Origin of the sequence: Mesorhizobium sp. M1322, from assembly GCF_040318085.1 — a bacterium.
GTDB lineage: Bacteria > Pseudomonadota > Alphaproteobacteria > Rhizobiales > Rhizobiaceae > Mesorhizobium.
Window position 1 is genome coordinate 1 of record NZ_JAMYLP010000012.1, and the last position, 55,805, is coordinate 55,805.

The following is a 55,805-nucleotide window of genomic DNA, read 5'->3' on the forward strand; positions in this document are numbered from 1 at the left end:
TCTCTGCACCATGCTCGGCGATCCGGCAGGCGAGCATATCGCCACAGTCGAACACCTGATGGCCACGCTATTCGGGCTCGGCATCGATAATGTCGTCATCGAGATCGACGGCCATGAGGTTCCGATCCTTGACGGCAGCGCCATGGCGTTCGTGGAGGCCATCGACCAGGCGGGCATCGATACGCTGCCGGTCAAGCGCCGCTATATCCGGTTGGTCAAGCCGGTTCGCATCGAGAACGGTGCCTCCTGGGCGGAGTTCAGGCCCTATGACGGCACGCGCTTCGAAATCGAGATCGATTTCGAAAGCCCTGCGATCGGCCGTCAGCTCTTCGCATCCGACATGAACGCCGACATTTTCCGCCGCGATATCGCGCGGGCCCGCACCTTTGGTTTCATGAAGGACGTCGAGCGGCTGTGGGCAGCCGGCTATGCGCTCGGCTCCTCGCTGGAAAACTCCCTGGTGATCGGCGACGACAACCGCGTGATCAACATGGGAGGCTTGCGCTATCCCAACGAGTTCGTGCGCCACAAGACGATGGACGCCATGGGCGACCTGGCGCTGGCCGGCGCCCGGTTCATTGGCTGCTTCCGTTCCTATCGCGGCGGCCACAGGCTGAATGCGGCAGCGCTGCGCCGCCTTTTGTCGGACCGTTCAGCGTTCGAGATCGTCGAGACGACACGCCGAGAGCGCGGTCGGACCGCCGAGATGAGCGCCGTCTATGCGCCTGTCTACGCGCCCTGGATGATCTGATTCTTAACGTTTTTCGGGTTTTATGGCCGCCGGCCTGTGTTGCATGAATGCACCATTGGCCGGCGAAATCACGCAAGTGTGCGGGCTGCGCCAGGGCCGCCACAAAAATGTGCGATTGGCCGGAGATAGCGTTGCCGGGCACGGCGATTATGGTTATGCCTGCTGCCCCAGGGCGAATTGTCGACTGAAATGACGCCGAAAGGGCGGAATCCAATCATGTTCTTCAAGCGAATTGGTCAATCGAAAGCGCCGCATCGGGCTGTTTTCCTGGCGCTTTCGGTGCTTGTTCCATCGCTGTTCCTGTCGGCCTGCATGTCGTCCGAGAAGGATGTCGATCTGTCGACCTATGTCGAGCAGACCGAGCCGGCCGACGTTCTCTACAATCAGGGCCTCGCCAATCTGAATGCCGGGCGCCTGCAGGAGGCGAGCCGCAAATTCAGTGCGGTCGACCGCCAGCATCCCTATTCCGAATACGCCCGCAAATCGATGGTGATGGGCGCCTTTGCCGACTATCGCCAGGGCAATTATACCGAGGCGATCGGTTCGGCCAAGCGCTATCTCACGCTCTATCCGTCGACCGACGACGCTGCCTATGCCCAGTACATAATCGGGCTCAGCTACTACCGGCAAATCAGGAATGTCACCCAGGACCAGAAGGAAGCGCGCCAGACTGTGCAGACAATGCAGGATCTGGTGACGCGCTGGCCCGATTCCGAATATGTCGACGACGCCAAGGAAAAGATCCGCTTCGCCAATGACCAGCTCGCCGGCAAGGAGATGCAGATCGGCCGCTACTATCTCGAGCGCCGTGAATATATCGCCGCCGTCAAGCGGTTCCGCCTCGTGGTGGAGACCTATTCCAACACGCGTCATGTCGAGGAAGCGCTCGCGCGCCTTACCGAAACCTATTATGCGATGGGGCTGACATCGGAAGCGCAGACTGCCGCGGCTGTGCTCGGCACCAACTATCCCGACAGCGTGTGGTACAAGGATTCCTACAAGCTCCTGCAGACTGGTGGGCTCGAGCCGCGCGAGAATGCGGGCTCGTGGATCGCCAAGGCCGGGAAGCTGATCACCGGCGCCTGAGCGGCGCGTCACCATGCTTTCCAGACTGTCGATCCGCGATATCGTTCTGATCGAGAAGCTGGACATCGATTTCTCGTCCGGCCTTTCGGTGCTGACCGGCGAAACCGGGGCTGGAAAATCCATCCTGCTCGACGCGCTGTCGCTGGCGCTTGGCGCTCGCGGTGACGCCTCGCTGGTGCGGCATGGCGCGGCACAAGGCCAGGTCATCGCCGTGTTCGACGTGCCGCGTAACCATCCTGCCCGCATGCTGCTCGCCGACAACGCCATCGAGGACGATGGCGACATCATTCTGCGCCGCGTGCAGACGGCGGACGGCCGTACCCGCGTCTTCGTCAACGACCAGCCTTCCAGCGTGACGCTGATGCGCGACGTCGGTCACGCGCTGGTTGAGATCCATGGCCAGCATGACGAGCGTGCCCTGGTCGATCCCGGCGCCCATCGCGAATTGCTCGACAGTTTTGGCGGTCATCTCGGCGCTGTCCGGGCGACCGCCGAAGCATGGCGGTACTGGCGGGCGTGCGAGCAGGAATTTTCGTGGCACCGCGCCAAGGTGGAAGCGGCGGCCCGCGAGGCCGACTATCTGCGCGCCGCGGTCGCCGAATTGACGAAGATCGACCCCCAACCCGGCGAGGAAGCCGAGCTTGCCGAACTCCGTGCCTCGATGATGCGGGCGGAAAAGATCGCCTCGGAAATCCATGACGCGCAGGATGTGCTCTCGGGACCATCCTCGCCCCTGCCGCAACTCGCCAGTCTGTTGCGGCGGCTGCAGCGCAAGGTGGCCGATGCGCCCGGCCTGCTCGACGACGTGGTCAAATCGCTCGATGAGGCGATGCTGTCGCTCGACGCGGCGCAATCGGGGGTGGAAGCGGCACTTCGCGCCACCGAATACGATCCGCGGCGGCTGGAACAGGCCGAGGAGCGGCTGTTTTCGCTGCGCGCCGCTTCACGCAAGCACAGTGTGGCGGTCGACGCTCTGGCGCAGTTGCGCGACACGATGGCCGCCGATCTCGCCGATCTCGACGCCGGCGAGGAGCGCCTGCACGGGCTGGAGAAGCAAGCCGCCGCGGCGCGCGAGACCTACGACATTTCCGCGGCACAGCTTTCGTCGCTTCGCCATGCGGCGGCGGTCGGATTGACCAAGGCGGTGATGGCCGAATTGCCGGCCCTGAAGCTCGAGCGAGCCGCGTTCATCGTCGAGATGGCGAGTGAGGCCGAGAGCCGCATGGAAGACGGCATCGACCAGGTTGAGTTCTGGGTGCGCACCAATCCCGGCACAAGACCGGGCCCGATGATGAAAGTCGCCTCCGGTGGCGAACTTTCGCGGTTCCTGCTGGCGCTGAAGGTGGCGCTGGCCGACCGTGGCTCGGCGCCGACCCTGGTCTTCGATGAAATCGACACCGGCGTTGGCGGTGCGGTGGCGGACGCCATTGGCCAAAGGCTGGCGCGGCTGTCGAAGCGCGTGCAGGTGCTTTCGGTTACGCACGCGCCGCAAGTGGCGGCACGCGCGGCGACGCATTTCCTGATCTCCAAATCCGGCGGGGCCGACCGTGTCGCCACCGGTATCGCCGAGATGGACCGGGCGGCGCGGCAGGAAGAGATCGCGCGGATGCTGGCCGGAGCGACCATCACCGACGAGGCACGCGCGGCGGCCGAGCGCCTGCTGCGAGAGAACACAACCGCGGCATAGGGGAGCTCATGCTCGGCGATGTGGGTCGAGTCAGGATGTGGCTCCATGCTGCTGTTCCGGAATGATTTTCTCGAGGCTTGGCTCCCTCAGGGCAAAATCCTGATCTATTGTATTGCGCGCCGCTGCAGCGTCGCGCGCCCTTTCGGATGCGCAAAGGACGCTGTAGCAATTTGATTTTGCGCGTGATCCTTTCTGAAGATCGTTCCGAGCTTTGGGGTCAGCGTCGAGGAGCAGTGCATGTCCGAAAAACCTGTCGATGCGCTTGACGAAAGCGAGGCAGCAAGCGAGCTGAAGCGGTTGGCCGAGGAAATCGCCGACCACGATCAGCGCTACCATGCCGAGGACGCGCCGACGATTTCGGACGCCGCCTACGATGCGCTGCGGCGGCGCAATCTCGCCATTGAGCAGCGTTTTCCCCATCTTGTGCGTGAGGATTCGCCATCCCGCAAAGTCGGTGCCGCGGTCTCGGAGAAATTCGGCAAGATCGTCCATGCTATTCCGATGCTGTCGCTCGACAACGCTTTTGCCGATGCGGACGTGATCGATTTCGTCGGCCGCATTCGCCGCTTCCTCAGGCTCGGCGCCGACGCGCCGCTGGCCATGACGGCCGAGCCGAAGATCGACGGCCTGTCGCTGTCGCTGCGCTACGAGGCCGGACGGCTGGTGACGGCAGCAACGCGTGGCAACGGCCAAGTCGGCGAGGATGTGACGGCCAACGCCCGCACCATCGCCGAGATTCCCAATGTGCTTTCGGGGGGCTTTCCCGAAGTATTGGAAGTGCGGGGCGAGGTCTATATGCGCCTCACCGATTTCGCCGAACTCAATCGCCGCAATGCCGAGGCCGGAAAGCAGGTTTTTGCCAATCCGCGCAACTCGGCGGCAGGCTCCTTGCGCCAACTCGACACGTCGATTACCGCCAGCCGGCCGCTGCGGTTTTTTGCCTATACCTGGGGCGCGGTGAGCGCCATGCCCGCCGACACGCAGATGGGCATGGTGGCCGCGTTCGAGCGTTTCGGCTTCAGGGTCAATCCGCTGATGAAGCTGTTCGACAGCGTCGAGGGGCTGCTCGAACAATACCGGCTGATTGAATCCAGCCGGGCGACGCTAGGCTACGACATCGACGGCGTCGTCTACAAGGTGAACAGCCTTGAGCTGCAGCAGCGGCTGGGCTTCGTGTCACGCTCGCCGCGCTGGGCGATCGCGCACAAATTCCCGGCCGAGAAAGCGACGACGATCCTGACCGGCATCGACATCCAGGTCGGCCGCACCGGCGCGCTGACGCCGGTGGCGCGGCTGGTGCCGGTGACGGTCGGCGGCGTCGTGGTGACCAACGCGACGCTGCACAATGAGGACTACATCAAGGGCATTGGCAATAACGGCCAGCCGATCCGCGAAGGCCGCGACATTCGCATCGGCGACACTGTGAGCATCCAGCGTGCCGGCGATGTCATCCCGCAGGTCATCGACGTGGTCATGGAAAAGCGGCCGCCCGACAGTATGCCATATGCTTTTCCAGTGCTTTGCCCGGCCTGCGGCAGCCACGCCGTGCGCGAGGAGGGTGAAGCGGTCAGGCGCTGCACCGGCGGATTGATCTGCCCGGCGCAAGCAGTGGAGCGTCTGCGCCATTTCGTGTCCCGAGGTGGTTTTGATATTGAGGGGCTCGGTGAGAAGCAGATTGAGTTCTTCTTCCATGCTGAGGATCCGTCACTACGCATCTATTCGCCGGCCGACATCTTCACGCTGAACGCACGGCAGGCAGGATCGCTGACCAAGCTCGAGAATGTCGACGGTTTCGGCGCGACCTCGGTACGCAAGCTGTTCGCAGCAATCGACGATCGGCGGCAAGTCGAGTTCTCGCGCTTCCTCTATGCGCTCGGCATCCGCCACATCGGCGAGACCAACGCCAAGCGGCTGGCCCGCCATTTCCTTTCCTTTGCCGCTTTCCGCGAAGCCGGGCAAAACGCCGTCATGCCGGCCGGCAAGGGTGACCCTGGCAACGCTGCCTGGCAGGAGTTGAACGGCATCAACGGCATCGGCTCGATCGTTGCCGAAGCGGTGGTCGATTTCTTCGCTGAAGACCATAACCGGCAGGCGCTCGATGCATTGCTCGCGGAAGTAACAGTGCTCGACGAGGAGCCGGTCGGTGGCGTGTCGTCGCCGGTCTCCGGCAAGACAGTGGTCTTCACCGGCGCCTTGGAAAAGATGTCGCGCGACGAGGCCAAGGCGATGGCCGAAAAGCTCGGCGCCAAGGTCGCCGGCTCGGTGTCGAAGAAGACCGATCTCGTCGTTGCCGGACCAGGTGCCGGCTCCAAGCTCAAGCTCGCCACCGAGCTCGGCATCGAAGTGATCGACGAGGATGCGTGGTTGGCGCGGATCGGCAAGGCGTGACGGTGGCATTTAACGGTTTCGGCCAAAAGGCCATTCCCTTCCTCAAGGCGCTCGATTTTCATCAGAGTCGGGAGTGGTTTCTGGAAAACCGCAACCTCTTCGAATGCGAACTGCGCGACCCCTTCGGCGATCTGGTCGAAACGCTCTCCGAGCGGTTCACGGCGATAGGGCTCGGTTTGCGCGGCGATCGCAAGAAGTCGCTGTTCCGGATCAATCGCGACGTGCGTTTCGCTAGGGACAAACGACCCTACAATCGGCATCTATCGGCAATCCTTTCGCCCGACGGCACCAAGATGGAACAAGGCGTATTCTTCGTCCATATCGGGCTTGAGCGCTGCTTTGCCGGCGTTGCCTGGTGGCAGCCCGGACCGGCGCTGCTGCTGGCGATGCGCAACGCCATCGCGACGCGGCCGCGCGAATTCCGGGCGCTGGTCAAGGCATTGAAGCGAAATCGTCTCGAACTTGATGCGGAAGGCTGCATGAAGCGAGCGCCGCGCGGCTTCGAGCATGTCACGGAGGCCGATCTCGCGGCGGCCATCCGCAACCGGCATTTCGCCGTCCGGCACGAAATCGACCCTGCGGGAATTCACGGGCCGGCATTGGTCGACGAGCTCGTTGATTTCACCTTGCGGGCCAAGCCGCTGCTCGACTGGGGCAGGGCCATCGAAGGGCAGGTCCCGGTGGACTAAGCTCCGGACCGATGAACGTGCAACATGGCTCGGTGATCATTTCCGCTGATCGTTTGGCTCAAGCGAATTGGTGTGACAAGGCAGGCGGTGCTACCTACATACGACCATTCCCGAGGGAGTGATCGATGTCGGCGGAAGCAATCTCCGAAAATGGTGCGAAAAGCGATTTTTGGCAAGGCGTGCGGCTCTCGATGCCCGTCGTGGTGGCGTCGGCGCCGTTTGCGCTGCTGTTCGGCGCTATCGCCGTCGACAACGGTTTCAGGGTGCTCGAAGCCTTCCTGATGAGCGCCATGGTCTTCGGCGGCGCCAGCCAGATGGTCGGCATCGAATTGTTCGGGCAGCATGTCGCGCCATGGCTGATCGTGCTGTCGATCTTCGCCGTGAATTTCCGCCATGTGCTCTACTCGGCGGGTATCGGCCGGCGCATCGCGCACTGGCCGCTGGTACAGCAGGCTGTCGGCTATTTCATCCTGACCGATCCGCAGTTCGCGGTGGCCGAGCGTAAGGCGGAGACCGGCGAGACGGTCGGCTTCGCCTGGTACATGGGGCTTGGTCTGCCGGTCTATGTGTTCTGGGTAACCGAAAGCGCGCTCGGCGCGATGTTCGGCACGCTCATTCCCGACACGCATGCGCTGGGCATCGATTTCCTGCTGCCGATCTACTTTCTCGGACTGGTCATGAGCTTTCGCAAACGGCCACTGTGGCTGCCGGTGGTCGTCGCAAGTGCCGCTGCCTCCATCATCGCCTACAAGACAGTGGGCTCGCCCTGGCACGTCTCCATTGGCGCCGTGGCCGGCGTGCTGCTCGCGGTCATCCTGCCGCCGCACCACAGCGGTGTGAAGGCGCGGCCATGAGCACAACCTTGTGGATCATCATCGCCGGTGCGATTGCGACCTATCTGACCCGCATCGGCGGCCATCTGGTGATCTCGCGCTTCGAAAACATCCATCCGCGCGTCGAGGCCGGGTTGAACGCGGTCCCGGCGGCGGTGCTGACGACGCTGGTGGCGCCCGCGGCGCTTGGCGCCGGCCCGGCGGAATGGGCGGCATTGATCGTCGCCGGACTGGTCTCGCTGCGCGGCGGGCTTATGGCGATGTTTTTGGCCGGCGCCGCCGTGCTGATCCTCGCCCGGCAGTTCGCCGGGTAACCGGACCGATGCAGCTGAGACACACGCGCGCCGGGCGCGGTTTTATGGCGGCGTAGGGCATGGTGTGAAGTCGACGGCACGAATTCACAAATCGACATCCGCTTGGGTCGATAGCTGACCCCTTTCCGAACTCAGATCTTCTGGTCGTGCGGCAGCGGTGCTGTTGCCTTTTCCAGCCATGCCAGCGTCTCGCCATCGAGCATCGGTCCGATCTCGGCCAGCACGCGGGCGTGATATATGTCGAGCCAATGCAGCTCGTCGCGCGTCAATAGGTCGGATCGCACCAGCCTGACGTCGATAGGCGCCAGCGTCAGTGTCTCGAAGCCGTGCATGGCGATGTCGCCGCCCTCTATCGGCTCGGCCAGAGTCACCAGTACGAGATTCTCGATGCGAATGCCGTAGGAACCTTCCTTGTAGTAGCCCGGCTCGTTGGAGACGATCATGCCCGCCAGCAGCTTTTCGGTGCCGGTCCTGGCGATCCGCTGCGGGCCCTCGTGCACGGCCAGATAGGAGCCGACGCCATGGCCGGTGCCATGGGCGAAATCGCAGCCATGTTTCCACAGAGCCAGGCGCGCCACGGCATCGATCTCCGAGCCGCGCGTGCCTGGCGGAAAGCGCAGCATGGAAATGCCGATCATGCCCTTCAGCACCAGCGTGAAGCGTTCGCGCATTTCCTCGGTCGGCCTGCCGATCGGCACGGTGCGGGTGATGTCGGTGGTGCCGTCCTGGTACTGCCCGCCGGAATCGAGCAGGAACAGCTCGCCAGACTGAAGCTTTCGGCTGGTGGCGCGGGAGACACGGTAGTGCATGATGGCGCCATTCGGACCGGCGCCCGAGATGGTGTCGAAGGAGACGTCGCGCAGCGGCATCTGCGTTTCCTCGCCGGTGCTGCGGCGGCACTCCTCGAGCTTGGTGACGACCGCGATCTCGTCGAGCTTGCCGGGTTCTTGGCGGTCGAGCCAGCAAAGCAGCTTGGCCACGGCGGCGCCATCGCGGCGATGCGCGGCGCGGGCGCCGTTGATCTCGGTCTGGTTTTTCGTCGCGCGTGGAATGCGGGCAGGATCGGGTGCGGCAATGACGGTGCCGCCATTGTCCTCGACCAGCATTCTCAGTTTCTCCGCCGCCAGCATCGGATCCAGCGCGATCTTCGCGCCGCCCTTGGCTAGGGCTGCGATAACAGCTTCGAATTCACCGGGTTCGTGCAATTCGGCGAGCTGCGTCAGATAGGCCGCGACGGTGCGCGAAAACTTGCGCTGGTCCATAAAGAGCAGGTGCGACCCGTCGGCCGCGAGCACGGCAAAGCCGAGGGCCAGCGGCGTGTGCGGCACGTCGCCGCCGCGGATGTCGAAGGCCCAGGCGATGGAGGACGGGTCGGTCAGCACGGCATGGGTGGCGCCATCCTTGCCGATGGCCGACGCTAGCCGTGCCAGCTTGTCCTTGGCCAGTTCGCCGGCAAAGGCGATCGGATGGAGCTCGACCGGCGCCAGCGGTGGTTCGGGCTGGTCCTTCCAGATGGCGTCGATTGGATTCGTCTCGAGCGGCACCAGTACCGCTCCCGATTTTTCGGCCGAAGCTTTCAGCGCTTTTACGTCGCCGATCGTCTGCAGCCACGGATCGAAGCCAAGCCGCACGCCCTTGCCGAGATTGTCCTTGATCCAAGTGGGAGGCGGATTGTCGACCAGGCTTTCGATCGAGAAGATGTCGAGATCGACCTCCTGGCGCACCTGCAGCGTGTAGCGCCCGTCGACGAACATGAAGGCACGGTCGCCGAGCACGATGGCGACGCCGGCCGAACCGCTGAAGCCGGTCAGCCATTTCAGCCGTGCCGAGCGGTCGGCGACATATTCCCCCTGATGCTCGTCGGCACGAGGCACGATGAAGCCATCCAGCCCGTTGGCCGCCAGCCATTGACGCAGCAACGCCACACGCGGCTTGCCGACGGCGGGGTCGCCGGCGGAATCAAAGGTCTGGAACATCATGGCCTCTCCTCGGATGTTGGCGCGAGCGTAGCGCATGACCCCGAAAATCGGAATCGACTTTTTGCTGCGCTGATCTTCGGTCCGGAGAAAATCAGTGTAAGATCAAAGTGCTATAGCGTCCGCCGACTGGCAACAGGTGGGGTTTGGTCCAGCACCGCTTTTGCGCATAGACGCCATGCAGAATCGGCGATTTCCAAATAGGTCAGCAGAGCTTACCTTTTCGGCGTGGAGGAACGAGTCTTATTGCCCTGCAAAGGAGACCATCATGTCCACGATTTCAGCCAGACGCGGATTTTTCCGAAGCGCTGTGAATGCTCTCATCGAAGCGCGTCAGCGTGAAGCGAGCCGCTATGTGAGCGGCGTTCTGCTTGGTTTTGACGACGAAACGCTGAAAGCGCACGGCTACGATCGCGAAGAACTGAAGAAGGCGGCAAGGTCGCGCTACGTCTGAGCGAATTTACGGCTTGCGTTCGAAGGCGCTGCGCGTCACCGCTTGAGGTGGATCGTCACCCAGCCCTCGCGATGCAAAGTCCTGACATGGCGGAACTGCTGGCCGACATAGGCCGAGATCACCGCGTCGCGCTGCCGGTCGAGGATGCCTGACAGCACGATCGAGCCGCCCAAGACGATATGCCCGGCCATTTCTGGCGCCAGCCGCATCAGCGGCCGCGCCAGTATGTTGGCGACGATGAGGTCGAAGGGGCCGCGAGCGGCAAAGATCGGGTGGTGGAAGCCCGGCGCCGTCACCGTTTCGACGAGCGCCTTGACGTGGTTGAGCCTCGCATTGGCCGCCGCGACCTTTATGGCGACCGGATCGATGTCGGTCGCCAGCCCCGGGATATGGGCGAGCTTGGCCAGCGCGATGGCCAGCACGGCGCTGCCGGTGCCGAGGTCGAGCGCGCTGCGCGGGCGCTCGCGCCGCACGACCTGTTCCAGCATTTCAAGGCAGCCGGCGGTGGTGCCGTGATGGCCGGTGCCGAAAGCCAGACCCGCTTCGATCTCGATGGGGAGTTCGCCGCTGTGACGCTTCCTGCGGTCATGCGCGCCGTGGACGAAGAAACGGCCGGCGCGTACCGGCTTCAGTCCCTCCAGCGAACGCGTCACCCAGTCGATATCAGGCACGGGCTCGCGCGCAATCGGCCTCGCCAGGGCAAGCCCGGCAAGAATGTCTTTCACGCACGCCTCGACGGCATCGACATCGCCGTCGGCATAGAGCGACACTTCGTGGATGTCGCGGTCCTCATCGACTTCGAGGATGGCAATCGGCAGGCCCTCGTCTTCGAAGGCTGCTTCGAACGCCGCGAAGATACGGTCGGCCTCGATCTTTCCCGTGGTGAAATAAAGCCGCGTTTGGGTCATCAAACGGTGTTTTTGTTTGAGCATGATCTTTTCCGAAAACCGGTCTCACTTTTCGCTGTCGCGGACCTTCGGTTCGGGATCATGCTCTAACCTTCCGCCGCCAGCCGCTTGAGTTTGGCGATGGCGGTGTCCGAGCTTTCGCCGTAGGCGATGGTGCCGGCGAAGTCGCCCCTGGCGTCGAGCAGCAGCACCGAAGCGGTGTGGTCCATCGTGTAGTCGCCGTTACCCGTATCAACCTTCTTCGAATAGATGCCGAAGGATTTGGCCATGGCGTGGACCTTGTCCGGATCGCCAGTGATGCCGAGGATGCGGTCGGAGAAATTGCTGATATAGGCATTCATGATTTCAGGCGTGTCGCGCTCCGGGTCGACCGAGACGAAATAGGCGCGCAGGTTCTTGCCGTCGTCACCCATCGTCTTCAGCCAGCCGGCCAGTTCGAACAGCGTGGTCGGGCAGACCTCCGGGCAATGGGTGAAGCCGAAGAAGACGACGCTGGGATGACCGCGAAAGGCGGCCTCGGTGACCGGAGCGCCCTTCTGGTCGACCAGCGTGAACGGCGCGCCGAACGGCTCGCCGCCATAATGCCCGCGGTACCAGTCGAAGGTGAGCCAGCCGATGCCTGCTGCCATCAGGACGAGAATGCCGACCAGTATCGAACGCATCATCAATTGGGTGTCCGTCGTGATTTTCATTGGCGCCGTATTGGCGCCATGGAGCTTGTTGGGCGAACACTCTTAGCGGTTTGATCTCGCGCGCGCAAAGATGTCGCGTTGCCGCAACCGGCTTTCCCGTCAAAAAATGATCCGCTTGCAAAGCGCCGCCGACCGTCCCACCTGAGGTCGGCAAAACTCGAACGCAGGAGGCTTCGTTGCAACGACTGATTGGGCAAGGACTGATTGGGCGAAAACAGATCGGCGGCGCTTTGGCCGCATGCCTTGTCATCGGTGCTGGTGCGGCTGTCGCCCAGGAGGTCGGCAAGGTCGGCGTCGACTGGCTCGGCAACGACATCATCGTCGAGGCAATCAAGGATCCGAAGGTCGAAGGCGTGACCTGCCACGTCTCCTATTTCGACCGCGGCGTGATCGATCGCTTGCAGAAGGGAAACTGGTTCGAGGATCCGTCCGATTCCTCGATCTCGTGCCGCCAGACCGGGCCGATCACCATCAGCGACATCGACATGAGCGAGGCCGGCGAGGAGGTGTTCAAGCAAGGCATCAGCCTGATCTGGAAGAAACAGGTGGTGAACCGCATCTACGACAAAACCAATGAGACCCTGATCTATCTATCGCACTCGCGCCAGGTGCAGGACGGTTCGGCGAAAATGTCGGTTACCACCGTGCCGCTCTACGGCCAGAACGTGGTGTGGACCAACGGCAAGCCGAAATAGGCTCTGGAAACAGGTGACGGACGATTGGTCCCGCTTGCGGGACCAATCGCTCGGGCGTAAAGCGCCGGGATGGACCGTCCCGAAAACCTCGTCCTGAAAGGCCCCGAGCCGCGCGTCCATCCGACTGCGGAATTGAAGGCGTGCAAGCTTGGGCGCTACGCCTCGATCGGCGAGCGGGTCATCCTGCGCGAGGTCTCGGTCGGTGACTTCTCCTATTTCGAGCGCCACGCCGAGGCGATCTACACGACCATCGGCAAGTTCTGTTCGATCGCCGCCAACAGCCGCATCAACGCGCTGGAGCATCCGATCGAGCGGCTGACCCAGCACAAGGTCAGCTATCGCCCGAACGAATATTTTCGCTGGCTGGGCGTCGACGCCGGATTTCGGGAACGACGGCGGGCGAAGTCCGTCAGCATCGGCCACGATGTCTGGATCGGTCATGGTGCGGTGATCATGCCTGATGTTACCATCGGTAATGGCGCGATCGTCGGCGCCAATGCGGTGGTGACGCGCGACGTACCTGCCTACGCGATTGTCGCCGGCGTTCCGGCCAGGCAATTGCGCCAACGTTTCGCGGCGGACGTCGCCGCGCGGATCGAAAGCCTCGCCTGGTGGGACTGGCCGCCCGAGAGACTGGCCAAGGCAGTCCCCGACATGCAGACGCTGTCCATCGAGGCCTTCCTCGACGTCTGGGATAACGAAATACCCTGATCTTGCGGGCGCGTGCACGGTTATGTCCGCGAAATCCCTCCGTGCAGGGAACCCGAAGCGGATGCTGGTTGTTTCTGCTGCCATGATAGAGAAGCTTTTCACCAGGATCGCCAACTACGTTGCCCATCTCGCCGGTCTGCCGTCGACATTTGCCGTCTGTTTCCTGATCATTGTGGCGTGGGGGGCAAGCGGACCGATGTTCGGGTTTTCCGATACGTGGCAGCTCATCATCAACACCGGCACGACGATCGTCACCTTCCTGATGGTGTTCCTTATCCAGAACACCCAAAACCGTGATGGCGCCGCGATCCAGGCGAAGCTCGATGAATTGATCCGGGTCAGCAAAGCCAAAAACAGCTTTATCGGCATCGAGCATCTGACCGAATCCGAGGTCCAGGAGATCCGCGAGAAATGTGAGCGCGCGGCGAAGCGGCATGACCGGCAGGTCGCCGGTGTGGCGGTCAAGAAAGCCGATGCGCAAAAGCCCGGCTCGAAGACGCATGCGGCGTGAGCGTCAGCTTTCCATGAACGCCGCGAACGCTTCCTTGTGGTCCGGGTGCCAGCGCGACAGAGCAGGGCGATTTTCGATGATGTCGCCGATTGCCCAGGCCATGCGCTTTTCGTCCATCGGCCGTGTCGCCTCGTTGTCGGGGCACAGGATGTAGAAGTCGCCACGCACTAGCGCTGCCAGCATGAACTCGACCACCTGCTCGCCGGTCCAGGCGCCGGCGGGCTTTTCGGTCGCACCTTCGGTCAGGCCGGTAAAAGTGAACCCCGGAATAAGCAGATGCGCAGCAACCTTTGCGCCGGGCTCGTTGCGCAGCGCGTGTGCCAGGCCTTCGGTGAGGGTCTTCACGCCTGATTTGGAGACGTTGTAGGCAAGGTTGCCGGGCGGCGTGGTGATGCCTTGCTTGGAGCCGGTGTTGACGATCAGGCCCGGCCTGCCGGTCGCCAGCATGCGCGGCACGAAGGCCTCGACGCCATGAACGATGCCCCAGAAATTGATGTCCAGCAGCCGCTTCCAGGCGTCGCGGTTCTCCCAGGGTTTGCCGGGATTGTTGCCGACGCCGGCATTGTTCATCAACAGCGACACGCCGCCGAAGGCACCGAACGCCTTTTCGGCCAGCCGGTCGAATTCGTCGGCCTTCGAGACGTCGGTGCCAACCGCGAGCACGGCACTGTCCCCGGCAATCGTTGCAACGGCGCGGGCAGCCTCATCGAGCCGCGCGCCGCCGATATCGGCCAGCACGATCTTCAGGCCCATCGCTGCCAGCCGCTTGGCCGCGGCAAGGCCGATGCCGCTGGCGCTGCCGGTGATGACGGCAACGTTGCCGGAGGCAAGGGCAGGCAAAGCGCTCTGGATTTCGGCATCGGTGGTCATGGCTATAGCGTCCTCGTTCAAGTTGCGCCGAACTTAGCGCGGCGAGGGGCTCGCGCAAGCCCGCTTTGACGTCCTTGGGTTGACCACATCGGCAGGCGCTGCGCATGCTGTCCGCGTAAGAAGGAGATTACCGATTGACCGACTGGATCGAGATCCTGAAAGAACAGACCGCCACCGGCGATCAGATGAGCCGCGAGGTGCCGCAAATGCTTGCCAATCCCGACATCAGCGAAGTGCAAGTGAAGACGCTGTTTTCGGCGCTAGAAAAGCAAGCGGAATTCGTCGAGAAGCTGCGCATGGCGCTGGAGAAATTCGGTCATGATTTTTCGGTGATCAAGGCGGCCGAGCGGCTTGAGGAGCGCTATGCCGACCTTGCGGCCTCGGTGGCCGAGAAGCTGAAAGCAATGCGGGAATAGGCAGCCCTATTTTTCGACCAGCCTCTCGAACCGCCTGTCCGGTACGAACCAGATCATGGCAACCAGCACATAGAACGCGACGCTGATCCATTGATTGACGAAGGCCAGCGGAATGGCGGCGATGTAGAGGACCACCGAGATCTTTTCCTTGCGGTCGGTGCCCACCGCTCTGGCGAAGGTAGTGTCGTTGCCATGCAGCCGGTGCAGCATGACGACTAGAATGAAATAGGCGGTCGCGCAAAGCGCCAGGACAACACCGTAAACGGCGACAGGCACCGGCGCGAAATGGTTTTCACCCATGAATGCGGTGGTGACTGGCATCAGCGACAGCCAGAACAGCAGATGCAAATTCGCCCACAGCACGCGGCCATCGACGCGCTGCACGGTGTGGAACATGTTGTGCAGATTGTTCCAGTAGATGCCGACATAGATGAAGGACAGCACGTAGCTGAGAAAGGTCGGCCACAGAGGTGCCAGCACGGAAAAATCCGCGCCATGCGGCACCTTCAACTCCAGCACCATGATGGTGATGATGATGGCGATGACGCCATCGGTAAATGCCTCGACCCGTCCCTTGCCCATGGATTCTCCCTACCAACACGCTGAAGTTAAAAGATAATTTCGCGCACCGCCACCGGCAATAGCGTCAAACTTGTCAGGAGCAAGCTCGGGAACACATGGCCGCCGCTCTCCGGCGGCCGGCGACACCGTTGTCGCGGCGCCCTCACACCCCGGTGACAAACCCGTCCAGCACGCGTTTCTGGCCGGCCTTGTCGAAGTCGATGGTCAGCTTGTTGCCTTCGATGGCGGAAATGTTGCCGTTGCCGAATTTCTGGTGGAAGACGCGGTCGCCGACACTGAAGGGGGATGGCGTGTCAGCGACGGATTTGGCGACCAATTCGCCGTCGATCGTGCGGCCTTTGATCGAGGTGCGGCCGGCGCCATAGCCGGAGTCGGTTTCGCCATAGCCGATACGCTCGACCTGGTGGCCGGAACGCGAGCCCCAGTTGCGGTCGGTCGCCTCGGTGCGGTTCTGTTGCGCGCGCTGCCAGCCCGGCGTCGAATAGGTGTTGGAGAAGCTGCCTGCCTTTTCCTCGCCGACATTGTCGAAACGCGAGGCGCCGTAAGGATTTTGCCTTCCTGCCCCTTGGCCACCACGTCCCGAGGCAAAAGAACCGCCGCCGTAGGAATTACCGTAACCGCCGTAGCTGTTGCCGCTTTCGGCGACTTCGACATGGGCTTCCGGCAATTCATCGAGGAAGCGCGACGGGATGGTCGATTGCCACAGGCCGTGGATACGGCGGTTGGAGACGAACCACAAATGCAGGTTCTTCTTGGCGCGGGTCAGCCCGACATAGGCCAGCCGCCGTTCTTCCTCGAGCCCGGAGCGGCCGCCCTCGTCGAGCGCGCGCTGGTGTGGAAAAAGACCTTCCTCCCAACCAGGCAAAAACACCGTCTCGAATTCGAGGCCCTTGGCCGAATGCAGCGTCATGATGTTGACGGCGTCGAGCTCGGCGTTCTGCTCAGCGTCCATCACCAGGGCGACATGTTCGAGGAAGGAGCGCAGCGATTCGTACTCCTCCATGGAGCGGATCAGTTCTTTGAGGTTTTCCAGCCGGCCGGGGGCTTCCACCGAGCGGTCGTTCTTCCACATGTCGGTGTAGCCGCTCTCCTCCAGGATGGTCTCGGCAAGCTCGGTGTGCGGCGTGGTCTCCAGCGCCTTCTGCCAGCGCTCGAAATTGGCGGCGACTTCGCGCAGCGCTGCGCGCGGTTTTGGCTTCAGCTCGTCGCTCTCGGCGAGTTTTTCGGCAGCCTCCAGCATCGGGATGCGAAGCACCCTGGCGGTGTCGTGGATCTGGCGGATGGTGGCTTCGCCCAACCCGCGCTTCGGCACGTTGACGATGCGCTCGAAGGCGAGGTCGTCGGCGCCTTGCGCGACGACGCGGAAGAAGGCCAGCGCATCGCGGATTTCGAGGCGCTCGTAGAAGCGCGGCCCGCCGATGACGCGGTAGTTGAGGCCGAGGGTGACGAAGCGGTCCTCGAACTCGCGCATCTGGAACGATGCGCGGACAAGAATGGCCATGTCGTTGAGGTTGTGCTTCTGCCGCTGGTAGGCCTCGATGGTTTCGCCGACGGCGCGGGCCTCCTCCTCGGAATCCCAGGCGGCATGGACATGCACCTTCTCGTCATCCTCGGCAACCTTTTCGGTGAACAGCGTCTTGCCGAAGCGACCTTCATTGTGGGCGATGAGGTGGGAGGCGGTGCCGAGGATATGCGCGGTGGAGCGGTAGTTGCGCTCCAGCCGGATGATCGTGGCGCCGGGGAAATCCTTATCGAAGCGCAGGATGTTGTCGACCTCGGCCCCGCGCCAGCCATAGATGGATTGATCGTCGTCGCCGACGCAGCAAATGTTTACTTTGTTATCGCTCACGGGCTGTTCCGCGCCTGCCGGCGCGGGCCCTCCGCGAGGGCCTCGCAACGGCTCGGACGGACGGTCGTCCTTGCTGCCTTCGGCCGGAATTCCCGATTCATCCTTCGGACTTGCCGGTCTATAGCTACCCGCCTCCGTTCTATCCGGAACTCCGGAACGACCTGGAGCGCGACCACCCGGAGAGCCACTTCGTGGTCCGCCCGGCCGCTGCGCCAAAAGCCGCAGCCACATGTATTGGGCGGTGTTGGTGTCCTGGTACTCGTCGACGAGGATGTATTTGAAGCGCTTGTGGTACTCCTTCAGCACGTCCGGATTGGCGCGGAAGATGCGGATCGGGTGGCACAGGAGATCGCCGAAGTCGCAGGCGTTCAGCGTTTTCAGCCGCTCCTGATAGGCCTTGTAGAGCTCGCGGCCCTTGCCGTTGGCGAAGGCGCGGGCGTCGCCCTCGGGAATGTCGGCGGGGCCAAGCCCCTTGTTCTTCCAGCCGTCGATCATCTGGGCGAACTGCTTGGCCGGCCAGCGCTTATCGTCCAGCCCTTCGGCCTGGATGAGCTGCTTGATCAAGCGCACGACGTCGTCGGTGTCGAGAATGGTGAAGTCGGATTTGAGCCCGGCAAGCTCGGCGTGTCGGCGCAGCAGCTTCACGCCAATCGAATGGAAGGTGCCGAGCCACGGCATGCCTTCGACATTGCCTTCGCCTATTAAGAGGCCGATGCGCTGCTTCATCTCTCGCGCCGCCTTGTTGGTGAAGGTGACGGCGAGGATTTCCCTGGGGTAGGCCCTATGGGTGGCGAGGATGTGAGCGATACGGGTGGTCAAGACGCGCGTCTTGCCGGTGCCGGCCCCGGCCAGCACCAGAACCGGACCTTCGGTAGTTTCCACCGCCAGCCGCTGCTCGGGGTTGAGCCCGTTCAGATAATCGGGTGCATTGTTGTGGCCGCTGCGGGCAGCCATGGCGCGCGCGGCAATGCCCGACGGGGCCGCGGGCCGCGCGTTCGGTTCGTCAAAAAAAGGCATATCTTCCGAAAAGCCGGACATCTCCCCCGAATGTAGTGATTCGGCAGCGAAAGGCCAGAAGTGTCTCCGTTTTGTTCTCAATCCAGGGCCGGAACCTACAAACGGGTAGATTTAACCCACCGACGTCGTGGAGCGCTGCATGCCGGGCCTCACTCATCCGTGACTGGACCATGCGCGCTTCTATCTTATCTTGCGCGGCGGACACATTCCCGAAGCCGAGGAGAGCGCCATGACAGAACCGAGCCCTGCCAGCCACGCCGTCAACAGACCCGCCATCACCCAGGCGATGATCGACGCCTACGACGAATACACGCATCTGACGCTCGACCGGCGGCGCTTCATGGAACAGTTGACCAGGCTTGCCGGATCAGGTGCGGCGGCCGCCGCAATCGCGCCGCTGCTGGCGGCGAATTCAGCCCGGGCGGCGATCGTAGCCGAGGACGATTCACGCGTGGCGGGCGAGGACATCAGCTATCCCGGCAGCGGTGGCGAGATGAAGGGCTATCTGGTCAAGCCAGCCGGCCAGTCCGGCAAGGTCGGCACCGTCATCGTCGTGCACGAGAACAGGGGGCTCAACCCGCATATAGGCGATGTGACGCGGCGCGTGGCGCTGGAAGGGTTTGTGGCGCTGGCCCCGGACTTCCTGTCCCCGCTCGGCGGCACGCCGGCCGACGAGGACAAGGCGCGTGACCAGTTCTCCAAGCTCGATCCGGCGCAGACCGTCGCCAATGCGGTCGCAACAGTCGCTTTCCTCAAAGAACACGCGGATGGCAACGGCAAGGTCGGCGCGGTCGGCTTCTGCTGGGGCGGCGGCACGGTGAACACGCTGGCTGTCAACACGCCGGATCTGACTGCCGCTGTCGCCTATTACGGCATGCAGCCGAAGGCCGAGGATGTGCCGAAGATCAAGGCGGCGCTGCTGCTGCATTATGCCGGGCTCGACACCCGCATCAATGCCGGTATCGACGCCTTCAAGAAGGAACTCGATGCAGCCAAGGTCGAGTACACGGTCTATGTCTATGAAGGCGCCAATCATGCCTTCAACAATGACACGTCCGCGGCCCGCTACGACAAGAACGCGGCAGACCTCGCCTGGGGCCGGACGATCGCCTTTCTCAAGGAGAAGCTTGCCTGATCAGGGATTTGCCGGTTTGTGAAAAGCGACGCCGGCCACCACCAGCGCGATGCCGAAGCAATCGGTAGGGCTGGGTATCTGGCGCAGCACAATGACGCCGATCAGCGTGGCGGTGACCGGCAGCAACGACAGCATCAGCGCGAAGCTCGATCGCGGGAGCCGCGACATGGCAAGCTGGTCGCAGATATAAGGGATGACCGAGGAGCATATGCCGACGCCGATGGCGGCGATGAGCAGTGGCGGCGCCGAGAAGGCCGGCAGCGCATCGGTGAAGCCGATCGGCAGCACGATGAGGCAGGCGACCGCCATGGCGGCACCCAGGCCGACGATGCCGTCGCCAGCGCCGGCGCGGGCAACGCGATGGCCAAGCACGATATAGCCGACGAACAGCGCGCCGTTCAGGAAGGCCCAGAACAGGCCGATCGGGTCGCTTGACCATTTGACATCGATCAGCAGCAAGGTGCCGATGACGGCAACGGCAAGGGCTGCGAGATTGCGCGGGCTTCTGACGCCGACAAGCGCGACGCCGATGGTGCCGACGAATTCGATCGCCGCGACCAGCGAGATCGGCAAGCGTTCCAGCGCCAGGTAGAAGGAGCAATTCATTATGCCGAGGCAGGCGCCAAAAGCGAGAAGCAGCAGTCCTGTCGGGCGGTCGGCGCGGGCGAAGACCGTCCATGGCCGGGTCAGCGGCGCGAAAACAAGGGCGGCCGTGACGATGCGCAGCCAGGCCATCCCGAGCACGCCGACATGCGGGAAAAGCAGCACGGCGAAAGCTGGCCCGAGATAATGGAACACGGCGCTGACGCCGAACCAGACATGCGGCGGCAGCGAGGTCGCCAGCTTGCCAAAAACAGGGCCGGCGAGCGCAGAGACTGCGCCTGGGACTTGCGCTTGATCATCCATAGGATCATCATCGCAGGCGATCTTTCCGGTTTATATGGATAATGACCAGCCAAAGAGATCATTGATTTTCCAAAACCAAGGAGCTTTCCCTGAAACGCCTTCGAAACGAAAATCCCGGCTTAGATGCGGCAGATCTGAAAATCCTGCGCTTGCTGGAGAAGGATGCGCGCACCAGCACCGCTGAACTGGCGCGCTCGGTTGGCTTGTCGGCGCCCAGTGTGGCCGAGCGCATTCGACGGCTGCAGGAGAGCGGCGTGATCGAGGCCTATACGGTGCGGATCAATCCGGCCGCGCTCGGCATGAAACTGTCGGCATGGCTGAGGATCAGGCCTGTGCCGGGACAACTGGCTGCGGTGGCCGAGATCATCCGCGACTTGCCGGAAATCGCCCAATGCGACCGGGTGACCGGCGAGGACTGTTTCATCGCGCTGGCGCATGTCGGTTCGGTGGCCGAGCTCGAACGGGTGATCGACCGCATCATTCCGTTCGCGATGACCAACACCGCAATCATCCAGTCGTCGCCGGTGGTGGCGCGTTCGCCGCTGGCGGCAGTGAAGCGGCCGCCGTGACGGTTAAGGAATTAAGCGCTGCCCGTCAGGCATGCCCGCGCTTCATCCGCGCTTGCTTCAGGATGGCGCGCCAGCGGATCATGGCGAAAGGGATCGGCTCATTGTTGTGGGCGATGTGAAAGATCTCGTTGTTGAGGTTCTTCAGCGAGCGCCAGAAATCATAGTCGGTGATGCGTGGGTCGGCCGCCAGCCTTTCCGCCTCGACCTTGATGTCGGTTTTCATGCACGTTCCCCGAACCGCTTCAGCTCCGCCCTCCGTATCAACCCGATGCGGAGGGTTTTCCAACGCCGCGCTGAGTCGTTCAACGCCTCAATTCGGCTTGTTCACGTTAAAACCTTGGTAAGGTTAACGGCGGTCGGACTGCGGTTCAAGCGTCTTGCGACGAATACCGATCGAACGGCCGGCGCGCTCAGGCATCGGCAGCGCCGCATGGGCGGCGCGCATGGTTTCCACCTTGGCCAGAACATCGGCCGGGAAGGGCGCCACTTTCGGCCCGGACATGTCGACATGCAGCGACAGCGATTCGGAAGTGGCGGCGAGCCAGCCATCGACATGCCGGATTTCCTGGTAAACCCTGAGCCGCTTGTCATCGTGGTCGATGAGCTGGAAGGAGACGGCGACCTTGTGCTCCAAATGCAGCTCCTGCACGTAGCAGACATGCACTTCCGCCGTGTAGATGGTGAGGCGACGGTCCTTGGCGTAGTTAGGCCCCATCCCCATCATCTCGAAGGCGTCGTCCGAGCAACGGTCGAACAGCACGTTGTAATAGGCCATGTTGAGATGGCCGTTGTAGTCGATCCAGTCCTTCTCGATATCCATGACGCGAGAGACGAAGGGGGCGGGGGTGGACATGGAAAACTTCCTTCTGGCTGGACAGAACGTGGTTGGTGAGACTACGCATCCATAGCTGCACAGCAAGGGCAGCCGCTGGTCCATTCGCGGAGGAATCGATGGCTCTGAGCGACCTCAATCCGGTCGAACGCAACGAGGAAGGGATCGCCGCCGTGCTCGGCATCCTCAAGCAGCGGCTCGGCGAGCGGTTCCAGACCGGCCAGGCGATCCGCGCCCAGCACGCCCACACCACCACCTACATTCCGGCCCAGGCACCGGATGGCGTGGCGTTTCCGGAGACGACGACGGAGGTGCAGGAGATCGTCTCGGCCTGCGCCGCGCACCGCGTGCCGGTGATCGCCTTCGGCGTCGGCTCCTCGCTGGAAGGCCATACCAACGCGCCGGGCGGCGGCATCTCGCTGGATACTTCGCGGATGAACCGCATCCTCGCGGTCAACCCGCAGGATCTTGACTGCACGGTCGAGCCCGGTGTGACGCGCGAGGATCTCAACCGGCACCTGCGCGACACCGGCCTGTTCTTTCCGATCGATCCGGGTGCGAATGCATCGCTCGGCGGCATGGCGGCGACGCGGGCGTCGGGCACCAATGCGGTGCGCTACGGCACGATGCGCGAGAATGTGTTGTCGTTGACGGCGGTAATGGCCGACGGCAAGACGGTAACGACCGGCAAGCGCGCGAAAAAGAGCTCGGCCGGCTACGATCTGACGCGGCTCCTGATCGGCTCCGAAGGCACGCTCGGCATCATCACCCAGCTGACCCTGAAGCTGCAAGGCATTCCGCAGGCGATCTCCGGCGGCGTCTGCCCGTTTCCCAGCGTCGAGGCGGCCTGTAATGCGGTGATCGCGACAATCCAGATGGGCATTCCGGTGGCGCGCATCGAACTGGTCAATGCGCTGCAGATGCGGGCGATGAAGAGCTATTCGAAACTCGACTATCCGGAAAGCCCATGCCTGTTCGTCGAGTTCCATGGCAGTGATGCCGGCGTTGCCGAGCAGGCCGAGACCTTCGGCATGATCGCCGAAGAATATGGCGGCGGCCCGTTCCTGTGGACCAGCGTCGCCGAGGAGCGGACGAAGCTGTGGAAGGCCAGGCACGACGCCTATTGGTCGTCGCTGACGCTGCGGCCGGGCGCCAAGGGGCTGTCGACCGACGTCTGCGTGCCGATCTCGCGCTTTGCCGAATGCGTCACGCAAACCGAGGCCGACATTGCCGAGATGGGGTTGATCGCGCCGATCGTCGGCCATGCCGGCGACGGCAATTTCCATGTGCTTGTGCTGATGGACGCGGACGATCCGAAGGAAATCGCCGCAACGGAAGAGTTCGTCGCGCGGCTGAATATGCGGGCGATCGGCATGGACGGAACGTGCACCGGCGAGCACGGCATCGGACAAGGCAAGGTCGGCTTCCTGCGCCATGAACTCGGCCACAGCGTCGACATCATGCGCACGATCAAGCAGGCGCTCGACCCGCTGAATATTATGAACCCTGGGAAGATACTGCCCGCCGACTAGAGCTTTTGCTCTTGGGGCGATCGATTTGCCTCTTTATCGACACGCGGATGCGGGTAGAGTGCGGCTGATTTTCAATCAACTGCTCGGAGCTCATGCTCGCACGCCTGTTCGTGATCTTCGGTGGCCTTTTCGTGCTGGTGCTGTGTGCGGCGCTGGTGGTGCCGTATTTCATCGACTGGACGGGCTACCGTGCCGATTTCGAGCGCGAGGCGAGCGCCATTCTTGGCCGCAAGGTCACTGTTCAGGGCGATGCAACGGCGAAACTGCTGCCGTTTCCGTCGGTGACCTTCTCGAACGTCACTGTGGCCGGCGGCCCCGGCGGCCAGCCGGCAATGACCGTCGAGACCTTTTCGATGGATGCGGAACTGGCGCCCTTCCTGAGCGGCGAGGTGCTGATCTTCGACATGCGGCTGGTGCGGCCGAGGGCGACGATCGACATTGCCGCCGACGGCACGGTGGATTGGGCGATACGCCCGTCTTCACCCTTCGATCCCAGCCAGATCTCGATCGAAAAGCTAACGGTGACCGACGGAGAGATCGCGCTGCGCCATGCCGCTGGCGGGCGCAGCCATTTGCTTTCCGAAATCAACTCGATGATCTCGGCCAAATCGCTGGCCGGACCATGGCGGATGGATGGTTCGCTGCGGCTCGACGGCCTGCGCAGCACTGTCATCGCGTCCACCGGCAAGGCCGGGGGCGACGGACAGATGCGGCTCAGGCTCAAGGCCGATCCGGACGCCTATCCGCTGGTCATCGAGGCCGACGGCAATGCCGGCATCGTCAACGGCGCCGCGATCTATTCGGGCCAGTTCAAGGTCACAAGTTCCGACAAGAATGGCGCCGACAAGCGTTTGGCGCAGCTTAACGGCACCGACGGTGAGATGATGAAGGCCAGCGCCGGTAAGCCGGAGCCGGGGTTCAGGCTGAACGGCAAGTTTTCGCTCGACCACCAGAAGCTTGGGGTCGACGAATTCCGCTTCGAGACCGGGCCGCTCGACAATCCCTATACCGCTGACGGCAAGGCTGCCGTCGAGCTTGGGCCGAACCCAAGCTTTTCGATCGAGGCCGATGGCGCGCAGGTGCAGTTCGATGAAGCCGTCGGCGCCGCTGCCGGGCTGACATTATCCGAGCGTGTCGCGGCACTGGAGCAGGCGCTGCTCGACCTGCCCAAGCCGACCATACCGGGCACCGTCGAGGTGAAGCTGCCGGCGGTGGTGGCCGGCGACACGACGGTTCGCGACGTGCGCCTTTCCGCCGAGCCGGCCGATGCTGGCTGGTCGGTGAAGTCGCTGGCCGCGACGCTGCCCGGCCGCGCCAGGCTGGAAGCAAACGGAATGCTCAGCGTCGAGGATCATTTCGGCTTTACCGGTTCGCTGCTTCTGGCGGTAGGGCAGCCTTCCGGCTTTGCGGCCTGGCTGTCGAGGGATGTCGACGAAGCGATCCGCCGGCTGCCGGCCGCCGGCTTCAAGGCCAAGGTCGACCTGACCGGGAAGCGCCAAGCCTTCAGCGACCTCGAGCTCGTTCTCGGCAAGGCGAAATTTTCCGGCCGCATCGATTCCAGCCAGCCCGACGAGGCCAGGCCGTCGGTGCTGATGCGGCTCGAAGGTGGCGAACTCGATGTCGACGGCCTCGCCGCCTTCGCCTCGATCTTCATCAGCGACAAGGGCGCGAACCGTTTTTCCGACCGCGACCTCGATTTCCAGATCAAGGCCGGGCCGGTCAGTGCCGGCGGGCTGACCGCCGATACGGTCGATACGGCGCTCAGGCTGCGCGACGGGCTGCTCGAAATCGACCGGCTCTCGGTTGGCGGGCTTGCCGGCGCCTCAATCAGCGCCACCGGTCGGATCAAGGATTTCCCAGTGAGTCCGACCGGCAAGCTCGACGCGTCCGTGGTCGCCGTCGACCTCAAGCCGCTGGTCGATGTCGCGGCGCAGCACTATCCGGACAATGCCGTGCTGAAGAGGCTGGCGGGGCGCGTCGCGGCCTATCCCGAGCTGTTGCAGGATGCGCGCGTCGATCTGGTGACGAGTGCCGCCGCCAACGGCGATGGCACGACAGGCCTGGCAGTCAGCGCGCAAGGCAAGGCCGGCGGTTCGGCGTTTTCGGCGTCGCTGTCCGGCAAAGGGGTGGCCGACCGGCTTCTCGAGGCGCCGGTGTCGCTGACCTTCAACGCCAGGAATACCGACGCCACCGCACTTCTGGCGCTTTACGGCCTACCGGCGTTGCCACTCGGCATGCTTGGCGAGGCGACCACCGATGTCTCGGCAAAAGGCACGCTTGGCGGCGGTATGGCGACGAGCTTCAACCTCATCGGCAACGACTTCAAGGTCGGTTTCGACGGGACATTCGCCGGCACGCCACAAGGCCCCACCGTCAAGGGCAAGGTCAGTCTGGAAGCCGCCGACATCGAGCCGTGGCTGATGACGACAGGCGTCGGCTTGCCGGGCATGGGGACAGGCATGTCGACGTGGCTAGCGGCCGACGCCGATTTCGGCAACGGCCTTCTGGTTCTGTCCGGCCTCAGCGGCGCCATCAACGAGGCGGCGGTTTCCGGTGACGTCAATGTCGACGTCAAGGATGGGCTGTCGCATCTTGCCGGCGCGCTGGTGCTCGATGAGCTGGATCTCGACCCGATGGCGGTAGCACTGTTTGGTGACCAGGCCTTCCTGGGCGCCGGCAGGGCTTGGCCGACCGCCCCGTTCAGCCAGAAGTCCAGCCTGCCGTTCACCGCCGAACTCGACGTGACCACGGCATCGCTGGTCGCCGGCCCGCTGGCCACGGCTTATGACGCGACGCTTTCGCTGGAGCTCGACCAGGAAGGCATCCGCGTTTCGGACCTCGAGGCAAAGTTCGCCGGCGGTGCGCTTACCGGACTGTTCGAGCTGAAGAACAATGACGGCACCGGGCTTTTCTCCGGCCAGATGAAACTTGCCGGCGCCGATCTGGCCGCCGTGCTGCCGCAGGCCGGCATCAGCGGAAGCGGCGATTTCTCGGCGACGCTCTCGACCAGCGGCAAATCGGTCGATGCGATGGTTGCGGCGCTGTCCGGTTCCGGCACGGCGGCCCTGAAGAGCTTGACCATTGCCGGCGTCAATCCCGACGCCTTTGGCGCTTTCATCGCCAAGGCCGACGCGATCGGGCGCGATATCGATGCGGCCAAGACCGCTGGCTTTGCGCCGCAGATCGCCGCGGACGGCAGTTTTCCGGCTGGGGATACCGACATCGCCTTCACAGTTGCCGGCGGCGCGCTGAGGGCACCGCCGGTCAATCTTGAAAATCCGACGGCGAAGCTGTCCGCCGACATCACGGCGGACCTGAATGCCAGCACGGTCGCCGCCAGTGGTTCGATCACTTATCGGCCCGGCGACGAAGCGCTGGTCGGCTCCGATCCGACTGTGAATTTCAGCGTCGACGGACCGTTCGGCGCCGCGAAGCGGCAATTCGACAGTGAGCCGCTGGCGCAGTTCCTGACCCAGCGCGCGCTGGAAAAGGAACAGCAGCGGGTCGAGGCCATGCAGGCGGCACTGCTTGAAAAACAGCGGCTGCGGCGCGAGGTGCGTTACTACGCGGCCCTGCAAGCCGAGCGTGAGAGGGCAGCCGAGGAATTGCGCAAGCAGCAGGAGGCGGCGCGGCTGCAAGCCGAGGCAGATGCCAGGGCGAAGGCTGAAGCCGAGGCAAGGGCTCGAGCCGAAGCGGAGGCGAAGGCCAAGGCGGAAGCCCAGGCGAGGGCTGAAGCCGTGGCCAAGGCTGAGGCGGAGGCAAGGGCGAGGGCTGAAGCGGAGGCTAAAGCCAAGGCGGAGGCGGAGGCAAGGGCGAGGGCTGAAGCGGAGGCTAAAGCCAAGGCGGAGGCGGAGGCAAGGGCCAAGGCGGATGCCGAAGCGAGAGCCAGGGCGGCGCAAAAAGCGGCGGACGAGGCGGCGAAAGCCGAAGAACAGCAACGCCGGAAAGCGGAAGAGGCGAGGCGGACGGAAGAGGCGAGGCGGATCGGCGCCGAAGAAAAGGCAAAGCTCGACGCCCAGCGCAGGGCGGCCGCTGAGCAGGCGCAGAAAATCGAGCGCGCGCCCCAGCCGCCAGCCAATGACAACCCGCCGCCAGCAGAATCCGCGCCAAAACCCACGCTTGAACCTTCGTCGATCGACAATCTGCTGAAGTCGCTGGGCGGCGGATAGCTCCATCTGGAGCTTGTTCCATCCCGATTGACCATGATCTTATCCGAAAACCGGTCCCCGCTTTTCGCTGCGCTGACTTTCGGTTCGGGGTCATGATCTACAAAGAACTTTTCATCCTCCGCTTCGCCCAATCCAAGACGTAGAGCCTAAGCGCCGAGGACAGGTTGGCATCGCGCGGCCGGGCCTCGTCGATTTCGGCGACGAGAGCGGCGAGCGTCAGTTTGCGCGCAGCCGCGATGGCGACGAGATCGTCGAAAAATGGCTTTTCGAGCGAATAGCTGGTGCGATGGCCGCGAATGGTCACCGAGCGTTTCTCGACCGGGCTCACCGGACGTGACTCATTTCACTTCAAGCATCGGATTCATCCGAAAACCGCGGCGCACTTATCGGTCCGATGCTCGGGGAATCCGGATCGCCCGAGGCTTCGCGGCGATGGCCGGCGACAAACTTTTTTGCCTTGTCGGCGATCAGACGGTCACGCTCCCGGTCGGCCTTGGAGCGGCCGTGCAGGGTCCGGTTCTGTTCGGCCAGGCGCTCCTTCTCGGCTCGTGCCTTCTGCTTACGGGCCTGGCGGAGATTGACGATGTCGGCCATGTCGCGCGGCCCGTCGGATCACTTCTTGCGGAAGGCGTCGAGCGACACCACTTCGGCGCCCTTGGCGGCGGCGTCGGCAGGCTTCTTTTCGGCCTCAGCGGTCTTCTTCTTTTCCGGCTTTTTCTCGGCGACGACGGCCAGCGGTTCGGAAGCGGGCTGGCCGGCCAACTCCTCTTCTGCCGAGGTCTCCGTCTTCACGTCGAATTCGAGCTCGAAATTGACGGACGGGTCGTAAAAGCCGCGCACGGCCGAGAACGGGATTTCCAGCTTTTCCGGCACGTCGGAGAAAGACAGCCCGACCTCGAAGCCCGTGTCGGTCACCTTCAAGTCCCAATACTGGAATTGGATGACGATGGTCATCTGTTCGGGATAGCGCTCGCGCAAGCGGGAAGATACGCGCACGCCCGGGGCGCCGGTCAGGAAAGTGATGAAGAAATGATGGTTGCCGGGAAGGCCGGTGCGCGCGACCTCGGCCAGGACCTTGCGCATGACGCCGCGCAATGCCTCCTGGGCCAGAATGTCGTAGCGGATGTGGTCGTCGGCCATGTGGCTGTCGGGTTCCGTTGAATCGTCCGCATAGCTGTAATCAAGCTTGAGCGCGGCGTAAACCGGATATAGACGCCGGCAGCGCGGATGCGAGAGGGCATGCCTCAGATTTGATCGCTCAGGCGCCAGCGAGCGCGCTGTGCTTTTGCGCATCGGCCGCCGGCTGCCGCTTGCCGAAGGCGCGCAGGAAGGTGCGCACGCCATGTGTCGCCGATTGCAGCACCTCATCATCGGTCGGCGTGCCGCCGAGCATGAAGGTCGTCTGCAACTCGGCATTGGCAAGGGCCAGGAACTGGCGTGCCGCGACGTCGGGGTCCTCGATGTCGAGGAAACCGGCATGGGCGAGGCGGGCGAAACGGGCGGCGATAGCCGGCCATGTCCTGCCCGGTCCCTGTTCGCGCCATTCGGCAAAGAGCTCGGGATAGCGCTCGCCCTCGGTCTGGATCAGCTTGCGCAGGAATTTTCCGTCGCGGTTGCAGATACAGTTGCGGTTCATGCGCACAGCAAAAGCGATCAGATCGGCCTCGAGATCCTTCGGCTGGTCCGGAAAGGTGGAAATGGTGGCGAAGATGCCGGCATTGCAGCGCTCGGTCAGGTCGCGGACTATGGCGACGAAGAGTTTCTCCTTGTCGCCATGGTGGTTGTAGATCGTCTGGCGCGAAACGCCGGCCTCGGCGGCAATCATGTCGATATTGGCGCCGGCGAAGCTTTCGCGGCAGAACACCTCGCCGGCTGCGTCCATGATGGAGACGCGCTTGGCCTCGTGGCCGCGTGGCGGGATGGTGTCAGGAGAAACGTTGAGCTTCATGAAAACTATATAGAGGTGATTGACGAATTAGACAAGAGTGTCTAAATTTATGGACTTAACTTAAACGGATTTCCCGTAGAAGAAGTCGGAATTTCACGGGATGGAACGTCCTAGGATTATGCGCCGGTCGGCGGCCAACCAGATTTGAAAGAAACCCGCTATCATGAGTCCTCAATTCTTCCGCATCGCGATCGTGCTCGGTCTGTTGACGGCCATCGGTCCGTTTGCCATTGACATGTATCTTCCGGCGTTGCCTTCGATCGGCGCGGATCTGCAGGCAAGCACCGCTGCCGTGCAGATGAGTTTGCTGATCTTCTTCCTGTCCATGGGGTTTGGCCAGATCGTCGTCGGACCGATCTCCGACATGGTCGGACGCAAGCTGCCGCTCTATGGCGGCCTCGCACTGTTCATGGTCGGCGGCATCGGCTCGGCGCTGGCACCCTCGATCGAATGGCTGATTGCCTTCCGTTTCCTGCAAGGGCTCGGCGCCAGCGCAGGCATGGCGGTGCCGCGCGCCATCGTGCGTGACCTGCACACCGGCACCGACGCTGCCAAGCTGATGTCGCTCTTGATGCTGGTGTTTTCGGTGTCGCCGATCCTGGCGCCGCTGACCGGTAGCGTCATCATCGAGAATCTCGGCTGGCGTGCCGTGTTCTGGACGGTAACGGGTGGGGCGGTGCTCGCCACCATCCTGCTGGCGACCTCGCTCAAGGAGACGCGGCCGGTCGAGGCGCGTGCAGGCAGTTCGTTCGGCACTGCGCTCTCGGCCTATCGCTTCCTGATGGGCGACCGCAACTTCCTTGGCCTGGCGTCTATCGGCGGCTTCGGGATCGCGAGCTTCTTCGTCTATCTATCGAGCTCGTCCTTCATCCTGATCGACCATTACGGGCTGTCGCCGTCGGTCTACAGCGTGTTCTTCTCGATCAATGCGGTCGCCTTCATCGGCATGTCGCAGTTGACGGGGGTGCTGTCCGAACGGTTCGGGCTAAGGCCCGTGGTGCGGGTCGCGGTGGTCGGCTATGCGACCACGATGGTGGTGCTGTTCGCGGTGATGGCGTCCGGCGTCGACCGGCTCGACGTGATGGCGGTGCTGCTGTTCGTCGGCTACGGGTTCCTCGGCCTGGTGATCCCGACGACTTCGGTGCTGGCCATGGAGGAGCATGGCGCGATCGCCGGCACGGCCTCGGCGCTGATGGGCACGCTGCACTTCGCGATCGGTGCGGTCGCCATGGGCATCGCCGGCGGGTTCTTCGACGGCACGCCGCTGCCGATGGTGGCCGGCATCACGCTTTGCGCGGTGATCTCCTTCATGCTGGCCAAGGTGACGCTCGGCCGTGGGCGGGAGGTTGGCGAAGCGCCGGCAGAGTAGATGCCTTCCAGCGAGAGCATGAAAAAGGCCGGGTCAGTCCCGGCCTTTTTCACGTCCGGGCCCAAGCTGCAAGCCTGCCTCGGCAAAGACGAATCGCAAGTCACGCCTCGACCGGCGCTAAGGGCAACAGGACCAGCTCATATCGGCCAGCGCATGATAGGTGCGTTCGGCTTCGTCGAGGGTCTGCTTTCGCTCGCTATCCTGCCGAAAAATCTCCGACCATGGCGGTGTGATGAAGACATGACTGGCGTAGCGGAAGCGTTCGGCGGCGAGGTGGCAAGGCCGGCCGACCGCAAGGCTTCGATCAATGTGGTCTTGCCGGAACCGGGACCGCCGGTCAGCAAGAAGAATTGATCGGAATCGTTTTGCATTTTCCTTTGGATGAATGCGGCCGCCCGCGTTTGCCGGCAAAACAGCATCGCGACGGCGCAGCACAAGAAGCGCGGCCAGCAAGCCTACTGCCGTCACAATATAGAGGGGGAGATGGGGATCCGAGGGGGAGAAGTGGAGGTTTCTGTTGCCAGGTACCTCCGAACCCCGCCTAGAAGTGCGAACCACTAGGGCTTGAATTGAAGCTGTCGCACCGCTTACGCGGCGAGACGTGCTTCCGCATAGTTGTCGTTGGCAACTATAAGTTTAGCCCGATAACGGTGGTACAATGCCGGGCAAAAGTACGATCTTTACACCTTCGTCGATCCTATTTCGCCCCCAGCAAAAGCCGCTCTTATAAGAGCGGTTTTTGGTGGAGGCGCCGGGTACCGCCCCCGGGTCCGAACGGCTTATTTCATCGCCTGTTTATCGCCATAGTCGGTCGAGCCGACGAAACAGATATAGGGACCGATCGTGGAAAATGAAAGGCCTCAATGATGCTTTGTCCGCTGTGTCAAACAGCATCGCGGAAGACTTGACTTGTCAACGGTCTCAACCGAAGCTTTGCGGTGGTGAGGAGTTACCGATTAGCGCACATTTGCGGCAGCGCGCCACAGCCCTCATCGACCGAATCCCGTGCCGCTGAGGAGGGGAATTTTGATGGCCGATTATCTCGCAGACGTGAAGAAGTACGACGCCGCGGCAGATGCCGACGCGGTCGCCAAGATCGTGAAGCATTTGGGCATTGCGCTCAGGAATCGGGATTCCTCGCTGGTGTCCTGCACGGATCCCAAGGAACTGGATCGCGTCAAGGCCAACTGGGTTGCCAAAAAGCTTGGCGTCGCCGACGGCAGCAAGGCGGACGCGGCCATCGAAAAGACTTGCAAGGCGATGGAGGCCGATAACACCAAGAGCCGCGTGACCTTCTATTACCTGGTCGCCAAAAATCTGGGTAAGCTCGCCAGCCTCTGATAATCATCCTGTATCAGGCGGAAAGCTGGCGCGATTTCCGCGCCAGCCCACAATGTAGTCGCCTGTTGGAACATCCTGTACTTTGACATGTTCGGCCGGCAGCCAGTCGGTTATGGTGGCCGGTAACCCGAATCGAGCCGAAGCCGATGCGCCAGTATCTCGACCTTTTGAAGCACGTGCTGGAAAACGGCGCCGATCGCGGCGACCGCACCGGCACCGGAACGCGCTCGGTGTTCGGTTATCAGATGCGCTTCGACCTTGCGCGCGGCTTTCCGGTCACCACTACCAAGAAGCTTCACCTGAAGTCGATTGTGCATGAACTTCTGTGGTTCCTGGCCGGCGACACTAACACCAGATATCTCAACGATCACGGCGTCTCGATCTGGGACGAATGGGCCGACGAGAATGGCGACCTCGGCCCGGTCTATGGCAAGCAATGGCGCTCCTGGCCGGACGGCCATGGCGGCACCATCGACCAGATTGCCAATCTCGTGAAGGAGATACGCAAGAATCCTAATTCCCGACGGCTGATCGTTTCGGCGTGGAACCCGGCCGAAGTGGAAGCCATGGCGCTGCCGCCCTGTCATTGCCTGTTCCAGTTCTATGTCTCGGAAGGCAGGCTCTCCTGCCAGCTCTACCAGCGTTCCGCCGATATCTTTCTCGGCGTGCCGTTCAACATCGCTTCCTATGCGCTGCTCACATTGATGGTGGCGCAGGTGACGGGGCTGAAGCCCGGCGATTTCGTCCATACGCTGGGCGATGCGCATCTTTACGCGAACCATTTCGAGCAAGCGCGCGAACAGTTGCGGCGCACGCCCAAGGCGCTGCCGACGTTATGGATCAATCCGGAGGTGAAGGACCTCTTTGCCTTCCGCTTCGAGGATTTCCGGCTGGAAAACTACCTCGCCGATGCGACGATCAAGGCGCCGATCGCGGTGTGAGCCGCAAACGTCGGGCTTCTACCTACCTTGTTTCGAAATCGTTCGGCTGTTGCGCTGTGCCCGTCCGCCGCGACCACCGTATCCGATGCTTTGATCCACGGCATCGGCCTGCAACGTTGCGCTGTATCCACCGCTATTTATCGCAGGCGGTGGCAGCACCACACAAGGCTATTGGCTGGACCATTGTTCCGGGCTAAGTCTGGCAAAAGCCCTTCCGTTGTTATATTCAGGTGGATATATCGATTGGCAGGGCTCGCGCCGGCCAGATTTTTCAGGCCCCAGGAGAGTTCATGCTGGTGCGTAAGGGTTTCGGATTGAAGGCGGCCGCCATTGGCGGTCTCACGACGATGTTGATCGCCGCTATGCCGGCTGCCCACGCGGATGACAGGCTGATCGTCTTCGCCGCCGCAAGCATGAAGAACGCACTGGATGCCGTGAACACCGCCTGCGCGGCCGATGTCGGCGAGGCAGCGACCATTTCCTATGCGGCAAGCTCCGCATTGGCCAAGCAGATCGAGGCCGGCGCGCCAGCCGACGTCTTCATCTCAGCCGACCTCGACTGGATGAAATATCTATCCGACAAGAAACTGACCAAGCCGGATACCGAAGTGAAGTTGCTCGGCAACCAGATCGTGCTGGTGGCGCCGAAGGACTCGCCGGTCGAAACCAGGATCGAAAAGGGTTTTGATCTTGCCGGGCTGATCGGCGACGGCAGGCTTGCCATGGGCGATTTCAAAGCGGTGCCGGCCGGCAAATATGGCAAGGCCGCACTTGAATCGCTCGGCGTCTGGTCCTCGATCGAAGGCAAGGTGGCACAGGCCGAGAACGTGCGCGCAGCGCTCAAGCTGGTCTCGACCGGTGAGGCGGCGCTCGGCATCGTCTACGCCACCGACGCGCATGCCGAGCCCGGCGTCAAAGTGATCGGCACCTTCCCGGAGGATTCGCATCCGCCGATCGTCTACCCGGTTGCCGAGATGGCGGATTCGAAGGACAAGGATGCGCCGGCATTCCTGAAATGCCTGCAGTCGGCCAAGGCTGGCGAACTCTTCAAGGCGCAGGGTTTTACCGTCCTTACGCCGAGCAACTGAGGCACGACGCCAAAAGATGAACTGGCTGCTGGACCTCACTCCCGACGAATGGAATGCGGTCCGGCTGTCCGTCAAGGTGGCGACGGTGGCGATGATCGCCAGCCTGCCGCCCGGCATATTGATCGCGCTTGTGCTCGCCCGTGGCCAATTCTGGGGCAAGACGCTGCTCAACGGGCTGGTGCATCTGCCGTTGATCCTGCCGCCGGTGGTTATCGGTTATCTGCTGCTGCTCTCCTTCGGCAGGCGCGGCCCGGCCGGGGCGTTTCTGGCCGAGCATTTCGGCATTGTTTTCTCTTTTCGCTGGACGGGAGCCGCACTGGCCTGCGCTGTCATGGGTTTTCCCCTGATGGTGCGGGCGATCCGGCTGTCGATCGAGGCGGTCGACCGGAGAGTCGAGGCGGCGGCCGGGACGCTTGGCGCCAATCCGCTGTGGGTATTCGGGACGATCACGCTGCCGCTGATCCTGCCCGGCCTGATTACCGGCGCGATCTTGTCTTTCGCCAAGGCGATGGGCGAGTTCGGCGCAACGATCACATTCGTTTCCAACATCCCCAACGTGACGCAGACGCTGCCGTCAGCGATCTACACGTTCACGCAGGTGCCGGGCGGTGATGCCGGCGCGCTCAGGCTGACGCTGATCTCGTTCATCATCTCGATGGGAGCACTTGTCGCGTCGGAGGTGCTGGCGCGGCGCGTCGGCAAGCGGATGGACATCGAATGAAGGTCGTGGTCGACATCAGCCATCGGCTTGGCGATTTCGAGGTCGACGCCCGCTTCGAGAGCGCCGGGCGGCTGACCGCGCTGTTCGGGCCCTCGGGCTCCGGCAAGACGACGCTGATCAATATGATTGCCGGATTGATCCGGCCCGAGAAGGGGCGGATCGAGGCCGACGGCCGCGTGCTGGTCGATACGGATGCGGGCCTGTTCGTGCCGAAGCACAAGCGCCGCATCGGCATGGTGTTCCAGGATGCGCGGCTGTTTCCGCATATGAGCGTGGCGAGCAATCTGCGCTTCGGCCGTTGGTTCACGCCGACGGCGGAACGCTATGCGGACATCAATGCCGTGGTCGACCTGCTCGGCATCGGCCCTTTGCTCGACCGGCGTCCGGCAAAGCTTTCCGGCGGCGAGAAACAGCGCGTGGCGATCGGCCGGGCGCTGCTCGCCAGTCCCAGATTGTTGCTGATGGACGAGCCGCTGGCTTCGCTCGATGATGCCCGCAAGGCAGAAATCCTGCCTTATATCGAGCGGCTGCGCGACGAGACGAAAATCCCGATCGTCTATGTCAGCCACTCGGTCTCGGAAGTGGCGCGGCTGGCAAGCGATGTGGTGGTCCTGGCGCAAGGCAAAGTCGCTGCTTGCGGCCCGACCGGGGCGATCATGCAGCGGCTCGACCTGTTGCCGGCGGAAGAGCGCGGCGAGGGCGGCGCGGTGTTGGACACCGCGGTGCTGCGCCACGATGAAGTCTTTGGCATGACCGTTCTTGGCTCGGCGGCGGGCGAGATCCGCGTGCCGCTTCTGGCAGTGCCGGTCGGTGCTCCGGTGCGCATCCGCATCCGTGCCCGCGATGTGATGATCGCCACCGAACAGCCGACGGGTCTCAGCGCGCTCAATATCTTGCCGGGCATGATCGTGGCGATAGCGCCGGGCGAGGGGCCGACGGTCGAGATCGGCATAGACTGCAATGGCGCAACCGTGCTTGCCCGGGTCACCGAGCAATCGCGACAGACGCTGAAACTCCGGCCCGGCCGAAACGTCTACGCGGTGATCAAGACGGTGAGCTTCGACCGGGCGAACACAAGCGTCGGCTTGCCTGTCGAGGCGGATGGATGACCGGCGGATGATGTCGCTATATCATTTTAGAATAGCGGTATCGCCGAAGAGCTTCTAGGATGGGGCGTGACTTCGGAGGAGCAAATGCCGTCGCTGAGCTTGCGGATAAACCTCGATCCTGAAGGGCGAATCGGGCCGGGCAAGATCGAGCTTCTTGAGCAGATCGCCGCCTTCGGCTCCATCTCGGCTGCGGCGCGCGGCATGGAAATGTCCTACAAACACGCTTGGGATCTGGTCGAGGACATGAACCGGGTGTTCGGCAAGCCGCTGGTTGCGGCGCAGACCGGCGGGAAAAAGGGCGGCGGCGCCCAGTTGACGCCGGTGGGGCTTGCGGTGGTCAGTCGCTTTCGCGCCATCGAACGGGCTGCGGCTTTCGCCGCGGCGGCGCATATGGAAGCGTTACAGGCGGAGATCGATGCTGGATGAGATTGGCGGAATCTGTACCGGCCGAGCCTACTCCTCCGGCTCGCCGGGCTTGCGCAGCAGATAAGTGTCCATGATCCAGCCTTTTTTGCGCCGGGCTTCTTCGCGAGTCTTCACGATCTCGTCGCCGACATCGCCGAGGCGACCGGAAATGAGAATCTCGTCGGGCGTGCCGAGATGGGCGCCCCAATGGATGACGAGGTCCTTGTCGTCCAGCGTGTTGAAGGCGCATTTGCCGTCCAGCATGACGACGGTGCTGCCGGCATTGTCGGGCAAACCTTCCTCGGTAAGCCGGCGGCCGGTGGTGATCTGAATTGCGTCGCCGATGCGGTTCAGCGCGATCTTATGGCCGGCGGCGAGCGCCTGGACAGCAGTGATGCCGGGGATCACCTCGAGCTCGAACCCGACATTGCCTCTCATGCGCACACGCTCCAGGATGCGCAGCGCGCTGTCGTAGAGCGAGGGATCGCCCCAGATCAGGAAGGCGCCGCAGCCATCTTGCGAAAGCTCCTCGTGGATCAGGCTTTCATAGATCGCGGCGATCGCCTCGTGCCAGTCATCGACGGTCGAGCGATAGGAGGGTGCCGGCTCGGCCCGCACCGGCACGTCGAATTCGACGCGACGCGAGTTTGGATTGGTGACGAATCGGTCGCAGATCTGGCGGCGCAGTTCTGCGAGATCGTTCTTCTTCGCGCCCTTGTCGGGAATGAACAACACGTCGGCGCGGTTCAAGCCGTCGATGGCCTGCACGGTCATGTGGTCGGGATTGCCGGCGCCGATGCCGATGACGAGAAGCTTGCGCATGGGCGAACTCCTGCCCGATCGGAGCGTCGGTGTCCAGACGAGCCTTGCAAGCGCCGACGAGTGGGCGGAAGGGCTTTGAAACTCCACATTGAAACGGCTAGAGCGATGTGCGGCCAATTGGACGCACAAAGTACGCTCTAACACCTTAAATCCCCGCATCGTGCTTTCCGAAAATCGATTCCGATATTGGGGCCGGTGCGATAGAGTCATCCGGCATCTCGCCAAAAGGAGCTTCCATGTTCCGCTATGTCCTGACCACAGCGCTGGCGCTCTCGGCCACGCCCGTATTCGCCAATGATTCGATCGCCGAATTGGGGACGGGCGGCCTGATCCTGTCGCGCAGCGACGCGGTCGCCATGGAGAGTGAGGACCTCTACATCTCGCCGGGACAAGTGACGGTCGACTATGTCTTCCGCAACAACACCGACAAGGATGTCGACGCGATCGTCGCCTTTCCGATGCCGGACATCGAAGGCGATCCGAACGAGATGCCGGCGATCCCCGACGGCCAGAGCGACAATTTCCTCGGCTTCGAGGTGACGATCGAGGGCGTGGCGGCAAAACCGCAGCTCGAGCAGAAGGCGTTTGCACTCGGCATCGACATCAGCGCCGATTTGAAGGCGCAAAACGTGCCGTTCTACCCGTTCGGCGACGCGGCCAGGGAGGCATTGGCAAAGCTGCCGCAAGCGGTTGCCGACGACTGGGTCGATCGCGGCCTCATCATCGAGGACACCGCCGACGACGGTTCAGGGATGAAGACCGTTTATGTGCCGTTCTGGCAATTGCGCTCGACCTACTGGTGGCGCTCGACCTTTCCAGCCAATAGGGCAGTCCACGTCGCCCATCGTTACAAACCGAGCGTCGGCGGCACGTCCTCGGTCAGCTTCTTCTATGACGGCCAGTTCCAGGGCCAATACGCCGCCTACAAGACCCGCTACTGCATGGACGGCACGTTCGAGAATGCGATCCGCAAGGCGGCGAAGGGCAATCCCGACGGCACTCCGAGATATTTCGAAAACCGCATCGCCTATATCCTGACCACCGGCGGCAACTGGGCGACGGGCGCCATCGGCAAGTTCAAGCTGACCATCGACAAGGGCGATCCGAAGAACATGGTCTCGTTCTGTGGCGAAAACGTCAGGAAAGTCGGGCCGACGCGTTTCGAGATGACGGCAGAGAATTTCTACCCTGAGCACGACATCGACATATTGCTGCTGGCGCCTTCCGGCGATGGCGGGAGTGGCGGCTGATGGACGTCGCGATCTACGTCGCCATCGCCGAAAACGGCGTGATCGGGCGCGATGGCGGTTTGCCGTGGCGGCTTTCCAGCGATCTCAAGCGGTTCAAGGCCGACACGATGGGCAAACCTATTATCATGGGCCGCAAGACCTATGAAGGTATCGGCCGGCCGCTGCCGGGCAGGCTCAACATCGTGGTGACCCGCGACAAGGCCTGGCGCGCCGAGGGCGTCGAAATCGTGCATTCGCTCGACGAGGCGATCAGCCTGGCGAAAGTGCGCGGGCGCTGCATGGCCGGCGCCGACGAAATCTGCGTCATCGGCGGCGGCGAGATCTATACCCAGGCGCTGCCGCTGGCCGACCGCTTGCATGTCACCCATATCCTTGCCGCGGTCGACGGCGACGCGCATTTCCCGCCGATCGACCCGGATTTGTGGCACATTGTTCGCTCGCAGGACGTTCCGGTTGGTGAAAAGGACAGTCATGCGACACGCTATTCGGTTTACGAGCGACGCCGTGACGTGCATTGAGAGACATTAAAGGGTCGCGACGGTCCAAAACGGACGGTGACGACGACCGATCGCGTTGAAAGCGTGCCGTCGCATCCCTATAGAAGAACAACACTGGATTTTGCGTCATCAGGCCGGCGCGTGAGGGAGCGAAAGGACATTCATGCCCTGGAATGACAAAAGCGGCGGAGGCGGCGGCCCATGGGGCGGCGGCAACAATCCAGGACCTTGGGGGCAGGGACCAAAGGGGCCTAGCGGTCCGCAGGGCTCGCCTCCCGATCTCGAAGATATCATCCGGCGTGGCCAGGACAGGTTGCGGCGCGCTTTGCCGGGTGGCGGTGGCGCCAGCCCTGCCGTGTTCGGGCTGATCGCGGCGGCGCTTGTAGTGCTGTGGGCGTTCAAGGCGGTCTATACCGTGCAGCCCGACGAGGTTGCGGTCGAACTCAGATTCGGCGTGCCAAAGGCGGAGTTCTCGCAGCCAGGCCTGCATTTCCATTGGTGGCCCATTGAGACGGTCGAGACGGCCAACATTGCCGAACAACTCGTTAACATCGGCGGCGGCACGGCCTCCGGCAACGGTTCAGGGCTGATGCTTTCGGGCGACCAGAACATCGTCAACGTCCAGTTCTCTGTGGCCTATCAGGTCTCCGATCCGAGGGCCTATCTGTTCGACGTGTCCGATCCAGACGGCATGCTGCGGCAAGTCGCCGAAAGCGCCATGCGTGAAGCTGTCGGTCGGCGGCCGGCGCAAGACATCTTCCGCGATGATCGCGAGGGCATTGCGGCGTCCGTGCGTGAAATCATCCAGACGACGCTGGACGGCTATAAGGCCGGCTTGAACGTCAACGCGATTTCGATCGAGGACGCCGCACCGCCTCGCGAAGTGGCCGACGCTTTCGACGAGGTGCAGCGCGCCGAACAGGACGAGGACAAGTTTGTCGAGCAGGCCAACCAATATTCCAACCAGAAGCTCGGCCAGGCGCGCGGCGAGGCCGCACAGATCCGCGAGGAGGCGGCCGGCTACAAGAACCGGGTCGTGCAGGAGGCCGAAGGCGAGGCGCAGCGCTTCATCTCGGTCTATGACGAATACGCCAAGGCGCCGGATGTGACGCGCCAGCGGCTTTATCTGGAAACGATGGAGAGGGTTCTGAAGGATTCCAGCAAGGTCATTATCGAGCAAGGCAGCGGACCAGGGGTCGTTCCCTATCTGCCGCTGCCTGCGTTGCAGCAGAAGGCGCCGGCGCCGGTCCTCGGAGGAACCCAGTGATGGCCAACCGTCTTCCCATCATCGCCGTTATCGCCGCGGTTATCCTGTTCCTGCTCTATTCGTCGGTCTTCGTCGTCAATGCGCGCCAGCAGGCACTGGTGCTCAGGTTCGGCGAAATCGTCGACGTCAAGAGCCAGCCGGGCATCTATTTCAAGGCGCCGTTCGCCTTCTTCGATGCCGACAGCGTGCAGTTGATCGAAAACAGGGTGCTGCGCTTCGACCTCGACAACATCCGCGTTCAGGTTTCAGGCGGCAAGTTCTATGAGGTCGACGCCTTCATCGCCTATCGGATCTCGGATCCGCGCGTGTTCCGCTCCGCGGTGTCCGGCCAGATCGAACTGGCCGAGGCACGGTTGAGGACGCGTCTCGACGCCGCCTTGCGCCGTGTTTACGGTTTGCGCGACTTCGAGGCGGCGCTCTCGGAAGAGCGAGCCGTGATGATGCGTGAAGTGCGCGATCAGTTGAGGCCCGACGCCACTTCGCTCGGCCTTCAGATCGAGGATGTCCGTATTCGCCGAACCGATTTGACGGCGGAAGTCTCGCAACAGACATATGACCGTATGAAGGCTGAGCGTCTGGCCGAAGCCGAGCGGCTGAGGGCGCGCGGCAACGAGGCGGCGCAGCGCATCAGGGCGCGTGCCGATCGCGAAGTGGTGGAGATCGTCGCCGAGGCACGGAGAGAGTCTGAAATCCTGCGCGGTGAAGGCGAAGCTCAACGCAGCGCCACCTTCGCGAATGCTTACCAGCGCGATCCAGCCTTCTTCGACTTTTACCGGTCGATGAATGCCTACGGCACGGCACTGGACAGTACCGGGACGACGATGGTGCTGTCGCCGAATTCGGAATTCTTCCGTTTCTTCCGCAATCCCTCCGGCGCGGAGACGCCGGCAGCGCCTGCTGCATCAGCAACGCCTGGTGCAGCAGCACCCCCTGCACCTGCTGCACCGGCAGCGCAGCCAGGCACCGGCCAGTAACGGCCGGTGCAGGATTTTCTGGCGGCAATAGGCTTGGTTCTCGTCGTCGAGGGCCTGGTCTATGGCGGCTTTCCCGGCCTCGCCAAGAAACTTGCCGGCGAAGTTCTGTCGATGCCGGAGAATGCGCTGCGGCTCGCCGGGCTGGTTGCCATCGCCGTTGGCGTCGGCCTCGTCTGGCTGGTGCGGGGTGGATGACGGTTTATGATTTCGGGATAACGGAGGATTTATCCTCCGCCGATAGCCACAGCCGCAAACGTGCCGTATTTCTTGCCAACATGGTTCGACGCAGCGTTTTCGGCGAGCGCTTTTCTTTTCAGAGACACCGGGAGACTTCTCGATGACATCCAACAGGTTATTGCGCGCGGCGAGGCGGACGTTCACCGCGGGTGCTGCAGCACTTCTTATCGGCGCCGCTACCGTCCCGTCGCTGGTGACGCCGACGGCCGCCGCCGACGGCCCGGCTTCGGTCGCCGATCTCGCGCAGGGCCTGCTCGGCGCCGTGGTCAATATATCAACCTCACAGAGGGTGAAGGGCACGGAAGGCCCGGGCGCGGTGCCGATGCCACAGCTTCCGGAGGGCTCGCCCTTCCAGGATTTCTTCGACGATTTCTTCAAGAACCGTCCCGGCGAACAGGGCAACCCCTCGCAAAAGGTGCAGTCGCTGGGCTCCGGTTTCGTGGTCGACGCCGAGGAGGGCATCGTGGTGACGAATAACCACGTGATCGCCGATGCCGACGACATCGAGGTGAATTTCTCCGACGGCGTGACGCTGAAGGCGACGCTGGTCGGCACCGACACCAAGACCGACGTGGCGGTGCTGAAGGTCGATCCGAAAGGGCACAAACTGACGGCGGTGAAATTCGGCGATTCCAGCAAGATGCGTGTCGGTGATTGGGTGATGGCGATCGGCAATCCGTTCGGCCTCGGCGGCACGGTGACGGTCGGCATCGTCTCGGCCCGCAACCGCGACATCAATTCCGGTCCCTATGACGACTTCATCCAGACCGATGCGGCGATCAACCGAGGCAATTCCGGCGGACCGCTGTTCAACAGCGATGGCGAGGTGATCGGCATCAACACGGCGATCATCTCGCCGTCCGGCGGCTCGATCGGCATCGGTTTTTCGATTCCCTCGCAGCTCGCGTTGGGCGTCGTCGACCAACTCCGCCAGTTCGGCGAGACGCGGCGCGGCTGGCTCGGCGTGCGCATCCAGCCGGTGACGGACGACATTGCCGAAAGCCTCGGCATGGCCACCGCCAAGGGTGCGCTGGTCGCCGGCGTCATCAAGGGCGGGCCTGTCGACAACGGCACCATCCTGGCGGGCGACGTCATCATCAAGTTCGACGGCAGGGACGTCAATGAAATGCGCGACCTGCCGCGCGTCGTCGCGGAAAGCACGGTTGGCAAGGCTGTCGACGTGGTCATCGTGCGCAAGGGTGTCGAGCAGACCGTGAAGGTGACGCTCGGCCGGCTCGAAGATGGCGAAAAGCTTGCCAGCGGCGAGAATGGCACCGCCGACAAGGATGATGATGGCGATGAGGCGCCCGCCGTTTCGACGGCTTCCGTGCTCGGCATGACCGTCGGCGAGCTCAACGACGAGACGCGGACGAAATTCGGCATCGCCGCCGAAGTCTCCGGCGTCGTCATCACCGATGTCACCAAGGATTCGGCCGCTGCTGAACGCGGCATCCAGGCCGGCGAGGTGATCACCGAGATCGCTCAGGAATCGGTCGCAACGCCCAAGGATGTCATGGACCGGATTGCTGCGTTGAAGGAGCAGGGACGCAAGAATGCGCTGCTGATGCTGGCGTCGAAGACCGGCGAATTGCGGTTTGTGACGATCCGAATGGATTGAGTCCGGTAAAGGCTGCAGCACTCTGATTTTGAGGGAAAAGGGCGGCTAGCGAGCCGCCTTTTTTCTTGCTCGCCAGTCCTTGGCTGTCAGCCTGTAGAACACATGCCGCTTGAGCGCGGCGTGGCTGTCCGGAATGCCGGGGTGGTCGAAATCTCTGGCCGGGTCGGGGATCATGCGCAGGCGTTCCATGACGGCGGTGGACCGGCTGTTATCCCTGACGGCGAAGGACACGATTTCGTCGACACCAAGGGTTTCGAAGCCATAGGCGAGCCAGGCTTCGGCTGCCTCTGTGACATAGCCATGCCCCCCAGAATTCGGGCGCCAGCCGCCAGCCGATCTCGACTGTGCCGGCAGGCAGGAAGGGCAAATGATCGGTGTCGAGGAGGCCGACAAAGCCGATGCATTGGCGCGTTTCAACTATCTCGGCGGCAGCGAAACCGTAGCCGTCCTCGGCGATCCAGGCGCGGAACTCGTCCATTTTGGCGTCCGCGGCAGCGCGGTCTCAGCGAAATGGAAAGAATTCCATGACGCGCTCGTCGGAATTGATGCGGTAGAAGAGCTCGCGGTCGCGATCCTCCCAGTTGCGCAGGATCAGGCGCTCGGTGCGGATCGGCGTCACTCCACAAACTCCTCCCGCTGGTAGCCCTGCAGATAGAGAAGCGCGGTCAGGTCGCCGTGGTCAATGCGGAATTTTGCCTCCGCCGCTACGACAGGCTTGGCATGAAGTGCGACACCGGCGCCAGCAAGGCGGATCATGTCGAGGTCGTTGGCGCCGTCGCCGACAGCAATGGCGTCGGCGGTCGTCAGCCCCAGTCGCGCCGAAATCTCGAGCAGCGCATCGGCCTTGGCGGCACGCCCCAGGATCGGCTCGGCCACCAGCCCGGTGAAGCGGCTGTCCTGCTCGATCAGGCGATTGGCGCGGTTCTCCTGAAAGCCGAGCATGGCGGCGATGCGTGAGGTGAAGACGTTGAAGCCACCCGACACGAGTGCAGTCCATGCGCCATTGGCCCGCATGGTCTGGACAAGCGCGCGGCCGCCGGAGGCCAGCGTCAAGCGGTTAGCGATGACGCGGTCGACCACGGCAGTGTCGAGGCCTTTCAGCAGCGCCACCCGCTCGCGCAAGGCCGGCTCGAAAGCGATCTCGCCATTCATCGACCGCGCCGTGATGGCGGCGACGTAATCCTTGACGCCGATCTCGTCGGCGAGCTCGTCGATGCACTCCTGGTCGATAACAGTCGAATCCATATCGGCGATGAGGATTTTCTTCCGCCTTCCCTCGGCCGACTGGACGATCACGTCGACCGGTTCGGGTGCGAGCACGGCGCGCAGGCTGGCGGTCGTTTCAGCGGCTTCGGCCGTCTCGGGCAAAGCGAATTCACAGGCGATGCCTTCGGCCAGCCAGCGAACAGTGCTTGCGCCGACCGACCGTGACGCCATATTCGCAAGCGCCGGCGACAATGCGCGGCCGGCGGGATGGGACACAAGCGTGGCGATCAGCGGCATCGAAAATTCCGGCGGGCAGGCGGGCGAGGGCCGCGTTAAGAACGCGGTCCTGATAGCCGGGCCGACCGCCAGCGGCAAGTCCGCCCTTGCGCTCGAGCTCGCCGAGCGCAATGGCGGCGTCATCGTCAACACCGATTCCATGCAAGTCTATTCGGTGCTCGACGTGCTGACGGCGCGACCGACTGCTGCCGAACTCGCTCACGTTCCGCATTTTCTCTACGGACATGTCCATCCCTCCACCGCATATTCCACCGGCGCCTGGCTGCGCGACGTGACGAAGCTCATCGACGACGGCGCGTTCCTCGAACGGCCGGTGATTTTCGCCGGTGGTACGGGGCTTTATTTTCGGGCGCTTGCGGAAGGCATTTCGGAAATGCCCGACATTCCGCAGTCGATCCGTGATCGCTGGCGCTACGAACTCCAGGAGCAGGGCGCAGCCAAGCTGCACCGCATCCTGCTGCGCGAGGATTCCGCAGCCGGCATGATGCTGAAGCCGACCGACGGCCAGCGCATCGTGCGGGCGCTGGAGGTGCTCGACGCATCGGGCCGTTCCATCCTGGAATGGCAGGCGGCGCGCGGCCGTCCACTGATCGACAGGGCCAGCACGCGTTTCTTTGTAATCGAACCGGACCGAGCGGAGCTCGTGGAGCGGATCGAGGCGCGGTTCGACCGCATGCTGGAGAAGGGCGCTCTCGACGAGGTCAGGCGGCTGACCGAGCTTGGTCTCGATCCCGACTCGCCGGCGATGAAAGCGATCGGCGTTCGCGAACTCCAGGCCGCTATGGGCGGCAAGCTGAGTTTTCCCGAAGCGATCGAGCGCGCGAAGATCGCGACGCGACAATATGCCAAGCGCCAGGCGACCTGGTTCAGGCATCAGTTGGGTCCGGAATGGCTGAAATTGCGCCATGGTGATCGTGTGGAATCCACGATCTCGGGACCCCTCCAGTGCAACCTGAAAAGTTGATTTTGAGGGGAGACTTCCCGTCGAAGTTGCCCTAATTAACCCTCCGTAAGCCCGTCCATGCCATAACGTCTTTGGGAATTTTCCAACGGGGAGCAGATGCGTTTTCACAAGGCGGAATCAGCCTTTTTCGTCTTCATCTTCGTGATCCTGGCCGCCGGCCTGGTGACGCTTCACGCCTATGGGCTTCTGCAAGCCTTCGCCGAAGAGGTTCACAAACCCGCCAGGGTCGACGAGATCATCTATCTCAACAAGCTATTGTTTGGGACTGGCGTTCTTTTGGCGACTGCCCTGTTCTTCGGCATTTTCTTCATCTACCCACTGATCCGCAAGCAGGCGACGGAAGAAGGCAAGCTGCGCGCCATGACGGTCTCGCTCAGCGCCCGTTCGGAAACGCTGGAGCATGCGGCGCTGACCGACAGCCTGACCGGTATGCAGAACCGGCGCTATTTCGACGATGCACTGAAGGAATATCTCGAGGAATTCCGCCGCATCGAGAAGCCGGTCGGGCTGATGATCCTTGATCTCGACCATTTCAAGCAGGTCAACGACACCCACGGCCATGATGTCGGCGACGAGGTGTTGCGGGCGGTTGCCAGCTGTCTCAAGGACATGACACGCTATCACGACGTGGTGGCGCGCCTGGGCGGCGAGGAGTTCGCAGTGGTCACGCCCAACATGGACGCCGAACTGCTGTCCAAATTCGCCGAGCGCATCCGCAAAGCAATTGCCAACATGTCTATACTGTCCGGCAATGTCCGGCTGAAGATCACCACGAGCGTCGGCCTTGCCGTGTGGGACCGTAAGGAAACCGCCGAAGAGTTCTATCGCCGCGCCGACCGCCAGCTTTATGAGGCCAAGAGGCAAGGCCGCAACCGCGTCTGCGCCTGAAATCCCGGAGAAGAATTCATGAGGCCGGCCGACTGACGCAGCTTTCTCGACTTCCGGTGCTCATGGACTCAAATGTCCACTCCGCTCCGGGTTCTCGAAAGCCACGTCATTCGATCCGGCCTGATGAATTCCCTTCCGGGATTGCCCCGGTTTCTTAGGGGACAAGGCTTTAACTTTGGAAGCGCATTAGCCTCACAGGCTAAAGCCGTCCGGCTCAATCGTTCTGCGGACGCAGGCCGAAGGTTGCGGGTTTCAGGCCATAGCGCATGTCGAAATCGTCGTCGGGTTGGACGCGAGGGACGGGCGGCTTGCGGTAGTCGCGATCACCGGCCTGTCGGCCGGAATCCACGACTTCGGCGAAGGCCATCGCCTGCTGTGGTTTTGGCACGTTGCGCAGCCTTTCGACGATCGCCACGAGGTCGACATCATTGCCCATTTCGGACGGCAAGGCTTCCTCGCGCTTGGCCGTGCCTGGAATCAGCTCATCGGACATTTTCTCGAACTTCAGCCGCATGGTCGTCGCCACGCCCTCGCCGAAGGCGATGGCTTCGCGCTGGCCCATCGAAGACAGGAATGCCAGCGTCGAGGCCGAGGAATCGGCGATCGCCGAGCGGATGATCGCCTGGTCCTGCTCGTTGGCGAGCCGCATGGCGAAAAAGGTCGAGCACTGCGACAGGATGGTGGGATCGAGTTCGCCCGGGCGCTGCGTGACGATACCGAGATAACAGCCATATTTGCGGCCTTCCTTGGCGATGCGCGACAGGGCGTGTCGGGTCGGCGCAAAACCAAGGCGCGGATCGGCCGGCATGTAGCGGTGCGCTTCCTCGCACAGCAAAAGCAGCCGCAGCCGGCCTTCGCTCCACAGTGCAAGGTCGAAGGCCAGCCGCGCCAGCACCGAACAGACGGAATTGACCACTTCCGACGGCATGCCGGCCATCTCGAAGCAGGTCACCGGCCGCCCGTGATGCGGCACGCGGAAAATATTGCCGATCGTCTCGTGGATGGTATCTTCGATCAGCCGCGAATTGAACATGAAGCGGTAGCGCGGATCCGAGGCTGCCGATTCGATGCGCGTCTTCAGCGATTTGAGGATGGGGCGGTCGTTCTTGCTTTCCAGCAGGCCCATTCGCTCGTCGATCTGCTTGATAAGATCGACAACGCGATAGGGCACCGGGGTGTCTGCGGTCAGTGCATCAGTGCCACGCCTGAGATAGGTGCCGGAATTCGGGTTGCGATACAGGTTCTTGGCTGCGGGAATGAGATCGCGCAAAGCATCGACCTCTTCCGGCACGGTCTCGCGCCCGCGAAACAGCACTTCGGCAAATTCCTCGAGCTTGAACATCCAGAAGGGCAGGTCCAGCGTCGTCGAATCGACCCTGACGCAGTGCTCGGGCAAGGACGCGGCGAACTCGTTGTGCGGATCGAGGATGAGAACGCGCAGGTCCGGCCGGGCGGCGATCGACTTGCGCAAAAGCAGAGAGACGGCGGTGGACTTGCCGACGCCGGTGGTGCCGACAATGGCGAAATGGCGCGCCAGGGTGTCGTCGATGGCGATGTTGGCGTCGATCGCCTCATCCTGTGACAGCGTTCCGATGGTGATCGTATGACGTCCGGCGAGATCATAGACCGCCTGCAGGTCGCGGCTGCGGATGCGGTGGGCGATGGCGCCGATATGCGGATAGGTGGTGATACCGCGGTCGAAAATCGGTTTGGCGTCGGGCTCGGCGCCGTCGCGAACCTCGCCGATGAGCTCGATACTGACCTCGATCGGGTTCTGGCCCGCATTGCTCCAGGCGCGATCCGACTTACCGATCTCGTAGACCAGGCCGACGGTTCGCGTGGCGCCAAGGTTGATGGAGATCATCTTGCCGACGCTCCAATGGCCGGTGACCGTGCCTTCGACATCGGTGGCATGGGCGCTGATGGTGGCGCGCGCGCCGTCGCACTGGACGACATTGCCCAGAATGCGCTTGTCGTTCTGCTCCGCCTTGCGGCGCTCCTGTAAAGTCGGCTCTCCGACGGAGGCTTCGCGGTCGACGAACATGGACAGGCTGTTTCCCATTTCCCCAGGCGACCAACCTTACATCGATGGGGTTAAGGTGGGGTGAGGCCGGATGGTGTAAGGGCCATTAAGCCATTCGTGAAAAATGAATTGATCGGCCCCTTGCTCGACCCGACGATTTCGATATACCGGATGAATGACTGATATAGCGAACGATATCTCCTCGACCATCGGCAGGAGAATACACTCCGAAAGAGCGTTGAGGGGCTGGTCGCTGGCGGAGCTCGCGGACCGCTCCGACGTGTCGAAAGCCATGCTCAGCACGATAGAGCGCGGCAAGACGAGCCCGACCGCAGCACTTCTCGTGCGCATCGCCGCGGCCTTCGGCATGACGCTTTCCACCCTCATCGCGCGGGCCGAACTGCAAGGCGGCGGGCTGCTTCGCGAAAGCGACCAGCCGCTCTGGCGCGATCCCGCCACAGGCTATGTCCGGCGGCATCTTTCGCCGGTCTCGGATATGCCGCTCGAACTGATCCGGGTCCAATTGCCGGCGGGGGCCAAGGTGAGCTTCCCGGCAGCGTCCTATGCCTTCATCAGACAGCAGATCTGGCTGATCTCCGGACGGCTGGAATTCACCGAGGGCGATATCGTGCACGGTCTCGAACCGGGTGACTGCCTGGCGCTTGGCGCGCCGTCGGATTGCAGCTTCCACGCTCCGGGACCGGACGCCGCCGACTATCTGGTCGCGCTGGCCAGAGGCTGATGACAGGCCGCATCTTATGGCCCGACCGACGCTCACGCATTCACAGCGATTTTCATCTCGCTCCAGGGATCTTGCACGCATGAGTACCATCGAAATCAAGGCGCTGACACAAACTGCGGAAACGCATGCAATGCTGGTCGATATGCTGATCGAGACGGTAGCGGCCGGTGGATCGGTCAGTTTCATGCATCCGCTGGCGCCGGACTTGGCAGGCGCCTTCTGGAGCAAGTCGCTTATTGCGGCTGCAAGAGGCGAAAGAGCAGTGCTCGGTGCCTGGGACGGCGAGGCTCTGATCGGCACCGTTACCTTGCTGCTCGACTGTCCCCCCAACCAGGCGCACCGGGCCGAGATCGCCAAGCTGATGACCCGCGTCGATCATCGCGGCAAAGGCGTGGCCACCCGCCTGATGCGGGCGGCCGAAAGCCTCGCTGTCGAGAAGGGCCGCACACTGCTGGTGCTGGATACAGCGACAGAGGAGGGCGCTTCCGGCCTCTATGAGAGGTTGGGCTTCACGTTTGCCGGTGAGATACCGGACTATGCATTGAAACCGCATGGCGGACTGAGCGGTACGCGTTTCTACTGGAAGCGCATCGGCCAGTCCCGGTGACAGCCCCGAATTTCTATCCCGCGTGGTGGACCTGCTGCAGCCCGTAGACCGGCGTTGCAATGCCTTCGTGCCGCGCCTTCAACTGCAGCGACAGGAACTGCGAATAGTGGCGTGACTGGTGCAGATTGCCGCCATGGAACCAGAGTGCTTCCTGCTGCGTCGGCTTCCACATGTTGCGCTGTTCGCCCTCCCAAGGACCGGGGTCCTTGGTGGTGTTCGAGCCGAGACCCCAGCACTTCCCGACTTTGTCGGCGACATCTTTCGAGATCAGCTCCGCCGCCCAGCCGTTCATCGAACCGTAGCCGGTGGCATAGACGATGACATCGGCCGGCAGATCGGTGCCGTCGCTGAGCAGGACCGAATGTTCCTTGATCTCGGCCACGTCGACCCCGCTCTTCAGCTTGATGGCGCCGTCGATGATGAGCTGGGAGGCACCGATGTCGATGTAGTAGCCGGAACCGCGCCTGAGATATTTCATGAACAGGCCGGAGCCGTCCTCACCCCAGTCGAGCATGAAGCCGGCCCTTTCCAGTCCCTCGTAGAAGGCAGCATCGCGCTTCTTCATCTCCTCGTAGAGCGGGATCTGGAATCCGTGCAGGATCTTGTAGGGCAGGGAGGCGAAGATGAGATCGGCCTTGGCCGTGGTCATGCCGTTTTGCACGGCCTGCTCCGAATAGAGCGCTCCGAGCCCGATATCCATCAGCGTATCTGATTTGACGATATGCGTGGTCGAGCGCTGCACCATGGTGACGTCGACGCCGGCTTCCCAGAGTGCGGCGCAGATATCATGCGCGGAATTGTTCGAACCGATGACGACGACCTTCTTGCCAACGTAGCTGTCCGGACCGGGATGTTTCGAGGAATGGTGCTGATCGCCCTTGAAATTTTCCATGCCCTTGAAGTTCGGGATATTGGGCCGGCCTGACATACCGGTGGCCAGCACCAGCTGCTTCGGCTTCAGCGTTATGTCCTTGCCACCGCGATGGACGACGACCGTCCATTCCTTTTTCTCGTCGTCATAGGTGGCGCTCTTGGCCTCCGTGGAGGACCAGTAGTTCAGCTCCATGACCTTGGTGTACATTTCCAGCCAGTCGCCGATCTTGTCCTTGGGCGAGAAGACCGGCCAGTTCCTGGGGAAGTCGATATAGGGCAGATGATCGTACCAGACCGGGTCGTGCAGGCAGAGCGACTTGTAGCGCCTGCGCCATGAATCGCCGGCACGCTCGTTCTTCTCGACGATGATGGTTGGCACGCCGAGTTGCCTCAGCCGGGCACCGAGCGCGATGCCGCCCTGGCCGCCGCCGATGATGAGCGTGTGGGGCTGACGGACAAAGCCGAGTTCGGCGGCTTCCTTCTCGCGCTCTTCCTTCCAGGTTGGACGATTTTTGCCGTGGCCATGCTTGGCGCCCAACGGCCGGGCGAAGCCGGCGGGTTCCTCATGACCCTTCAGCTCGACCATAGTGGTGAGGAGCGTCCATATCTTGCTGTTCTTCAGCCTGATATGGCCGAAGCCGCGCGCAACTTCCGTTTCGAAGCTGATCCAACCTTCGAGCAGCCCGTCGCTCTCGGTAGCGTCTTCGCCCTTGGCGATCGCCCAGTTCGAAGGTCTTGTCTTCGCCAGCTGGCTCATCAGCATGTCGCGCACCTGGTCGCGACCTTCCATGGTCTTGATGTTCCAGGTGAAGGTCACCAGGTCGCGCCAATAGCAGTCTTCCTGAAAGCACCCGACTGCCTTGTCGACGTCGCCGGCGGCAAGCGCTGCGCCGAATTGGTCGAGCAGGTCGGACAGTTTCTTGGCTGGGGCCTTGTCGAGCATCAAATTTCCTCCCGTGAAGTCCTGGTCGTCATTATGGCTTTGCCGGACCCTCCCAGCCCGGTTGACCGGAGTATCGCGGCAAACTGCGCGCCGCGTCACGTCGTCAAATAGTTTGGCGTGGTTTCAATGGCTTATCGCAAAAATTCTGGCGTGCGCTGGTCCGCGCGGCGGCGAACCATTGGCCCCACATTTCGCGCGCACCGGCAAGCCGAGAGTTCCCCGCCGACAATCGTTGCTGGCTGAAACCAAAGTTGCACCTTTGCAACACACCATCAGACCATTGTAAACGTTGAAAGAATGACTCTTGCGTCAAGTTTGCTGCGGGCTTAGAGAACCGCCCATTCCTAACCCGTCCTCCTGAAAGGAGACCCTGTCAATGATCCGGCAACCCAGATCGACACATTCCGTGCCGACGCTGGAATTGCGTGCGGCTGACAGGGTACCAATCAGGAAGAACGGCCATGGCGAAGTCCATGATCCAGCGCAGGCAGGAAGCCGAGCGCGAACGCATTGAAGCATATGCCATAACGCTGCGGCGGGTTTCTCCCGTCGCGCGTCCCGCTCCGGATTTCGAGCGGGCGCTTGACGACGCACGCCGGGGCTTTGCCGGTATGGCGATCCGCGACGGTGCGCTGTGGCGTCCAAAGCTGAAGACGCGCGACCGCGCGCGCTTGCGGCTGGCTGCCGCGCGCCATCTCTTTGCGCGTTACCCGGTTTCGGCGGCGCTCGAAGGCATCTGGCTCGACAGTTCGGGCCTGGATGCTAACGAGATCGCGCTCCGAAAGGCCTGGTATATCGCGGTCGCGCGTGGCGACTCGCTGTACAAGGCCGGCGCCAATGCATGGCTGTCGCGCAAGGAGGTGCATTGCTTCCTGAATGTGTCCGGCGACTTCTCGTTCGATGAGGCTTTCTGGTTGGCGATCGCCCGGTCCCATACGGATGATCCGGGATTGGCCGCACGCCTTGCGCGAACGAAAATCGCGCGCACGCCGCGCGGGGAGTTGGTCTTCTGGCGCGAGGTGACGCGGTTCTTCTGCGGGCATCCCGCGTCGAAGGAGGAGATCCATGATCTGTGCGACTATATTGGCGCGATGCACCAGCGCGACGCAGCATACATCCTGAAGGGTCGTACGCTCGCCTCGCTGCGTCGGCAAATGTTGGAGTGGCACCGCGACGTTGCCGCGATCGAACGCATCGAGGCAATGCGCCGCCGCGCTGCCGGGCGGGCTCCGCGTACTGACGGAATGCAGTCGCAGGGCCGCGCCTGGGACGGCTCGCGCCTCGAGGACTGGGAATGGCAGCCATCCTCCAAGGAGGCGAAGGCGCATGGCGAGCGTTTCTTCGTTCGCCAACTCAAGACAGCCGAGGATCTGGTTGCCGAGAGCCGAGCGATGCATCATTGCGTCTCGATGTACGCGGCCAAATGCATTGCCGGCAACGCCTCGATCTGGGTGCTGCGGCGCACAGCGCTCGGCAAAGTCGAGCGGTTGCTGACGATCGAGCTCGACCCGCAAAACCGTGCAGTGCAGGTGCGCGGTTTCGGCAACCGTCTCGCCTCGCTCGAGGAGCGCAAGATCGTCGAGCGCTGGGCCAAGGCGAGGGGCGTGGTGCTGAATGCCTGAAAACGGAAGACCCCGCGCGGCGCAAATGCCGCGCGGATTGCACAACGGGCGAATGTACCGCCGCCTGGCATCGTGTCACATTCGCCGTTGACAGCGGCGCAAAACCAATTCTATTGTCCGCCACCATGAAAACGGCACTCATTCTCGTAGTAGGAAAGCGCGTGGGCAAGGCGGTGTAACCGCCGGGCAAAAACCTCCCATGCGCAGACACAGGCTCCCTCGGGGGCCTTTTTTATTGCCCGAAATACGACTAAACGACCAGCAATCGCCCGATGGCGGACAGTACGGGACCAGACCGATGAGCAGTGGACAGAACGAGCGGCGCGAAATGCCAAGAACCGAAATGTCAAGGACCGAAATGACTGGCGCCGAAATGGTGGTGCAGGCGCTGAAGGACAACGGCGTCAAGCATGTTTTCGGCTATCCGGGCGGCGCGGTTCTCCCGATCTATGATGAAATCTTCCAACAGGACGAGGTTGAGCACATCCTCGTCCGTCACGAGCAAGGCGCGGGTCATGCGGCGGAGGGTTATGCGCGCTCGACCGGCAAGGCCGGCGTCATGCTGGTGACATCGGGGCCGGGAGCCACCAACGCGGTGACGCCGCTGCAGGATGCGCTGATGGATTCGATCCCGCTGGTCTGCCTGACCGGTCAGGTGCCGACCTCGCTGATCGGCTCGGACGCCTTTCAGGAGTGTGACACGATCGGCATCACGCGGCCCTGCACCAAACACAATTGGCTGGCGAAGGACGTCAACGAGCTCGCGGCAATCATCCACGAGGCCTTTCACGTGGCAACGACAGGACGTCCCGGTCCGGTCGTCGTCGATATCCCCAAGGACGTGCAGTTCGCCAAGGGGATCTATGTGCCGCCGCAGACGGCGCCGCGCACGAGCTATCAGCCTAAGGTCCAGGGCGACCTGGAAAAGATCAAGGCGGCGGTCGAACTGATGGCCAACGCCAAAAGGCCGATCCTCTATACGGGCGGCGGTGTCATCAATTCCGGTCCGGAAGCCAGCCATTTGCTGCGCGAACTGGCCGATCTGACCGGTTTCCCGATCACCTCGACGCTGATGGGCCTTGGCGCCTATCCGGCGTCGGGCAAGAACTGGATGGGCATGCTGGGCATGCACGGCACCTATGAAGCCAACATGGCGATGCATGATTGCGACGTCATGGTCTGCATCGGCGCGCGCTTCGACGACCGCATCACCGGCCGGCTCACCGCGTTCTCGCCGAACTCGAAGAAGATCCATATCGACATCGATCCGTCGTCGATCAACAAGAACGTTCACACCGATGTGCCTATCATCGGCGATGTCGGCCGGGTGCTGGAGGATCTGGTGCGGCTATGGCGAGCGACCGCCAAGGCCGACAAGAAGGCGCTGCACCCCTGGTGGGAGCAGATCGCGAAATGGCGGGCGCGGGATTCGCTCGCCTATAAGATGAACCACGACGTGATCATGCCGCAATATGCCGTCCAGCGGCTCTACGCGCTGACCAAGGACATGGATACCTACATCACCACCGAGGTCGGCCAGCACCAGATGTGGGCGGCGCAGCACTATCATTTCGAGAAGCCGAACCGCTGGATGACCTCCGGTGGGCTCGGCACGATGGGCTACGGCCTGCCGGCTGCGCTCGGCGTGCAGATCGCGCACCCCGATGCGCTGGTCATCGACATTGCCGGCGACGCCTCGGTGCAGATGACAATGCAGGAGATGAGCGCGGCGGTGCAGCACGAAGCGCCGATCAAGATCTTCATCCTCAACAACCAGTATATGGGCATGGTGCGGCAGTGGCAGCAGCTTCTGCACGGCAACCGGCTGTCGCATTCGTACACCGAGGCGATGCCGGATTTCGTCAAGCTTGCCGAAGCCTATGGCGGCCACGGCATTCGTTGCGAGAAGCCGGACGAGCTGGACGACGCGATCAAGGAGATGATCTCGGTGAGGAAGCCGGTGATCTTCGACTGCCGGGTGGCGACACTTGCCAATTGCTTCCCGATGATCCCGTCGGGCAAGGCGCACAACGAGATGCTTCTGCCGGACGAGGCAACCGACGAGGCGGTGGCCAACGCCATCGACGCCAAGGGCAGGGAACTGGTGTGACGCCTAACGCCCCAAGCCGAGGCAGGGCTGTCGGAAGAAGCCGTGTGGAAACAGAGAAACAGCTCAAAAGTTTGAAATCGAGATTCATGTCATGAACGCACAGCTTCAACCGACCGGCTCAGCCTACTTCATCGCCAAGGAAACGGAAAAGCCGGAGACTCACACGCTCTCCGTGCTGGTCGACAATGAGCCGGGCGTGCTTGCCCGCGTTATCGGCCTGTTTTCTGGACGCGGCTACAATATCGAGAGCCTTACGGTCTCCGAAACCGAGCATGAGAAGCACCTGTCGCGCATCACCATCGTGACGCGCGGTACGCCGCATGTGCTGGAGCAGATCAAGCACCAGCTCGAGCGCATCGTGCCGGTGCACC

General features: G+C 62.7%; 54 protein-coding genes, 1 other RNA gene and 1 pseudogene (1 of these 56 running past the window's edge). 36 read left to right on the forward strand and 20 right to left on the reverse strand.

Going from position 1 to position 55,805, the window contains the following annotated elements; translation table 11 throughout:
* From lpxC to NKH12_RS07005, 7 genes are all read left to right on the forward strand, one after another.
* The coding region (lpxC, locus tag NKH12_RS06975) for a UDP-3-O-acyl-N-acetylglucosamine deacetylase (protein ID WP_352952468.1) at positions 1-751 on the forward strand (751 nt) is incomplete at its 5' end.
* Between the two features lie 216 nt (positions 752-967).
* Positions 968-1,837 carry an outer membrane protein assembly factor BamD gene (locus tag NKH12_RS06980; protein ID WP_352952469.1) on the forward strand — a complete coding sequence of 290 codons (870 nt, stop codon included), beginning with the start codon at positions 968-970 and terminating at the stop codon, positions 1,835-1,837.
* 13 nt (positions 1,838-1,850) lie between these two features.
* Complete coding sequence (gene recN, locus NKH12_RS06985) at positions 1,851-3,524, forward strand: DNA repair protein RecN (protein WP_352952470.1); 1,674 nt, start codon at positions 1,851-1,853, stop codon at positions 3,522-3,524.
* A gap of 237 nt (positions 3,525-3,761) precedes the next feature.
* Positions 3,762-5,912 carry an NAD-dependent DNA ligase LigA gene (ligA, locus tag NKH12_RS06990; protein ID WP_352952471.1) on the forward strand — a complete coding sequence of 717 codons (2,151 nt, stop codon included), beginning with the start codon at positions 3,762-3,764 and terminating at the stop codon, positions 5,910-5,912.
* Positions 5,909-6,601 carry a DUF2461 domain-containing protein gene (locus tag NKH12_RS06995; protein WP_352952472.1) on the forward strand — a complete coding sequence of 231 codons (693 nt, stop codon included), beginning with the start codon at positions 5,909-5,911 and terminating at the stop codon, positions 6,599-6,601. Before ligA ends, NKH12_RS06995 begins: the two co-directional genes overlap by 4 nt.
* Positions 6,602-6,726: 125 nt before the next feature.
* On the forward strand, positions 6,727-7,455 hold the full coding sequence (locus NKH12_RS07000) for an AzlC family ABC transporter permease (RefSeq protein WP_352952473.1): 729 nt from the start codon (positions 6,727-6,729) through the stop codon (positions 7,453-7,455).
* Positions 7,452-7,748, forward strand: a complete 297-nt coding sequence (locus NKH12_RS07005) for an AzlD family protein (RefSeq protein ID WP_352952474.1) — start codon at positions 7,452-7,454, stop codon at positions 7,746-7,748. Before NKH12_RS07000 ends, NKH12_RS07005 begins: the two co-directional genes overlap by 4 nt.
* Positions 7,749-7,879: 131 nt before the next feature.
* Here NKH12_RS07005 and NKH12_RS07010 read toward each other — a convergent pair whose 3' ends face one another.
* Positions 7,880-9,727 (reverse strand): aminopeptidase P family protein, encoded by a 1,848-nt coding sequence (locus NKH12_RS07010; protein ID WP_352952475.1) that lies wholly within the window; start codon positions 9,725-9,727, stop codon positions 7,880-7,882.
* A 265-nt stretch (positions 9,728-9,992) separates the two neighbouring features.
* On the opposite strand from NKH12_RS07010, the gene NKH12_RS07015 reads away from it, so the two are divergent.
* Positions 9,993-10,178 (forward strand): hypothetical protein, encoded by a 186-nt coding sequence (locus NKH12_RS07015; RefSeq protein WP_352952476.1) that lies wholly within the window; start codon positions 9,993-9,995, stop codon positions 10,176-10,178.
* 35 nt (positions 10,179-10,213) lie between these two features.
* On the opposite strand, the gene NKH12_RS07020 is transcribed toward NKH12_RS07015, so the two are convergent.
* Both NKH12_RS07020 and NKH12_RS07025 read right to left on the reverse strand, forming a co-directional pair.
* Positions 10,214-11,086: a 50S ribosomal protein L11 methyltransferase gene (locus NKH12_RS07020; RefSeq protein WP_352952554.1), complete on the reverse strand. Its 873-nt coding sequence runs from the start codon at positions 11,084-11,086 to the stop codon at positions 10,214-10,216.
* A gap of 86 nt (positions 11,087-11,172) precedes the next feature.
* Entirely contained in the window at positions 11,173-11,751 is a 579-nt protein-coding gene (locus tag NKH12_RS07025; RefSeq protein WP_352952477.1) for an SCO family protein, read from the reverse strand.
* A gap of 203 nt (positions 11,752-11,954) precedes the next feature.
* On the opposite strand from NKH12_RS07025, the gene NKH12_RS07030 reads away from it, so the two are divergent.
* From NKH12_RS07030 to NKH12_RS07040, 3 genes are all read left to right on the forward strand, one after another.
* Positions 11,955-12,473, forward strand: a complete 519-nt coding sequence (locus tag NKH12_RS07030; protein ID WP_352952478.1) for a CreA family protein — start codon at positions 11,955-11,957, stop codon at positions 12,471-12,473.
* A gap of 69 nt (positions 12,474-12,542) precedes the next feature.
* Positions 12,543-13,184 (forward strand): DapH/DapD/GlmU-related protein, encoded by a 642-nt coding sequence (locus tag NKH12_RS07035; protein ID WP_352952479.1) that lies wholly within the window; start codon positions 12,543-12,545, stop codon positions 13,182-13,184.
* Positions 13,185-13,266: 82 nt separating this feature from the next.
* Positions 13,267-13,695 (forward strand): low affinity iron permease family protein, encoded by a 429-nt coding sequence (locus NKH12_RS07040; RefSeq protein ID WP_352952480.1) that lies wholly within the window; start codon positions 13,267-13,269, stop codon positions 13,693-13,695.
* A 3-nt stretch (positions 13,696-13,698) separates the two neighbouring features.
* On the opposite strand, the gene NKH12_RS07045 is transcribed toward NKH12_RS07040, so the two are convergent.
* A complete protein-coding gene (locus NKH12_RS07045; protein WP_352952481.1) occupies positions 13,699-14,565 on the reverse strand; it encodes an SDR family NAD(P)-dependent oxidoreductase in 867 nt (288 codons plus the stop codon).
* A 134-nt stretch (positions 14,566-14,699) separates the two neighbouring features.
* Here NKH12_RS07045 and NKH12_RS07050 point away from each other — a divergent pair, with 134 nt between their 5' ends.
* Positions 14,700-14,981, forward strand: coding sequence for a hypothetical protein (locus NKH12_RS07050; protein WP_352952482.1), 282 nt, complete (start codon positions 14,700-14,702; stop codon positions 14,979-14,981).
* 6 nt (positions 14,982-14,987) lie between these two features.
* Here NKH12_RS07050 and NKH12_RS07055 read toward each other — a convergent pair whose 3' ends face one another.
* On the reverse strand, positions 14,988-15,563 hold the full coding sequence (locus NKH12_RS07055) for a TMEM175 family protein (protein ID WP_352952483.1): 576 nt from the start codon (positions 15,561-15,563) through the stop codon (positions 14,988-14,990).
* A gap of 142 nt (positions 15,564-15,705) precedes the next feature.
* A complete protein-coding gene (locus tag NKH12_RS07060) occupies positions 15,706-18,450 on the reverse strand; it encodes an ATP-dependent helicase (RefSeq protein WP_352952484.1) in 2,745 nt (914 codons plus the stop codon).
* Between the two features lie 208 nt (positions 18,451-18,658).
* Between NKH12_RS07060 and NKH12_RS07065 the strand changes: the two genes are divergently transcribed.
* Positions 18,659-19,564 (forward strand): dienelactone hydrolase family protein, encoded by a 906-nt coding sequence (locus NKH12_RS07065; RefSeq protein WP_352952485.1) that lies wholly within the window; start codon positions 18,659-18,661, stop codon positions 19,562-19,564.
* Here NKH12_RS07065 and NKH12_RS07070 read toward each other — a convergent pair whose 3' ends face one another.
* A complete protein-coding gene (locus NKH12_RS07070) occupies positions 19,565-20,470 on the reverse strand; it encodes an EamA family transporter (protein ID WP_352952486.1) in 906 nt (301 codons plus the stop codon).
* Positions 20,471-20,559: 89 nt separating this feature from the next.
* On the opposite strand from NKH12_RS07070, the gene NKH12_RS07075 reads away from it, so the two are divergent.
* Complete coding sequence (locus tag NKH12_RS07075; RefSeq protein WP_352952555.1) at positions 20,560-21,039, forward strand: Lrp/AsnC family transcriptional regulator; 480 nt, start codon at positions 20,560-20,562, stop codon at positions 21,037-21,039.
* 25 nt (positions 21,040-21,064) lie between these two features.
* Here the strand turns inward: NKH12_RS07075 and NKH12_RS07080 are convergent, their stop codons facing one another.
* Together NKH12_RS07080 and NKH12_RS07085 are read right to left on the reverse strand one after the other, a co-directional pair.
* On the reverse strand, positions 21,065-21,262 hold the full coding sequence (locus NKH12_RS07080; protein WP_352952487.1) for a hypothetical protein: 198 nt from the start codon (positions 21,260-21,262) through the stop codon (positions 21,065-21,067).
* A gap of 123 nt (positions 21,263-21,385) precedes the next feature.
* Positions 21,386-21,892, reverse strand: coding sequence for a thioesterase family protein (locus NKH12_RS07085; protein WP_352952488.1), 507 nt, complete (start codon positions 21,890-21,892; stop codon positions 21,386-21,388).
* 98 nt (positions 21,893-21,990) lie between these two features.
* Between NKH12_RS07085 and NKH12_RS07090 the strand changes: the two genes are divergently transcribed.
* Both NKH12_RS07090 and NKH12_RS07095 read left to right on the forward strand, forming a co-directional pair.
* Complete coding sequence (locus NKH12_RS07090; RefSeq protein WP_352952489.1) at positions 21,991-23,403, forward strand: FAD-binding oxidoreductase; 1,413 nt, start codon at positions 21,991-21,993, stop codon at positions 23,401-23,403.
* 92 nt (positions 23,404-23,495) lie between these two features.
* The gene (locus NKH12_RS07095) at positions 23,496-27,572 is read left to right on the forward strand and encodes an AsmA family protein (RefSeq protein WP_352952490.1); all 4,077 of its coding nucleotides are present in this window, start codon (positions 23,496-23,498) and stop codon (positions 27,570-27,572) included.
* 97 nt (positions 27,573-27,669) lie between these two features.
* Here the strand turns inward: NKH12_RS07095 and NKH12_RS07100 are convergent, their stop codons facing one another.
* The 4 genes from NKH12_RS07100 to NKH12_RS07115 form a co-directional block, all read right to left on the reverse strand.
* Complete coding sequence (locus tag NKH12_RS07100) at positions 27,670-27,900, reverse strand: ribbon-helix-helix domain-containing protein (RefSeq protein WP_352952491.1); 231 nt, start codon at positions 27,898-27,900, stop codon at positions 27,670-27,672.
* 20 nt (positions 27,901-27,920) lie between these two features.
* The gene (locus tag NKH12_RS07105; protein ID WP_352952492.1) at positions 27,921-28,166 is read right to left on the reverse strand and encodes a DUF4169 family protein; all 246 of its coding nucleotides are present in this window, start codon (positions 28,164-28,166) and stop codon (positions 27,921-27,923) included.
* Positions 28,167-28,184: 18 nt separating this feature from the next.
* Positions 28,185-28,712, reverse strand: coding sequence for an SspB family protein (locus NKH12_RS07110; protein WP_352952493.1), 528 nt, complete (start codon positions 28,710-28,712; stop codon positions 28,185-28,187).
* 118 nt (positions 28,713-28,830) lie between these two features.
* Positions 28,831-29,520, reverse strand: a complete 690-nt coding sequence (locus NKH12_RS07115) for a TetR/AcrR family transcriptional regulator (RefSeq protein ID WP_352952494.1) — start codon at positions 29,518-29,520, stop codon at positions 28,831-28,833.
* Between the two features lie 163 nt (positions 29,521-29,683).
* Between NKH12_RS07115 and NKH12_RS07120 the strand changes: the two genes are divergently transcribed.
* Entirely contained in the window at positions 29,684-30,889 is a 1,206-nt protein-coding gene (locus NKH12_RS07120; protein ID WP_352952495.1) for a multidrug effflux MFS transporter, read from the forward strand.
* Positions 30,890-31,006: 117 nt separating this feature from the next.
* Here NKH12_RS07120 and NKH12_RS07125 read toward each other — a convergent pair whose 3' ends face one another.
* Positions 31,007-31,342 carry an AAA family ATPase gene (locus tag NKH12_RS07125; protein WP_352952496.1) on the reverse strand — a complete coding sequence of 112 codons (336 nt, stop codon included), beginning with the start codon at positions 31,340-31,342 and terminating at the stop codon, positions 31,007-31,009.
* Positions 31,343-31,392: 50 nt separating this feature from the next.
* Positions 31,393-31,749, reverse strand: a transfer-messenger RNA (tmRNA) gene (ssrA, locus tag NKH12_RS07130).
* 169 nt (positions 31,750-31,918) lie between these two features.
* Here ssrA and NKH12_RS07135 point away from each other — a divergent pair.
* The 6 genes from NKH12_RS07135 (at position 31,919) to NKH12_RS07160 (ending at position 36,515) form a co-directional block, all read left to right on the forward strand.
* Positions 31,919-32,230 carry a DUF2853 family protein gene (locus NKH12_RS07135; RefSeq protein ID WP_352952497.1) on the forward strand — a complete coding sequence of 104 codons (312 nt, stop codon included), beginning with the start codon at positions 31,919-31,921 and terminating at the stop codon, positions 32,228-32,230.
* Positions 32,231-32,376: 146 nt separating this feature from the next.
* Entirely contained in the window at positions 32,377-33,171 is a 795-nt protein-coding gene (locus NKH12_RS07140) for a thymidylate synthase (protein ID WP_352952498.1), read from the forward strand.
* A gap of 290 nt (positions 33,172-33,461) precedes the next feature.
* Positions 33,462-34,259 carry a molybdate ABC transporter substrate-binding protein gene (modA, locus tag NKH12_RS07145; protein ID WP_502910760.1) on the forward strand — a complete coding sequence of 266 codons (798 nt, stop codon included), beginning with the start codon at positions 33,462-33,464 and terminating at the stop codon, positions 34,257-34,259.
* Between the two features lie 16 nt (positions 34,260-34,275).
* A complete protein-coding gene (modB, locus tag NKH12_RS07150) occupies positions 34,276-34,980 on the forward strand; it encodes a molybdate ABC transporter permease subunit (protein WP_352952499.1) in 705 nt (234 codons plus the stop codon).
* Positions 34,977-36,089 (forward strand): molybdenum ABC transporter ATP-binding protein, encoded by a 1,113-nt coding sequence (modC, locus tag NKH12_RS07155; RefSeq protein ID WP_352952500.1) that lies wholly within the window; start codon positions 34,977-34,979, stop codon positions 36,087-36,089. The genes modB and modC overlap by 4 nt, the downstream gene beginning before the upstream one ends.
* Positions 36,090-36,173: 84 nt before the next feature.
* A complete protein-coding gene (locus NKH12_RS07160) occupies positions 36,174-36,515 on the forward strand; it encodes a winged helix-turn-helix domain-containing protein (protein ID WP_352952501.1) in 342 nt (113 codons plus the stop codon).
* Positions 36,516-36,542: 27 nt separating this feature from the next.
* On the opposite strand, the gene cobF is transcribed toward NKH12_RS07160, so the two are convergent.
* Complete coding sequence (cobF, locus tag NKH12_RS07165) at positions 36,543-37,316, reverse strand: precorrin-6A synthase (deacetylating) (protein ID WP_352952502.1); 774 nt, start codon at positions 37,314-37,316, stop codon at positions 36,543-36,545.
* A 236-nt stretch (positions 37,317-37,552) separates the two neighbouring features.
* Here cobF and NKH12_RS07170 point away from each other — a divergent pair, with 236 nt between their 5' ends.
* The 6 genes from NKH12_RS07170 to NKH12_RS07195 all read left to right on the forward strand — a co-directional run bounded on the left by NKH12_RS07170 (position 37,553) and on the right by NKH12_RS07195 (position 43,159).
* Positions 37,553-38,566 (forward strand): DUF4424 domain-containing protein, encoded by a 1,014-nt coding sequence (locus NKH12_RS07170; RefSeq protein ID WP_352952503.1) that lies wholly within the window; start codon positions 37,553-37,555, stop codon positions 38,564-38,566.
* The gene (locus tag NKH12_RS07175; protein ID WP_352952504.1) at positions 38,566-39,084 is read left to right on the forward strand and encodes a dihydrofolate reductase; all 519 of its coding nucleotides are present in this window, start codon (positions 38,566-38,568) and stop codon (positions 39,082-39,084) included. Before NKH12_RS07170 ends, NKH12_RS07175 begins: the two co-directional genes overlap by 1 nt.
* A 142-nt stretch (positions 39,085-39,226) precedes the next feature.
* Positions 39,227-40,330 carry an FtsH protease activity modulator HflK gene (hflK, locus tag NKH12_RS07180; protein WP_352952505.1) on the forward strand — a complete coding sequence of 368 codons (1,104 nt, stop codon included), beginning with the start codon at positions 39,227-39,229 and terminating at the stop codon, positions 40,328-40,330.
* On the forward strand, positions 40,330-41,304 hold the full coding sequence (gene hflC, locus NKH12_RS07185) for a protease modulator HflC (protein ID WP_352952506.1): 975 nt from the start codon (positions 40,330-40,332) through the stop codon (positions 41,302-41,304). Before hflK ends, hflC begins: the two co-directional genes overlap by 1 nt.
* 6 nt (positions 41,305-41,310) lie before the next feature.
* Positions 41,311-41,499: a DUF2065 domain-containing protein gene (locus NKH12_RS07190; RefSeq protein WP_352952507.1), complete on the forward strand. Its 189-nt coding sequence runs from the start codon at positions 41,311-41,313 to the stop codon at positions 41,497-41,499.
* A 142-nt stretch (positions 41,500-41,641) separates the two neighbouring features.
* Positions 41,642-43,159, forward strand: coding sequence for a DegQ family serine endoprotease (locus NKH12_RS07195; protein WP_352952508.1), 1,518 nt, complete (start codon positions 41,642-41,644; stop codon positions 43,157-43,159).
* Between the two features lie 45 nt (positions 43,160-43,204).
* Here the strand turns inward: NKH12_RS07195 and NKH12_RS07200 are convergent.
* Positions 43,205-43,778: pseudogene (locus NKH12_RS07200) on the reverse strand (GNAT family N-acetyltransferase).
* Entirely contained in the window at positions 43,775-44,662 is an 888-nt protein-coding gene (serB, locus tag NKH12_RS07205; protein WP_352952509.1) for a phosphoserine phosphatase SerB, read from the reverse strand. The pseudogene NKH12_RS07200 and the gene serB overlap by 4 nt, the downstream one beginning before the upstream one ends.
* Between serB and miaA the strand changes: the two genes are divergently transcribed.
* Both miaA and NKH12_RS07215 read left to right on the forward strand, forming a co-directional pair.
* Positions 44,652-45,626, forward strand: a complete 975-nt coding sequence (miaA, locus tag NKH12_RS07210) for a tRNA (adenosine(37)-N6)-dimethylallyltransferase MiaA (RefSeq protein WP_352952557.1) — start codon at positions 44,652-44,654, stop codon at positions 45,624-45,626. The two genes, serB and miaA, sit on opposite strands and share 11 nt — an antisense overlap.
* A gap of 96 nt (positions 45,627-45,722) precedes the next feature.
* Positions 45,723-46,514: a GGDEF domain-containing protein gene (locus tag NKH12_RS07215; RefSeq protein ID WP_352952510.1), complete on the forward strand. Its 792-nt coding sequence runs from the start codon at positions 45,723-45,725 to the stop codon at positions 46,512-46,514.
* A 214-nt stretch (positions 46,515-46,728) separates the two neighbouring features.
* Here NKH12_RS07215 and NKH12_RS07220 read toward each other — a convergent pair whose 3' ends face one another.
* The gene (locus NKH12_RS07220; RefSeq protein ID WP_352952511.1) at positions 46,729-48,558 is read right to left on the reverse strand and encodes an ATP-binding protein; all 1,830 of its coding nucleotides are present in this window, start codon (positions 48,556-48,558) and stop codon (positions 46,729-46,731) included.
* A 154-nt stretch (positions 48,559-48,712) separates the two neighbouring features.
* Here NKH12_RS07220 and NKH12_RS07225 point away from each other — a divergent pair, with 154 nt between their 5' ends.
* Together NKH12_RS07225 and NKH12_RS07230 are read left to right on the forward strand one after the other, a co-directional pair.
* Entirely contained in the window at positions 48,713-49,279 is a 567-nt protein-coding gene (locus NKH12_RS07225) for a helix-turn-helix domain-containing protein (protein ID WP_352952512.1), read from the forward strand.
* Positions 49,280-49,358: 79 nt separating this feature from the next.
* Complete coding sequence (locus NKH12_RS07230; protein WP_352952513.1) at positions 49,359-49,886, forward strand: GNAT family N-acetyltransferase; 528 nt, start codon at positions 49,359-49,361, stop codon at positions 49,884-49,886.
* A 13-nt stretch (positions 49,887-49,899) separates the two neighbouring features.
* On the opposite strand, the gene NKH12_RS07235 is transcribed toward NKH12_RS07230, so the two are convergent.
* Positions 49,900-51,702, reverse strand: a complete 1,803-nt coding sequence (locus NKH12_RS07235) for an NAD(P)-binding domain-containing protein (RefSeq protein WP_352952514.1) — start codon at positions 51,700-51,702, stop codon at positions 49,900-49,902.
* Positions 51,703-52,163: 461 nt separating this feature from the next.
* Here NKH12_RS07235 and NKH12_RS07240 point away from each other — a divergent pair, with 461 nt between their 5' ends.
* The 3 genes from NKH12_RS07240 to ilvN all read left to right on the forward strand — a co-directional run.
* On the forward strand, positions 52,164-53,324 hold the full coding sequence (locus tag NKH12_RS07240) for a PcfJ domain-containing protein (protein WP_352952515.1): 1,161 nt from the start codon (positions 52,164-52,166) through the stop codon (positions 53,322-53,324).
* Positions 53,325-53,622: 298 nt separating this feature from the next.
* On the forward strand, positions 53,623-55,434 hold the full coding sequence (locus NKH12_RS07245) for an acetolactate synthase 3 large subunit (RefSeq protein ID WP_352952516.1): 1,812 nt from the start codon (positions 53,623-53,625) through the stop codon (positions 55,432-55,434).
* 91 nt (positions 55,435-55,525) lie between these two features.
* A protein-coding gene (gene ilvN, locus NKH12_RS07250; RefSeq protein ID WP_029351349.1) for an acetolactate synthase small subunit crosses the window boundary here: on the forward strand, positions 55,526-55,805 show its 5' end (the start). It continues 293 nt past the right edge of the window; only the first 280 of its 573 coding nucleotides appear in the window; the start codon lies at positions 55,526-55,528; the stop codon falls past the right edge of the window.

What these genes read in the sequence shown, in the direction of transcription:
- NKH12_RS07245 (WP_352952516.1), top strand. Translation starts at nt 53,623, where the DNA reads ATGAGCAGTGGACAGAACGAGCGGCGCGAAATGCCAAGAACCGAAATG.
- NKH12_RS07115 (WP_352952494.1), bottom strand. Translation starts at nt 29,520, where the DNA reads ATGAAGCTCAACGTTTCTCCTGACACCATCCCGCCACGCGGCCACGAG.
- NKH12_RS07140 (WP_352952498.1), top strand. Translation starts at nt 32,377, where the DNA reads ATGCGCCAGTATCTCGACCTTTTGAAGCACGTGCTGGAAAACGGCGCC.
- NKH12_RS07015 (WP_352952476.1), top strand. Translation starts at nt 9,993, where the DNA reads ATGTCCACGATTTCAGCCAGACGCGGATTTTTCCGAAGCGCTGTGAAT.
- modA (WP_502910760.1), top strand. Translation starts at nt 33,462, where the DNA reads ATGCTGGTGCGTAAGGGTTTCGGATTGAAGGCGGCCGCCATTGGCGGT.
- NKH12_RS07085 (WP_352952488.1), bottom strand. Translation starts at nt 21,892, where the DNA reads ATGTCCACCCCCGCCCCCTTCGTCTCTCGCGTCATGGATATCGAGAAG.
- modC (WP_352952500.1), top strand. Translation starts at nt 34,977, where the DNA reads ATGAAGGTCGTGGTCGACATCAGCCATCGGCTTGGCGATTTCGAGGTC.
- NKH12_RS06980 (WP_352952469.1), top strand. Translation starts at nt 968, where the DNA reads ATGTTCTTCAAGCGAATTGGTCAATCGAAAGCGCCGCATCGGGCTGTT.
- NKH12_RS07025 (WP_352952477.1), bottom strand. Translation starts at nt 11,751, where the DNA reads ATGATGCGTTCGATACTGGTCGGCATTCTCGTCCTGATGGCAGCAGGC.
- NKH12_RS07000 (WP_352952473.1), top strand. Translation starts at nt 6,727, where the DNA reads ATGTCGGCGGAAGCAATCTCCGAAAATGGTGCGAAAAGCGATTTTTGG.
- NKH12_RS07090 (WP_352952489.1), top strand. Translation starts at nt 21,991, where the DNA reads ATGGCTCTGAGCGACCTCAATCCGGTCGAACGCAACGAGGAAGGGATC.
- NKH12_RS07005 (WP_352952474.1), top strand. Translation starts at nt 7,452, where the DNA reads ATGAGCACAACCTTGTGGATCATCATCGCCGGTGCGATTGCGACCTAT.
- NKH12_RS07020 (WP_352952554.1), bottom strand. Translation starts at nt 11,086, where the DNA reads ATGACCCAAACGCGGCTTTATTTCACCACGGGAAAGATCGAGGCCGAC.
- NKH12_RS07080 (WP_352952487.1), bottom strand. Translation starts at nt 21,262, where the DNA reads ATGAAAACCGACATCAAGGTCGAGGCGGAAAGGCTGGCGGCCGACCCA.
- NKH12_RS07010 (WP_352952475.1), bottom strand. Translation starts at nt 9,727, where the DNA reads ATGATGTTCCAGACCTTTGATTCCGCCGGCGACCCCGCCGTCGGCAAG.
- NKH12_RS07240 (WP_352952515.1), top strand. Translation starts at nt 52,164, where the DNA reads ATGGCGAAGTCCATGATCCAGCGCAGGCAGGAAGCCGAGCGCGAACGC.
- NKH12_RS07035 (WP_352952479.1), top strand. Translation starts at nt 12,543, where the DNA reads ATGGACCGTCCCGAAAACCTCGTCCTGAAAGGCCCCGAGCCGCGCGTC.
- recN (WP_352952470.1), top strand. Translation starts at nt 1,851, where the DNA reads ATGCTTTCCAGACTGTCGATCCGCGATATCGTTCTGATCGAGAAGCTG.
- NKH12_RS07175 (WP_352952504.1), top strand. Translation starts at nt 38,566, where the DNA reads ATGGACGTCGCGATCTACGTCGCCATCGCCGAAAACGGCGTGATCGGG.
- NKH12_RS07105 (WP_352952492.1), bottom strand. Translation starts at nt 28,166, where the DNA reads ATGGCCGACATCGTCAATCTCCGCCAGGCCCGTAAGCAGAAGGCACGA.
- NKH12_RS07235 (WP_352952514.1), bottom strand. Translation starts at nt 51,702, where the DNA reads ATGCTCGACAAGGCCCCAGCCAAGAAACTGTCCGACCTGCTCGACCAA.
- hflK (WP_352952505.1), top strand. Translation starts at nt 39,227, where the DNA reads ATGCCCTGGAATGACAAAAGCGGCGGAGGCGGCGGCCCATGGGGCGGC.
- NKH12_RS07065 (WP_352952485.1), top strand. Translation starts at nt 18,659, where the DNA reads ATGACAGAACCGAGCCCTGCCAGCCACGCCGTCAACAGACCCGCCATC.
- NKH12_RS07225 (WP_352952512.1), top strand. Translation starts at nt 48,713, where the DNA reads ATGACTGATATAGCGAACGATATCTCCTCGACCATCGGCAGGAGAATA.
- NKH12_RS07195 (WP_352952508.1), top strand. Translation starts at nt 41,642, where the DNA reads ATGACATCCAACAGGTTATTGCGCGCGGCGAGGCGGACGTTCACCGCG.
- NKH12_RS07160 (WP_352952501.1), top strand. Translation starts at nt 36,174, where the DNA reads ATGCCGTCGCTGAGCTTGCGGATAAACCTCGATCCTGAAGGGCGAATC.
- NKH12_RS07060 (WP_352952484.1), bottom strand. Translation starts at nt 18,450, where the DNA reads ATGTCCGGCTTTTCGGAAGATATGCCTTTTTTTGACGAACCGAACGCG.
- NKH12_RS07070 (WP_352952486.1), bottom strand. Translation starts at nt 20,470, where the DNA reads ATGGATGATCAAGCGCAAGTCCCAGGCGCAGTCTCTGCGCTCGCCGGC.
- NKH12_RS07110 (WP_352952493.1), bottom strand. Translation starts at nt 28,712, where the DNA reads ATGGCCGACGACCACATCCGCTACGACATTCTGGCCCAGGAGGCATTG.
- cobF (WP_352952502.1), bottom strand. Translation starts at nt 37,316, where the DNA reads ATGCGCAAGCTTCTCGTCATCGGCATCGGCGCCGGCAATCCCGACCAC.
- NKH12_RS07120 (WP_352952495.1), top strand. Translation starts at nt 29,684, where the DNA reads ATGAGTCCTCAATTCTTCCGCATCGCGATCGTGCTCGGTCTGTTGACG.
- ligA (WP_352952471.1), top strand. Translation starts at nt 3,762, where the DNA reads ATGTCCGAAAAACCTGTCGATGCGCTTGACGAAAGCGAGGCAGCAAGC.
- NKH12_RS07220 (WP_352952511.1), bottom strand. Translation starts at nt 48,558, where the DNA reads ATGTTCGTCGACCGCGAAGCCTCCGTCGGAGAGCCGACTTTACAGGAG.
- NKH12_RS07045 (WP_352952481.1), bottom strand. Translation starts at nt 14,565, where the DNA reads ATGACCACCGATGCCGAAATCCAGAGCGCTTTGCCTGCCCTTGCCTCC.
- serB (WP_352952509.1), bottom strand. Translation starts at nt 44,662, where the DNA reads ATGCCGCTGATCGCCACGCTTGTGTCCCATCCCGCCGGCCGCGCATTG.
- modB (WP_352952499.1), top strand. Translation starts at nt 34,276, where the DNA reads ATGAACTGGCTGCTGGACCTCACTCCCGACGAATGGAATGCGGTCCGG.
- NKH12_RS07230 (WP_352952513.1), top strand. Translation starts at nt 49,359, where the DNA reads ATGAGTACCATCGAAATCAAGGCGCTGACACAAACTGCGGAAACGCAT.
- NKH12_RS07055 (WP_352952483.1), bottom strand. Translation starts at nt 15,563, where the DNA reads ATGGGCAAGGGACGGGTCGAGGCATTTACCGATGGCGTCATCGCCATC.
- NKH12_RS07215 (WP_352952510.1), top strand. Translation starts at nt 45,723, where the DNA reads ATGCGTTTTCACAAGGCGGAATCAGCCTTTTTCGTCTTCATCTTCGTG.
- hflC (WP_352952506.1), top strand. Translation starts at nt 40,330, where the DNA reads ATGGCCAACCGTCTTCCCATCATCGCCGTTATCGCCGCGGTTATCCTG.
- NKH12_RS07095 (WP_352952490.1), top strand. Translation starts at nt 23,496, where the DNA reads ATGCTCGCACGCCTGTTCGTGATCTTCGGTGGCCTTTTCGTGCTGGTG.
- NKH12_RS07135 (WP_352952497.1), top strand. Translation starts at nt 31,919, where the DNA reads ATGGCCGATTATCTCGCAGACGTGAAGAAGTACGACGCCGCGGCAGAT.
- NKH12_RS07040 (WP_352952480.1), top strand. Translation starts at nt 13,267, where the DNA reads ATGATAGAGAAGCTTTTCACCAGGATCGCCAACTACGTTGCCCATCTC.
- NKH12_RS07170 (WP_352952503.1), top strand. Translation starts at nt 37,553, where the DNA reads ATGTTCCGCTATGTCCTGACCACAGCGCTGGCGCTCTCGGCCACGCCC.